Raw genomic sequence first — 57,671 nt, 5'->3', positions numbered from 1 at the left:
CACCAGCACGGGCCTGGATCTGTCGGTTAAGGAAGTGCTCGTCACGATCGATGAGAGTGACGTGGCCGAGGCGTTCCGCGAAGTCTGCTCCACACAAGGGGTTCCGTTTCATGAGTAGTCGGGAGAGCAGCTGTGGCTGAACTGGAAGGGCCCGAGCAGCGTCGCCGTCGTGGCTTCCGGCTCACGGCGAAATATCAGGTCAGCGGGTGGCGGTTCCTCTACCGCCGGCTGCAGCATGCTCTGGTCCGCCGCGATACCCGCATGATCGACGACCCGCAGCGGCAGCAATCTTCGCCCCTGGCACTGGGAATCGCACTCGGGATCGTGGTCTGCATCGGTGCGGTGGTGTGGGGTCTGTTCTCCCCTGCCGGTCAGGTCAAGGACGCCAAGATCGTCGCCGACAAGGACACCGGGGCGCTCTACATCCGTGTCGGTGACCGCCTGGACCCAGTGACCAACCTGACCTCCGCGCGACTGATCGTCGGGCAGCCCGACAACCCGGTCAAAGCCAGCGCCGCCGAGATCGACAAGTATCCGCGCGGATCCCTCGTCGGAATTCCTGGTGCGCCCAACGACATTCGTGACGTGCAGGACTCGTCGTCGATCTGGACGGTCTGCGACACCACGATGACCGGTGCCGCGGTGCCGCTGGATCCGGTCTCGGGTTTGCCAACCACGGCGCGATCCCCGGTCACCACCACCGCGATCGGCGGCCCGCTGACCAAGGGCGCCGACACCGCGACGATGGGTGGAAACCAGGCGCGGCTGGTGGGTTATGACAACCGCACCTGGCTGGTCTACTCGCGACCCGACGGGGTGGTGGTGCGCTCAACAGTCAACATCACCGACCCCATCGTCGCCGACGCGCTGGGGCTCAAGGCCAGCGATCTGGTGCTGCCGATCTCACAGGGGCTGTTCAACGCGATCCCGGCCGAACCACCGCTGGTAGCCCCGGCTATCGCCGGTGTTGGTGACCATCCAGCTTTCGCCGGGGACAAGCCGCTGACGGTGGGGTCCATCTTGACCACGCGGGACTTGGCCGGCCAGAAGACCTACTACGCCACGCTGCCCGACGGTGTGCAGCAGGTCAGCCTGACCGCGGCGACGATGATCCGGGCAGCCAATCCGCAAGTCAGTACCACCCCCATCGAGGTCGGGCCCGACGCATTGGCCGCATTCCCTAAGTCCACGCAGCTGGCCGTGTCGTTCTACCCCCAGGACACGGTGCAACTGGTCGACGCCGACAACGAGCCGGTCACCTGCTGGTCGTGGTCGCACTACGGAGACGACCCCACCTCGCGCACCGAAGTCATCACCGGGCGCACCCTGCCGCTCACGCCGCAGCAGGTCAAGGCGTTGGTGCCGATGGTCTCAGCGCCAACGTCGGAGGGTATGACCGCCGACCAGGTGTACATGCCATCAACAACGGGCCGTTTCGTCCAAGTGACCGGCGCGGCAACGGATTCGCGGCTGCGTGAGTCCTACTTCTGGATCGCTGACACGGGTGTGCGGTTCGGGCTGGACACCTCCGACAGGGAGTCCGGGGACGTCACGCTGACGTCGCTGAAGCTGCACTACCCGGTACCCGCTCCGTGGGTGGTGGTCTCACTGTTTGCCCCGGGCCCGACGCTGTCGCAAAAGGACGCGCTCATCCGCCACGACGGTATGCCAGCCAACCCGACCGTCGCCGGTCTGGACAAGAAGGAAGTGAAGTAGGTGCGTATCAGCTTCAACAGGCCGTTCACACCGGTTGCGCCGCCACGGATCTCCCGTGACGAGGTGGCCGTGCCGCCCCCCAAGGAGATCGAGGAAGGCGAGCCGGCATCGAAGCTCCGCACCATCGGCATGCCGCTGTTTATGCTGGTGGCGGTGGCCGGAATGGTCGCGCTGATGCTGCGCTCGGGGCGCTTCAACCCCATGATGATCCTTTTCCCGCTCATGATCATCGCCAGCATGGGTGGCATGATGAGCGGCCAGAGCGGCGGTGGTACCTCCCGGGCTCAGCTGCTGGCCGATCGCAAGGCGCAGACCCGCGGCCTGGGAGTCACCCGCGAGAAGGTGTTCGACCGCGGGCTGAGCATGCACGAAGGGCTCCAGCATGCCTTCCCGGACCCGGTCATGCTCCCCAGTCTCATTGGGACCGAACGCATGTGGGAAGTCACACCCACCAACGACGGATACACCGCGCTGCGCTACGGGCTCGGTGAGGTGGAGTTGGCGGCGCGGATCGTGGCACCTGAAGCCCCTCCGGGGGAGTTCCTGGAGCCGGTCGGATGGGTGCAGACCGTCCGCTTCCTACGCCACCACTCCACGGTGTCGTCGATGCCGTTGGCGCTCGCGACCGCCCGCTTCCCGATCATCGGGTTCTCCGGTGAGCGCGAGGCGGCGTTGGGCATGTTGCGCGCGATGCTGCTGCACGCCGCGGTCACCCACGGCCCGGACAACCTGGCCATGGTCGTGCTCACCGACGATCCCGACGGGCCGCAATGGTCGTGGATGAAATGGCTGCCCCACACACAACATCCGCTGAAGCTCGACCGGCTCGGCAGCGCGCGAATGATGTACTCGGACTGGTCGACCCTGACGGCCAGCGTCGGCGGCCAGGATGAGGACGACCCCGCCAAGATCATCGACTTCATGCTGAACTTCGACCCCCACGTCGAGTTCACCAACGACAAGTACCGCCACGTCCTGGTGGTCGTCGACTCCACGGTGCCCGACAAGCTGATCGACTCGGTCATCGCGCCGCGGGCCGCGGTGACCTGGCTGATGGTCAACCCGCCCGACAACGCGCTGACCTCCAGCGAGGGCATCGTGCTGCGATGCGACGCCGACCGCACGGTGTGGCGCACCGAAGCCGACAAGCCGCTGGCCGAGCCCACCAAAGTCGCTGTGGCCGATCAGGTATCGCTGACCGATGCGCGAACGATCGCGCGGCAGCTGGCCAAGTACGAGGTGGCATCGCTGACCAGCCTCGGACGCCAAGCCAAGCAATCCGAACGTGGCCGTGACTGGCAGACACTGATGCGGGTGCGCGATCCGGGCGCGCTGGACCCGATCGACATCTGGAGTGCGATCAGCCGCTACGGCGACAAACGCCGGCTGCGCATCCCCATCGGGTTCCTGTCCAACGGTGACCGGCTCGATCTGGACCTCAAGCAGGCAGCCGACGGCGGTACCGGCCCGCACGGGCAGCTGCTGGGGACGACCGGGTCGGGTAAGTCGGAGTTCCTGCGCAACTTGGTGATCAATGCGTGCGTCTCGCATTCGCCGAACATGCTCAATATGCTGCTGGTGGACTTCAAGGGCGGTCCGACTTTCCTGGGTATGGGTGATCTGCCGCACGTGAGTGCGGTCATCACCAACATGGAGCAAGAAGCTCACCTGGTGTCTCGTATGGCGGAGATGATCGACGGCGAGATCGCCCGCCGCTTCGCGGTTCTGCGCCATGCCGACGAGCTGAGTAACCGCTACGACGTCAAGGACATTCGCGACTACGAGCAGCTGCGCGAACGTGGTATCGACTTGCCGCCGCTGCCGTCGCTGTTCGTGATCATCGACGAGTTCGCCGAGCTGCTCGCCGCGCACCCCGACTTCGGACCGCTGTTCAAGCGCATCGGCCGCGTCGGCCGCTCGCTGGGCATCTATCTGCTGTTCGCCTCGCAGAACCTCGACATCTCGGGCCGCACCAGCGGGCTGGAGTCCAACATCGGCTACAAGATCGGCCTCAAGACCCAAACCCCGCAGGAATCGAGGGCGCTGCTGGACAGCTCCGATGCTGCCTACCGCCTGCCGGGCACCCCCGGGCACGGCATCCTGCTTCCCAGCGCCGGTGACCGCGTCGGTGAGCTGACGCAGTTCTACGCAGGCTTCACCGGTGCGGCGTACTTCCCGCCGGCCTCTGACGCTATCGTCGAGCGTGCCCAAACCCGTTCCGACGACGGTGGTTTCGTAGGGCCGCAGGCGTTCACGGCGATCGAGGCGCCGCTTCCCAAGACCGCCGACGATTCGGTCGAGGTGGTCGGCGAGCTTGAACGCACCGAAGAGGAACTCGAGAACGCGCCGACCATCTTCACCACCGTGGTCGAGCGTCTGCGCTCGGCCGACTTCCCGCCGCCGTACCGGATGTGGCTGCCGCCGTTGGAGGTCAAGACCCTCGATCAGGCCGAGCCCGCGTTGAAGAACTGGGCGGTGCCAGCCAACACGGCGCTGCCCAAGCTCAAAGTGCCGATGGGTTTGTTCGACGACCCGATCAAGCATTCCCAGCCGCTGTGGACGGTCGACACCACCGATCAGAACGTCTTGATCATCGGCGGCGCACAGAAGGGCAAGTCCACGGCTATCAAGACCCTGGCGTGCTCGCTGGCGCTGCACAACACTCCCGAGCAGGTGCAGATGTACCTAGTGGACTATGCCGGCGGCGGCCTGGGCCCGCTGGCTGATCTTCCGCACGTCGGCGGGGTGGCCACCCGTGCCGAGCCCGACGCCATCAACCGGATGCTCCTGCAGATCCGGACCATGATTACCGAACGTGAACGGCTGTTCCGCGATCACAAGATCGGCACCATGGCCGACTACCGGCGGTTGCGGACCAACCCCGACTACCCGCTACTCAACGAGGACCGCTACGGCGACGTCTACATCATGATCGACGGGTGGGACGCGGCCGTGGGTGAAGGGCAGGTGCTGCAGTACCGCGGTAGCGAGGTCGGATCGCTCATCGTGGGTGCCCTCAACTACGGCGTGCACCTGGTGCTGTCCACGGCGCGCGTCGTGGAGATGCGCGACATCGAACCGCACATGAACAGCGTCATCGAATTGCACTCCGACACCGAGTTTTCGCGCATCGACAACGCCTTGGCCAAGAATCGCCGGAATGCTCCCGGTCACGTCTTGGCGAAGGGAAGCGAGCTGCAGGGTTTGGTGGCGCTGCCCCGCATCGACGGCATCGACGACCCGAACACCACCAACGAGGGCATGACCGCGCTGGTGGGCCAGATCGCCCAGCAGTTCGCCGCCAGCTCGGCCGAACGCTTGCGGACCTTGCCGACATCGCTGACCTACGAACAGCTCGCGGTCATGGTCAAAGAGGCCGATGAGAAGTCGATCGAGCGCGAGGGGCGGTGGGACCCGCGGCGGCGCTTGCGTATCGCCTTCGGCATTCAGGAAGAGCGCCTCACCCCGGCCTATGCCGAGATGTGGCGCGAACCGCACCTGCTCATCGCGGGCAACGCCAAGTCGGGCAAGAGTGAGGCCATCGGGGCGGTGTACGACAGCATTACGCGCCGGTTCCCCGGCGGCCTCGACGAGGCTGCGGTCATCTTCATCGATCCCCGGCGCCGGCACTTGGGCAAGATCAGCGAGCAGAACCTGTTCGCCTACGTCACCAACGATGACGAGCTGCGGGAATCGGTGATGAAGTTGTGGGAGCGCTTCAGGATCGATCAGCGTGATCTGCCGCCCAACGTCGACTCTGAGACGCGTGCAGCGAGGTCGTGGTGGACAGGTCCGGAGATCTTCTTCGTCGTCGACGACTACCACCTGTTCGCCAACGTGCGAAACATGGGCGAGCAGCCCGCGTTCTTCAAGCTGCACGACACCATGGCTCACGAACCGCTGGCCCGTGGCATGCACTTCGTGATCGCCCGGGCGGCCGAAGAGCTATTCATGGCGATCAACAGGGACCCTGTGCTGCGGCGAATGCTCGGTGATGCCGTGCCGACGGTGATGTTGTCGGGGAACAAGTTCGACGGTCAGATCGGTGAGGACAAGTTCGAGAACTTCGGGATCCCAGGGCGGGCCCGGTATGTCGAGCCCGGCTTCGCGCGTAAGGGCCGAGTTCAGAGCGCCTGGTCGGGTATCCGTTACAGCGACGACGACACTCTGGGCGACTGACGCGGTGCCCGCTGGGGAGGCTTAGGACTGCCTGGAGCAGGAAAAAGTGCGACACCGGCCCCTTGTGGTAGCGCTATGCTGGTGACGAGATTTACCATCACAGGTAACATTACCGCTGGATCGGTATCCACTGCTCAAGGGGAATGAGGTTTGCTAGTGATCACCAACGTCGTATCACCGGTCATGTTGACGAGTGTCGCCGAAGTGGCCAGCAATGTGGCTACCACGGCCGGCGTCATCGACGGCGGCGCGCCAATCATCATGGCGCCGTTGCCTGCGGGCACCGACGAGGCATCCGCCCTGGCGACGGCCAACACCAGCGCGCACTCGGCGGACATGCTCGGCACCTCGGCCATGGGCTTCTTGGAGTTGGCCCGCTTCGCCGGAACGCTCGGTGTGGCCGACGCCAACTACTCGATGGTCGACGACGCCAACGCGACGCAGTTCCTGTAACCGGGAACCCGACCACACGATCATGACTGCGGACCGACAGCGGCGGGGGGCCGGTATCGACACGAGGTCGCTACCGGTGACGACGCTGGTATTGCGGGCCGGTGTAGCGGTGGGGGGCCACTAGATGTTCGGTCCTCCCGAAGTGATCACCGGGCGCCTGATGTCCGGTGCCGGCGCGGCCCCGATGACCGCAGCTTCCGCCGAATTCACCGCCGCAGCAACGGCTTACGAAATCTCCATCGATCGCCTCACCGCGATGCTGGGCTATCTGGCGGCGTCGTGGCAGGGCGACGCGGCAATGGCTATGCAACGCACCGTCATGCGGTTCATCATGGTCAACCGGATGCTGCAGGCCCAGATCCTCACCTCCGCGGTCCGCACCGGTGCTCAAGCCGCAGCGTTCACCGAGGCCTACACCACGATGGCCCAAATGGTCGAGATCGTGGAGAACCGGGTCACCACGGCAGTGCTGCACGCCACCAACTTCCTCGGTATGAACACCATCCCCATCGGCGTCCGGGAAGGTCAGTACCAGGAGATGTGGATGCAGGACGTCGCCGTGCAGACCAACTACCTGGCCCAGACGGTCGCCAACACCACCTTCGAACCGTTCACCAAGCTGCCGCCGCTGACCGGTATTACCAGCTTCCCGCCGCTGATCACCCAAGCCATCAACGCCGCCATGGCGGCCACCGACCGCGTGCAGCTGCAGGTGATCAAGGCCCAGAACATGGCCGCGCAACTCAAGGGCAGGGTGGGTGGCCTCGCCTCCATGGCCACCTGGATGGCCCAACGCTCCGCCGACGGCGCCCAGAAGGCCGAAGCGCAGGCCGCAGTGGCTCGCTACCGTGAGAACAGTGTCCAGCGTGACTCCGACCGGACGACCGAGCAGAACATGGGCAAGCAACTGATCCAGCAGCTTCCGCAGCAGATCGCCTCGGGAGCCCAGCAGGTTGCGCAGATGCCGCAGCAGGCCGTCCAGCAGGTCCAGCAGGTCGGCCAACAAGTCGGTCAGCAGTTCGGGTCGCAGATCAGCAACCTGATGAAGCAGGTGTCCCCCGAGCACCGCCTGGACAACCCTGGCTTCTTCGACACCCAGCCGTCGTCGCCGACGCTGGACCGGCTGGCGGGCAGTTCCGGAGGGACAGGGGTGACCGCGGCCGTCCGTGTACCCAGCCTCGCTGGATTATCCGGCGCGTCAACTGGATTCCGTTTCCCGGGAGGATGGGACGGACCCCTTCCTGGTTCGGCGCCACCTTCGGTGCCAGCCTCCCCAGGCGGCGCCCCGGCGATGCGTCCCGGCGGCTCGGGGATGCCGCTGCACGGGTCCCGTCGCCGCGACGAGGACAAGGCTGCCACGGTCAAACGCCCTGACACCGAACTCGTTCCGATCTGGGGGTACACCCCGGACGAGGAAGAAACCGTGTCGGCTGGTGCTCTGGTCACCGAGCGTCAGACCGACACTCAGGAGGCCAGCTGATGACAGCGGGCCGCCACACCAACTTGCGCTCAAGGCTGTTCGGAGCGCAGCGCGCCACGTCGGCGTGTCCATCCAGGAGCGGCATCACCACCACCATTTCAGAGAAACGGAGACACTCATGAGCAGCAGTGGCATGCCATTCAACATGGATATGGCAGTCCAGCAGGCCCAGACCGCTAGCTTTCAGGGGATCGTCGATTCCGCGTCGGCCAACAACAAGCAGATGTTGGTCGTCGCGGACAGCGCAATGACCGCCAACCGCGGTCAGATGTCGAACGCCTTTCAGACCTGGCTCGACGACATCCACACGACCGCCGTCAGCAACAACACGACCTTCGATCAGATCCGTGAGGCGCTGCACTTCGGTATCGGATCCACCGATGCTCAGGAGGCCTCGGCCGCCGGCGACTTCCAGAACATCACCGGCGTCGTCAGCCCGTTCCACTAGGCCTCGACCGCAGACAGCCAACGCCACCCAAATCCACTGATTCACAAGGAGACACGACACCATGGCATCTTCGGACGACGTTCACTACAACTACCCGCTCATGGAGGGCATCGCCAGCCAGCTGCAGCACTGCGGCACCACCGCGCAGGGCTTGCTCGACGCGGCACGGGCCAACAAGCAGACCCTGCTGGCCAGCTTCACTGGCGACACGGCCACCACGTTCCAGGACTGCTTCACCAAGTTCGAGCACGCGCAGCAAGACACCATCGAGGTCGTCCAGCGTGGGGTGAACGCCTACCACAGCGGTACTCAGGGAATGGGGACCAACGAGAAGCAGATGATGGGGTACTTCCCGGGCTGACCCGGCCCATGCACTCGCGGGCAAGGCGCCCCGATCCACGTTCGACGATGGGTCGGGGCGCCTTCCTGTGTGTGCGGCGGCTTCGCGTGTCTGAGTGAAAAGTGTTGAGGCGCAACCAAAAGGGCCCGTTCGCGCAGGTAGCATCAGCGGTATGGCACGAGACATCCTGGCGGCTGCGCATCTGAGCGTGGATTCTGCGCTGTTCATCAAGCGGCTGATGGACATCGACAGCCTGCCGCCAGTGCTGGCGCTGATGAACAACGTGTACTACCCCCAAGACCAGGTCCTCGTCGACGACGAGACCGTCCCCCTTCTCATCAATGCGGGACTGATCGACATCGATGCCAACGTCGATCCCACCCTGGCCTCCTGGATGCGGGTGCTCGAACGCCCCGACATCGAGGTGACCCTGCGAGGAATGCAGGAAGACCGCATGCGGCGCGCAGTGGTCGCACGCCAGGGCGAGACGCACGTGATGGCACTGCGGCGCAACGATGAGGTCCTCATCCAGGCCTTGTGGTCGACGACCCAGTCGCTCGACGACGTGGTGTCCACCCCCATCTGGTCGGCGATGCGCGAGTCGGACGAGGTGCTGGCGCCGCCGCCGGCGGAGTTCGAAGCGGTGACCTTCCCTCTGGAGCAAGTCGCCGACCTCTCGGCTACCGCGCCCCCGGGGGACATGCTGCGGGCGTTGCGCGGAGAGCTGGGCGTCGATGTGCAGACCGCCAAGATCCTCAACGAGGTGTCGTCCTACTCAGGTCAGCGCTGCGAGATCGTCATGCGCGAAAACCGCGGCATTGAAACCGTCGACACCAAGGCCGGAGTTTTCGTAGCCGACACCTCCCACGGTCGGGTTCTGTCGGCGGTAGGACGGCAAGGTTCCCGTCTGTGGGTGACTTTCGGGCCGGGCACCTTTGCGCGGTTCCGGGCCGCGATGACCGATCTGGTGCAACTGACCCCCAGCCGCAACTGGTTCGCTACCCAAGGTGGCCAACGGTGATGGGACGGTGCATCGGTGCTGGAAAAAGGGCAGTAATCGGCGCCGAGTTTCGCCAAATTCGTGCGCTAGTGTGCTGGTGAACGCTGGGAGAATGGCTTCGGGGAATGCCCGAAGCGGCAGCTGACAGGCGATCGGAAAACAGGCCGATCATGCCATCCGATTTTGCGGGGAGAGGTGAACCGAATGGCTGAAGAAGTCGACGCGGGCAACGGACGGCACTGGTCGGAACCGGAGCGTCCTGCGGAGGACCCGCAAACCGCACCATCGGAAACCAACCCCGCGTCGCCGGCCCTGCCGGGCCCGCCGCTCACGACGATCGCCCCAGCCGGCACCGCGGGCTGGGGTACCCCCAGCGCGGCCAGTGCACCGAGCCGGCAGGAGCGCGAACGGCCCGCCCCCGACGAGGGCACTACGATCCCGTACTCCACGCAGTCACCGGCGTGGGGCCAGCCCGCCGCGCCGCGCACCAACGGGGCGCCCCATCAGCGCATGACCAACCAAGGCCAGCAGCCGCAGCAGTGGGGTGCACCGCCGCCGTCGCCCGGTCAGCAATGGGGTCAGCCCCATGCCGCGCCGCAGGCGCAGCGCCAGGGCCCTGCAATGGCGCCGCGCAGGACCAATGCGCCCGAGCAGTTCCGCCCCGACGTGCCACAGCAGCTTCCAGCCGTCCATGGCGATGCGGAACAGCGTGGCCGCCAGTCGGTACCGGACCGGCAGCAGGCCGTCGGCCGGGCCGCCGAATCTGATCAGTACCGCCGGCCGAGTGCGCCGATTCAGGCCGCGTCGGCCGGTATCGCCCAAGAGCTGATCTCCACGGCGAACGAGGAGCGAGCACCGGTGGCCAACACCGGATGGCGCGGCGCGGCCAACAAGTCCGGGTTCAAGCTCAAGCCGGGCAAGAAGGAGAAGCGCCGCCGAGAGGTGTACCGGCGCATCCGTGCCCCGAAGGACGCCATGTACGCGATCGCGGTGCTGACGCTCAAGGGCGGTGCCGGCAAGACGACGGTGACGGCCACCTTGGGTCAGGTCTTCGCCTCGATCCGGGCCGACGGGGTCATCGCGGTGGATGCCGACCCCGATGCCGGTGACTTGCCCCTGCGGACAGCCTTGCATCCCAACAACTTGTCGATGATGGAGATGCTCGACACCGAGCCAGACGATCTGCGCCAGCACGACCAGGTACAGCGATTCCTGTCGACGACCGACACCGATCTGCACGTGCTGGCCAACGGGTGGCGCGCTGACGGTGAGCGGGTCTTGGTACCCGAGGACATCCGCGACGTCTACGAGATCGCCTCGCACTACTACAGCATGCTGCTGTGGGATGGGGACAAGGCGCTGAACTCTACGGTGGTGCGCGAGATGCTCAATAAGTCCAATGCTCTTGTGCTGCTTGTGGAAGCGTCGAACCCCGGTGCCTTCAAGGCTGGTCAGGCCATCGACTGGCTGCGCAATCACGGCTACGAGGGGCTGCTGGCGCGCACGGTGTTGGTGGTCAACGAAACGACCGCCAATACCCGCCTGGACATGCAGGCATTGACCACCGTCTTGGCGCGCCAACAACTGAAGCTGCATCACATCCCCTTCGACGGGCACCTCGACGAGGGCCTGAGCGTCGATTTGGACAAGCTCAAAAAGAAGACGCGGCGTGCATTCGAGGACCTCGCGGCGATGCTTGCCGACGACTTCTCCGTGCCGCAACCCCCGACGCCTGTCGCCGCGGCAAGCTAAACGCCAAGGGAGGCAACCAATGTCAGTTGTTCTGCCGGTCGACTCACTGCCTGTCGAACCAGGTGGGCACCCAGAAAGCAACGGCACTTCCGTCGCGGCGGTGCCCGAGCAGATCCGGGTGGCGATCCACGTCGGAACCTACAACGTCGACTCCTCGCTGGCCGCGCACGCGCCGCTGTCGATCGTCATGGAGGGGCTGGTGCCGTTCCTGGCCGAGACACTGCGAGCCGAGGGCTTGAGCGTCGACTTCTCGACCACGGGGGTTTACACCCTGGCCGTCGAAGGTGGCATGCCGTTCGCCCGCACGATGACCCTGGCCGAAGCCGGAGTCCTCGACGGTGCCCGACTGCTCCTGCGCGAGGTGCACTCCACGGAGGTGTTCAAGCCGATCATCGAAGACGGCAGTGATGCGTTGGCTGAGTTCAATGCCGTCAAGTTCGCCTCCTTCACCGCCGACACGGCGCGCGCGCTCGGCCTGATCGCCATCGTGGGGGGTGCCGCGTTGACCGCGGCGGTGACGATCGCTGCCTGGTGGTCGACGCCATCGAGTCTGTGGTGGGCGCCGCCCAGCGCCGCGCTGACCTTGTTGGCGATCGCCGCCGCGATCGTGGCTGGGCGGCGAGGCGTGCTGGCGCTGTCTTATGCCACCGGTATGGCGGCCGTCGTCCTGGCGTTCGCGTTGGGGTGGGTGGCGGTGCCGGCGTATGAGAACACGCCGGGGCATTGGACGGCGGCCAACGTGTTGGCCGGCGCGTTCACCGCGGGAGCGGTTTCGCTGATGGTGTTGTGGCTGAACAAGATTGGCATCAGCGTGCACACCACCGTGGTCACCGTGGCGGTGGTCGGAGCAGCCGCGGCGGGAGTTCGCACCTTCACCGGGTTCGACATGCGTCAGATCGGCACCGTGGCCGTCGTCATCGGCATGGCCATCGTGGCGCTGGCGCCGGGGATGGCGCTGCTGCTGGCCGGGGTGAAACCGCCGAGCCTGCCGGTGCCCGGGGAGGACATCGACCGCAACGAACTCGACGAAGCCGCCATGGTGGTCGAGGTGTTCGACGACGGCAACGACGTGCGAACCGTGGCGCTCTCCGATGACGAGGACACCCAACTCGAGGGTCGCTCCCGGGTGTCCAACAAGTACCTCACGGGTCTGTTCGTGGCCGCGGTCGCGATCATCGTGGCCGGGGCGGTGGTTGCCGTGGAACCGGGTACCCACTATTTCTGGGGCGAGGTCGCTGTGGCGATCCTGTCGATCTTCGTCCTGGTGCTGCGTGGGCGCTCGCTACCCGACCGGGTGCACGCGATCACCTTCTTCATCGCAGGGTTCGTGCTGCTGGTCGGTTTCACCCTGACCATCATCACCGGCACCTCTAACCCCGTCGCCGAGATCAGCGTGCTCGGTGGGGTAGCGGCGGTGACGGTTCTGGCGGCCCTGGCCGGCTTGCAGCTGCCCGGGACGAAGATGTCGCCAATCACCCTGCGCCGCATCGAGAACATGGAGTTCCTGATGAACTTCGCGGTGGCGATGCTGGCCTTCTGGATCGTGGGGGCCTTCGCGTTCTTCCGGAGTCTGCTGTGACCCGCGCCGCCATCCTTGTGGCGGCGCGGACGGCGGCCGTGCTCATGGCGGTGACGGCGCTGGTCGCGGTGGCACCACTGGGCAGCGCCAGCGCGGTCACCCCACCCAACCCCGACGTCGCGGCCGCACCGCCTGATGGACCCCCAGGGCCTGACGGGCCGATGCAAAAGCATGGCGGGTGCGTGGTCGGGGGAGTGCTGCCCAACTCCGATCTGGCCAAGACGCCGCCGCCGCTGACGGCGCTGCAGATCGCGCAGGCGCACAAGTTCTCTACTGGGGCTGGGGTGATCGTGGCCGTGATCGACACCGGTGTGCGACCCCAGCCGCGTCTGCCTGGGATGATTGCCGGTGGTGACTACGTCGATCCCGCTTCTGGCAGTGACGGATTCGACGATTGTGAAGGGCACGGAACCATCGTCGCGGGGATCATCGGGGCGGCCCCGGCGCCTACCGATGGTCTCGTCGGGGTAGCTCCCAACGCCCAAATTCTGGCGATCCGGCAGACCTCGATCGCGTACATGCGCCAGGACCAGTCGGCAAATCCCGATGATCCCAACAACTCTCGGACCGCCGGCGACATTCGGACCTTGGCGCGGGCGATCGTGCACGCCGCCAACATGGGTGCGCGCGTCATCAACATCTCGGTGGTGTCGTGCGTGAAGGTGTCCAACCCGATCGACCAGGCCATGCTCGGTGGCGCGCTCAAATACGCCGTCGAGGTCAAGGACGCCCTCGTCGTGGCCGCCGCCGGCAACGTCAACGCCTCCGTCGACGTCGGTGCTGGCAACCAGAGCTGCAAGAGCAACCCCGATGCCGACCCGGCGCATCCGCAGGACCCGCGCAACTGGAACGGGGTCACGGTGGTGTCGACCCCATCGTGGTTCGACGATTTGGTGCTCTCGGTGGGCTTCGTCTCACCCGACGGCGTGCGGGCCGAGAACTCCATGGCCGGGCCTTGGGTGGATGTTGCCGCTCCCGGCTCGGGCATCGTGTCGCTGTCCAACGGCGACAACAACGGGGTGATCAACGCCGTCCCCGGCGATCAGGGCGGCCTAGTGCCCATTGCCGGCACCTCGTATGCCGCGGCCTACGTCTCCGGTTTGGCCGCGCTGGTGCGTTCCCGGTTCCCGCAGATGACCGCTCGCGAGGTAGCCACCAGGATCATCACGACCGCTCACGCGCCGGCGCGTGGCGTAGACAACGTGGTGGGACGCGGACTGATTGATCCGGTCGCGGCCCTGACCTATGAGATCCCTGTCGAGGGGGCACCCGCGGTGACCGTGCAGGCCGCTGAACTGTCACTGCCCAAGCCGCCGCCGCCGCCGGACTCGGCGCCCAAATGGACCGCGGCAGTCGCGATCGGCGTCATCGCGGCCGCGGTGATCGCGGTGTTCATCATCGTGGCCGCCACCGGGGCTCGGCGAGGGAGGCAATGATGGCGAGGACAACGCGGCCTCGCGGGCGGTGGATCCGCATCCCCATGGTCTCGGCGCTGATCTACGGGATCGGGGTGTGGATCACCGTCGCCTTCACGTGGGCCAAAGCCCTGCCAGTGTGGGCAGCGGTGCTGATCCTGCTCATCGGCGCCGTTGCGCTGTTCATCCCCATCCGGGGACGCGTCGTACTCGTCGAGTGGCTCGCGGTGGTGTGGTCCTTCCTGCGGCACCGTCGCCAACCACTACCGCCGGAGGTGACGTCGGCGACCGAGATCAACGTCATCTCCGGCAACGCCGGCGTGCGATGGGACGGACAAACATTGGTCGCCGCTGTGGAAGTCGGCCCGAAGCTGGCGTTGACCACCGAGTCGGGCGGCCGAACCGTCAGCGGAAGTGAATTGCCGCTGTCGTTGGTGGTGTCCCTGATGAGTCAGTACGGGCTCGACATCGACATCGACGTGGTCGAAGCCGGCTGCCACGTACCACCAGGCACCGCCTATCGGACGGTGTATGCGCAATCGGTGGGGCCCCGGCCGCTGGTCGGCCAGCGCCGCACCTGGCTGGTGCTGCGGCTCAACTCGTTGGACAACTTGGACCGCATCGTCGAGCGCGGACCTTCGCGCAGCGCCGGCCCCAAGGCGCTGGCCGCTGCGGCCCACCGTGCGGTTCAGCGCCTGCAGCAGGAGCAGATCCGCGCCCACGTCCTGTCCGCCGAGGAGCTCGACACCATGAGGGACGTGCTATTGGCGCCGGTCGGACCGGTCGACAACCAGGAGAAGTGGTCCTACATCCGCTCCGGGCCCAACTTCATCACCACCTACGTGGGTAACCCAGAGCTGTTGGCGCAGGGCCAATTCGACCGATGGTGGTCGTGGCGCACCGAGGAGACCGTCACCGTCATCCGGCTGACCGGAGCCAGCGGCGTCGCCGACATCCAGGTGGGTGTTCTCATCCGCTACGTTCACCACGGCAAGGCCTACAAGCCGTTGGCCGAAGCAAAACTGTCCCGCCCCACCGGCATTCAGCGGCAAATGCTCGACGCCGGATTGCCCGGCGGCGATCGCGCACTTGCGGCGAAGATGCCGACGGTGGCCTTCGGCGTCGTGCGCGATGTGCGGGTGCCGATCGGGCCGTCGGGACAGATCCTCGGGCAGCTCGACGAAGGCACCCTGGTTGCGGTTGCGCTGTGGGACCAATCGGGCGCTCCCAAGCGGCGGCGCATCGATGCCCGAGTCGGTGTGGAGGTGGCACGTCAGCTGGTGCTACGTGCCGTGGTCACAGGCGCGGTGGTGGCCATCCACACCGACGACCGGCAGCGGTGGGAGGGGCTGGTCGCCACCGTCAACGACGATCAGCGACTCTTCTACGCGACCGCTGGTGCCCGCACCTGCGACGTCGCGGTCTTCGACGGCCGCACCGTCACCACAGTGCCCGCCCGCACGGTGCTCCGTCTGCTGGGCCCCGACGCGGTCGCCGGCGGTGCTGACATGACCCTGGTGGAAGGACCCGGCCAGGTGTTGGAGGTATCGATCGAGGGCGCCGAACCGCTCACCGTGTGGACGATCCGGACGCGCGAGGAAGACCGCTACCTGGGCCTGGGTGCGGAGAACATCGGGCAGCCGCGGCGGGTGGTCTCCACCGCTCCGGTCTTAACCCGCACACCCCGGCGCCACGCCGCGCCGCCGAGCCCGCGCAGATCCGCTCCGGCTCCGGCGCCTGCACCGGCGACCCCGGGCGAGCAGGTGTCGTGGACACCCACGCCCGCGCCGGCCCCGCCTGTGCCCTCTGGATCTGGACAGGCCGCGGCGGGAGCGAACGGCAACGGTCGCCGTCGTGATCTCGGTGGACCACAACGTGTTCCGCGCAGTCAGCGAACCTCTGACACACCGCCGCCGCCGGCGCCGCGGCGCCCGCCGCGCAACTACCGGCCTCCGCCAGCCGAATAGCGCGTTCTTCAACGCGCAGTGCCCGCCACGGTTCGTGGCGGGCACTGCGTTTGTGGACTGCAGAGTGTGGGTCGTAACCGCGTTACCCCGGTCGTGAGCCGTCCTCATCGGTGACGAGGCGCAGCGCTGGCCGGGGTCGGGGCGCGAGGTCCTCGACGGGATATCCGACGGCGGCAAAGGCGTCGGTCAACGTCGAACTATCGAGGGCGGCGTGTAACGCCTTGCGCTGCTGGTCATTTGGCTCAGTCATGGTTGCCTTGTTGGCCTGCGTGTGTTCAGCGGGCCCTTCGGGGTCATTGGGCTGTGGGCCGCCGGGGAGTGATATCCCGCGCGCAAACGATCGTGTCGGGCCTTGGTCTCCTCGTCGAGGTCGTAGGCAAGCGTGAGGCAGCGGGTGGCCTCTGCGCGTTGTTCGGCGGTGCTGTCGGGGTGCCACCAGGCTTCGGCGGCGTAGTCGGCTGCCGTGCGCGCGTACTGCCAGCGTCGCCACTGCTCGTCCTCGGTGGTGGCCTCGCACAGCGCGGCCAAGGCGGCGCTGAGGGCGCCGGCCGGTGAGGTCAGGTCATCGGCGCGAGGGCTCATCGTCCAATGGTATGGCCGTACTCAGGGCGTATGCGGGGCCCGAGCTGGGGCAATTTGAAGCGGATTGGGGGCTGGCTCGGCGTGTCGCGGGAAGGGAAACCGCGACGTGGCGGTGAGATGAACAGCGGGTGAGGGCCGGTCCGGAATCGGCCTCGCGTGCACATTCTGTGAACGCGGCACGTGATCCATCCGTGAATCTGTCCTCAATGGTTCGTGAATGTGTGCCCGCGTGTCGCGCACAATGCGTGTGAATTATGCTGTGACCTGCGAAGACAGTATGGCCCCTGATGACTGCTGGTTTTTTGGTGCAGCAGGGGCACTCACCCGGTGCCGGAAGGTTATGATTTGCGCATGCCAAAGACTCCGAAGCTGGTCCGGGCCCTGAATTCGCCGCCCGTGGTCATCGCGGTGGCCATGCGCAAGGGCGGTGTGGGTAAGACGACCACCGCGGTCAACCTGAGTTATGAGCTGACGCGACTGGAGGTCTTCGACGAGGCCGAAGGTCAGTCCCGTCCGATCCGCGTGCTGTTGATCGACATGGACCCGCAAGGCAACGCGACGACGGGGCTGGGATTGCAGATCCCCCCGGACGGCGATCCCACTCCCACCATGTTCAACGTCCTCAACCCCGAGAAGCACCGCCGGCTGCCGCTCAACGACGTCATCCAGGGCACCGATTTTGGTGTCGACGTCGCGCCGTCACGCGAAGCGCTCGATGAACTCGACAAGGGACTGGGGCCCGGCGGTCAGATGCGTCTGCGCCGTGAGGTGGAGGCCTTGCCCGCCTATGACTTCATCATCATCGACTGTCGACCCACGCTGAATGAGCTTGCCTCAGCGGCATTGTCGGCAGCAACGTGGGTACTGGCCACCGTGGGAACCGGTCCCGACGAAGTCGGGGCGCTGGCATCGCTGGACGCTGCTGTGGAGAACGTCGACCTCAACAATCCCGGTATCAAGATCACCCACGTGGTGCTCACCAACTACCTGGGTGGCTCTCGCGCTACCAAGGCCATTCGCCGGGCTGTTGAGCAGGCCTGGCCCAAGGAATACCTGGGCTACATCTCCCGCACGATCCGTGTTACCGAGGCCAAGGCGCACTGCCAGCCCATCTCGGTGTACGACCCGCATTGCACTGCAGCCGAGGACTATCAGCGGCTCGCGGTGCGAATCGCCGAGGAAGGACTGATGACCAATGGCTAAGGACTCCCCCATGCCGCTGCCCAGTGCCCGTGGCCGTGCTGTGTCACCGGATGCCGCACGGGTTCGTGGTGTGCCCTCGGGTGCGGCAGCGGCCGTGCCGGCGGCGCACCCAGGGCCTGCGGGCAGCGCGGTGGCTGATCTGGTGGCCCATGATCCCGCCCTGGAGCAGCTGCGCAGCCGTAAGGTCAAACGCACAGGCTTGAACGTGCACATCAACTCTCAGGTGCACACCGCCTTTGCCGCGTTCATCGACGAATACGAGTTGCCCAAGGGCGATGCGACGTCTCTGGCGATCCAGGAATTCCTCGAACGACGGGGGGTGCAGATCCCTGGTGTCGCGCGTGTCCTACCGCCGCCGGTCACGGCTGTTCCAAATCTGACAGACGAGAGTGGCGAATCGGGTGTGGGCGGCTAGGGTAGTTGCTGAAATCGCATGAGGTCGGGGGGCTGTCCGAGTGGGATCGACGCAGAATTGGATGACCGATGACCAACCACGTGGACAACGTTTCCGATGTAGAGACCGATCGTGCTGGCGGAAGGCAGGAAGTGGCATCGCACCAGTTGGTTCCCGCGGTGCCAGCGCAAGCTCGGGCGGTAATTGATCCGCCGCATGTCGCCACCGAATTCTTCTCGAAGAAGTTTCAGGAATTAGCTGGCAGCATGAAGGTGCGGATGCTTGACACCGATCGAGTCCGCAAGCTCACGCCGTTGCGGATTCAGCGGATGCTAAAGGAGCAAGCCCCGGATCTGCCGGTGTCGCAGACCCAGATCTACCGCTACTTCCACGGCGAGGCGCCCCCGCGCCTGGACGTGGTCTACGAGCTGGCGCGGCTGTTCGGAGTGACACCAACCTACTTCGTCGAGGGCGCTGACGACGACGTCCCAAGCTTCAGTGGTGCGGATCTCGAATTAGCGCGCAGCGGACAGCGCGACAAGGCGGCCATCGATCCGCCACACGTCGCGACGGAGTACTTCGCCGCGCGTTTCCAGGCACTGGCCGCCAGTATGAATGTGCGCATGCTCGACACCGACAAGGTGCGCAAGCTCACGCCGTTGCGGATTCAGCGGATGCTCAAGGAGCAAGCCCCGGATCTGCCGGTGTCGCAGACCCAGATCTACCGCTACTTCCACGGCGAGGCGCCCCCGCGCCTGGACGTGGTCCACGAGTTGGCCCGGCTCTTTGGAGTGCCCCCGGCGTACTTCGTCCCCGACGAGTTCCTGCCCGAGCCCGAGTAGGTTCACGCCGGCCTCGGGGCGGCTGTTGATGTTGTGAAAAGCAACCCTTGCGCGGCAGGTGGTTGGCCAGCATCCACGCCATAGACTGAGGCTCGCAACTCCGGCATGGTCACAGGGGTCTTTGGCAAAGGGTTTCCCGGTAGCGGTGCGGCAACGCGCCCCATGTCGGAGTTGCTTTATCCTCCAGAGGATTTCGTTCTCTGGACCGCGAAAAGGGGCCAGGAAGCGTGGGCGGCGAACCAGAAGCGGACAGCGACGGTGACGAGCTGCGGGCCCACGTGCGCATGCGATTGGCTTTCTGGCAGGCCCAGGATCGTCGCAGCATCACCAACGGCCCGAAGTGGTTGTGGCGTGGGACGCACGTAGCGCCGTTGCGCCTTGCGGACCTCAGCGCCACCACCGCCGAACTGATCGCCAGACGCCGTGTGGCCGGCATGCCCGCCGCGGCCCTCTTTGGTGCAGCCGGGCCGCGGCAATCCCGACTCCCACGCTGGGCCACACCGCGCAGCGCCGCCTACTGGGGGATCGCCGCCGCCTTGCTGGCGCTGGTTGGATTCGTCTGTGCTCGGGCAACCGACGACCGGGCTCGAGTTGGCGTCCTGGCGGGCTGGGGCGCCCTCGCATGCATCGTGGCCGCGTTGATCATTGCCGGCCTTCTGGCTTGGGCATTGCGGGACCCTCTCAGGCTCAACCCGGCCCAGCGACGTGAAGTCAACGCTGCGCGCCGCTTTCTGGACTGGAATCCGCTGGATGGCCATGGACCGATCACTACTGGCGGCGCCTATCTGCTCGAAGGCATCTCCGTGGTGGGGGAGCTGACGGATAGCCCCGCATGGGCACTCCCCGGGGTCGACGTGCTGCGTGCACGTTTCGACGCCGACGAGGAGATCTTCCAGATCGCGCGCGCCGCATACAGCCTTGACGTGCACGACGACAACACAGCCCAGCTGGCCGAGATGGTGACGCTGACAGGCATTGCGCGGACCACGGTGCGTGCCGAACGCCGGTTCCTCACCAACGCCCTGCTCGACCGGCTCACGGTGCTACACCGCTGCGTGGCGACGCTCGACGATGTAGAGCAGCGTGCGCGACTGCTCCGTACCGACACCGTGGACACCGGTGACAGCTCGCTGTTCGTGGCCGGCGCGGAGAACGAGCTGGCCGCCGCGGCGCTGAGTGACCTGAACACCGACCTACTGGCCATGGTGGAGGGCTATGGCGAGGTCGGTTCCGTCGCGCGGCGTACCCCGCATTAGTCGCCTGCCTGTGCAAATGGCAGGGCCCCGCCCGTGGGGCCTCCCCGGAGACGCCGGGGTCCGGTAACCACATTCAGCGCAGGGGACGTGCCGTTTGTCCTGGCTGGGGCGTGACAGTCGACGCGAAGGCCCAAGTGCGCCTGTGTCGGCCCCACTTAGTTCACCATGACAGAGAAACTGCCCATTCCGGGGAAACGGATATGTCGTAGTCAGCGGCTAATGTTGCCATCATCGATATGCAAATCGTAACTGGTTGGATTTGCAGATCTGCGCCGATGAAGGCGACTGACTTGGGGAGGTAGATGAGATGTCTGAAGCCGCAGTGATCGAACTGATCGCCATGTTGGAGGCGCAACCACGGCCATCCGATGAGGACTGGCACAGCCAGGCGCTGTGCCCTCAGACCGACCCCGAAGCGTTCTATCCAGAGAAGGGTGGCTCGACCAAAGAAGCCAAGAGGATCTGCCGCGGATGCCCCGTCCGGAAGCAGTGCCTGCAGTGGGCGCTCGACACCGACGAGCGCTTTGGCGTCTGGGGCGGGCTCTCCGACCGAGAGCGCCGGCGCCTCAAGCGCGGAGTCGAGTCCGTCGAGGAACCGCTGCGTCTGCCCGCCATCGCCGCCGCAGCGCAGTACGACGACGAGGACGCGAGGCTGGCCGGATGACACGGCCCGCCGAGCGGTCCGCCGGCCGCGAACGCATCCCCGGTCTCGGCGACGAGCAGCCACCGGCCGAGGTGATCGACGCCTACTGGATGATCATCGACCTGGCCGCCTACGGTTGGCTGCCCAAGCGCCTCGCTTTCGACGCACACACCGCAACCGCATTCGTCACGGCCGCCGCACCCACCCGGCGCACCGTCACCGTCAGCTGGTATCTGTGCGGCAATCGTGCAGCGCGTCAACAGGTTCCCGGTCGCGACGTGTCGCATCGGCTGATCGCCCTGGCGCGTGCGGTGGCAAGCCTGGGACAAAACGACGCCGAAACCGGCGACGAGTGGCTCACCCAGTTGTGCTGGTTGGCGCAGTGGCGCGTGCGCCCCGCGCACCGCCACCAAGACCATTGGCGCCGCAGCGACTCCCTTCCGATTGTGTCGGCGCAGGAGCAGCCCATGACACGGGGACGCTGCGCGGCATGGATGATCGCGCGGCTTGTCGGCGAATATGGTTGGCACGTCGGTGATCTCGGCGAGGATGTCGCCGGTGGTGGGTTCGTCGCCGACATCCCCGGTGATGTGCAGGCGATCTTTCCGGCCACCATGGAGTACGACGGAACCGCGGCGGCCGCGCTGGCGCGGATGCTGCCGACGTTGCCGCGCGAGGACCTGTACCTGCTGCGCGATCTGGATTACCGGGCGCTGTGGGCGGCAGGGCGTCGTGTTGAGGGCCGATCATGACCGTCGCCGGCGTCGTCCTGGCGCCCGCGGCGTGGGTGCCCGACTACCTGCACGGGTCGTTGAAACACTGGCGGGCAGACCAATTGCCGTGCACATGCCCGCGCCGACACTACGACGGCGAGCAGGTGATCCACTGCGTCGGACGGCTGCAGCACCTGCTCGACGTCGGGCTGGGCAGGGCGCCGCGGTCACGATGCGGCGTGCGCCTGGTGCAGTCGGCGCCGACGGCACTTCTGCAGGACGGCGCACCGCTATGTCCCGCCTGCACGGCCATCGCCCACCCGCCCGTCGACCAAGCCGAAGCCTTCAACCACCGCAGCGACTGGGTGCGAACGCGATGAGCGCTATCCGCCTGGAATCAGAACTCGTACGCAAGCACCTGCTCGACGAGTTGACCCGCGCCGGCGTTGAGTTGACGACCGCAGAGCTTCGTCAGCGGCTCTCGCAGTGGGCGCCGGCGCTGGTCAACGAGATCGTCTACCGCAATCTGGTCGTCCTGGAACACCGCGGCGAGGTCCGTCGGGTCCGGCTGCCCGGGCGCCGCCACGTCGCCTGGGCGATTGCGATCACTACCGCCGCAGCCATCCCGCACACAGGAGGTCACGACCGATGACCACATCGCAGGCCGGTGAGCCCTACGTCCTGGCGATTCCCGTCGCCGACATCTTCGCCGACCACAGCTACCAGCGCCCCCTTGACCCCCGGCGAGCCCAGGTCATGGCCGACAACTTCGATCAGCGGCTGCTGGGTGTCATCGAAGTCTCCGACCGCGGGCGTGAGCATCAACCGCGATACGCCGTGGTCGAAGGTCAACACCGTTGGGCAGCAATGGCTTTACGGGACCCGGGCGCCGCGATCGCCGCCCGCGTGCACAGCGGTCTCACCCTCGCCGAGGAGGCGCAACTGTTCGTCGGCATCGACGTGCAACGCCGCCGCCTGACGACGTGGGACCGGTGGAAGGCGCGGCGCGCGCAGCTCGACCCTGACGTGATCGCCATCGAACAGGCGGTGGCTCGTCTTGGATTGCGTGTAGACGACGCGCCCAAGGATGGGCACCTGCGCTGCACCGCGATGTTGGAGAAGATCGCCGGCAGCCGCGGCGGGCACGGATTGCTTCGTGATGTCCTGCGCCTACTGCAGGAAACGTGGGGAGCGCAGCTGGGCGCCTACGACTCGGCCTTAGTGGGTGGCATGGCGGTGTTCCTCGACGCTTTCGGCGCCGACGAGAACTTCGACTGCGACACCCTCGTCGACGCGCTGATCGACCTGACCCCCGAACGGGTCGGCTTCTTCGCCAAGGCCAAGAAGGCCGGCGGCAAGCACGGCGGCGGGGCGCTGCCGAAGTTCGTCGCGATCACCTTCCATGAGCGCTACAACCTGCGCCGGCCGGCCGGGGCGAGGCTGGTCATGCCGACGGGGTTTCGTGGCGTGCTGCGCCCGTGCGTGCCAGAGCCGCGCCAGGCTGCCGCCTAACCGAGGCCGGGCCGGTCGGACAGGTCCACCGGGGACCTGCCATCGGGCGAGGTCAGCAGAGGCGTATTGGGGCGGGGCGACGGAATCCGGCCGCCGTGGAGGTACTTCACCAATAGGGAGCGAACGAGAAAGGGACAGCGGCGATGGACAGCACTGAGCGACTGGCCTCGAAGCGGTACGCCGAACCTCAATCCGGCGCCGTCCCAGTGTGTGTGATCCCCAGCTGCATCAACGAAGTGCACCGGTGGGGCGCCACCTGCGGCGAATGCCTCGACGATTTCGGGCCCTACCTGCGCTCCACCGGAGCGCCCGCTTTGACTCAGCAGCAGATCGTCGAGCGCGACAGCGGTGTGCGCCTGGCGCTGGCACTGCAGCACCAGGTGCGCGAGGCCAACCGGGCGCCGGCGGTGCGGCCCTCACGCCCAGGCAGGCTGGCATGACCGCTGTCGAGCACCGCCCGGCCAGAGTCGACGAGTCAGTCTCCGAGGGAGAGTACGGCCGGCTACCCCCGCATGACGACGATGCCGAGCAGTCGGTGCTGGGCGCCATGTTGCTGAGCAAGGACGCGATCGCCGACGTTCTGGAAATCATTGGGCCAGGCGACTTTTACAAGCCGCGGCACCAGATGATCTTCGACGCCATCTTGGATCTGTTCGGGCGAGGAGAACCGGCAGACGGTGTCACCGTCGCCGCCGAACTCGACCGCAGGGGCCTGCTGCGACGCATCGGTGCTGGGCCCTACCTACATACCCTGCTCGCAGCGGTGCCCACCGCGGCCAACGCGTCCTACTACGCGCGCATCGTCGCAGAGAAGGCCGTCTTGCGGCGCCTCGTGGAAGCCGGCACCCGCGTGGTCCAGTACGGATACGCCGGCGCCGAGGGTGCCGAGGTCAGCGACATCGTGGACAGGGCGCAGGCCGAGGTCTACAACGTCAACAACCGAGACCGGCGCGAGGACTACGCAGCGCTGTCGGATCTGCTGCAAGCGACGATGGACGAACTCGACGACCTATCCACTCACGGCGGTCTCGCACGCGGGGTACCCACCGGTTTCCACGACCTCGACGAACTGACCAACGGCCTGCATCCCGGGCAGATGATCACCGTGGCCGCACGGCCCGGCGTAGGAAAAGCACTGGCGCTCAACACTATCCTGCCGACGCCGACAGGCTGGACCACAATGGGCGACGTCAACGTCGGGGACTACCTACTCGGCGCCGACGGGCGCCCCACACAGGTGGTGGCCACGACCGCCGTGCTGTACGGCCAGCCCTGCTACGACGTGACCTTCTCCGATGGCACGGTCATCACCGCCGATGAACGCCACCAGTGGCCGACCCGACGCGGAACCCTGATCACCGCCGAACTGGCCGCCGGTGACCTGATTCCCACCGCCGCGCCCGTGGAGCTACCTGAGGTCGGCGAGCACGGGGACGACCCGTACACCGTGGGCCGTTACCTGGCCGGAGACACCGCCGTGCAGCTGCGCGGCTACGACACCGTGGTCTCGCGGTACCTGCGGGGTTCACTGCGGCAACGGTGCGCGATGCTGCGAGGACTTCTCGATGCCAGCCAGGTTGACGGCGGCCAGGGCGACAGCTTCACCATCACCGCCCGATGGCGGATGCCCGAGGATCGCACGCTGGCATCGGACCTGCTTGCCTCGCTGGGCTATGCGCTGGCGCCAGGGTGGCCTGGGGAGCCGATCCGGGTGGTCGCAGGGGAGCGCAGCGTGACCGCGGTGCAGCCGCGGCACAGCGTGGCCGTGCGCTGCGTCCAGGTGGACAACGACGACCACCTCTACCTTGCCGGCGGCGGCATGGTCCCCACCCACAACTCAACGCTCGCACTAGATTTCATGCGGTCGTGCTCCATCAAGCACAACATGGCCAGCGTCATCTTCTCCTTAGAGATGAGCAAGTCCGAGATCGTGATGCGCCTGTTGTCGGCGGAGGCCAAGATCAAGTTGGCCAGCATGCGGTCAGGGAAGATGAGCGACGACGACTGGACACGGCTGGCCAGGAAGATGAGCGAGATCAGCGAAGCCCCGCTGTTCATCGACGACTCACCGAACCTGACCATGATGGAAATCCGCGCCAAGGCGCGGCGTCTGGCGCAGAAGACCCCCTTGAAACTGATCGTGGTGGACTACATGCAACTGATGACCTCAGGGAAGCGCTTCGAAAGCCGCCAACAGGAAGTCTCGGAGTTCTCCCGGACGCTCAAACTCATGGCCAAAGAGCTTGATGTGCCCGTGGTGGCGATCAGCCAGCTCAACCGAGGGCCGGAACAGCGAACGGACAAGCGGCCCATGATCTCTGACCTTCGCGAATCGGGAAGCATCGAGCAGGATAGTGACGTCGTCATGCTGCTGCACCGGCCCGACGCGTTCGAGAGAGACCACCCCCAAGCCGGCGAAGCGGAGATCATCATCGGCAAACACAGGGCGGGACCATGCCGCACGATCACCGTAGCCAGCCAACTGCACCTCAGCCGCTTCTCGAATATGGCACGTAGCGGATATGGAGCGGAAGACGCAGTAAGTCAGACGAACTGGTGATCAGTCAACTGTATACCAGCATGCCGGGTGGCACAGGGCAGCAAATATGGGAAGGGGCGACCCGTCGTGGGTTTCTATGACACGGCGTGCCTCATCAGCGGGGTGAACCTCAGTGGGATCGAAGCCACAGCCGTACTCCTGCAACGCACCGCCGCTGGGCAGTATCAGCCGATCGCGCTGGGGACCCGGGGTTCCTATGACGGGTTCGGGTGTATCGACGCGATCGCCGCCGATGCGAATACCGCAGCGCTCACGACGTTCTTCTCCCACAGGTACCGCCAGGGCCGATTCATCGCCCACGATCACACCCACCGCGGCGACCCCGACTGGTTCGATCCCGACATCGCGATCGAATCCCTGCTCTACCTCATCGAGCGGACCACCACGTGCGCCGACCTCTACGGCGGAATCTACCCACCATGCACAGTGCTCGACGGACACCCAGTAGTGCTCACGTTGATCGCCCAACCGGTCTGGGACGCGCTGTCCCGCGCCCGCCGCATCCCGCTCGACGAGCTGGTGGAGGTGGCCTTCGGCGCCGGCGCAAACGTCGCCTCGGAGATCTATGACCGACAGCTCAACGATTTGATTGAACCGCTGGAACAGCTCGCTGCGGTGTCAGACTTCATCAGCACCGAGCCAGCGCTGCAGTGGGCACCGCCCGGAGAGCGACTGCAGCGCTACCCCCGCGGCGTGGGCGGACAGTTCAGTGCCGAACAGAGCCGACACTTCGTCGACGTCGCACGCGGCGACTACCGCCACGACAAACGAATGCAAAGAGCCCTCGACGAATACGTGAGAAGGGTGGACTGACAGTGCTTCTGAAGCCGCAACCGGTACCACGGCGCCTGCTAACCGTTCCCGAGTTTGGGCCTTACGAGATCAAAGTCGGCGCCCTTTCCACCCCGCATGTGGGGCTGACGATCGCCGTGCGTCGAGGCCGCAACACCGTGACCGAGCCGCTGAGCTACAAAACCCGCAGCGTCGATGACCAAGCCGCTGCTGGTCTGCCGACTAGGCGACTTCGACGTGGCCCTGCATCCCGCCGCCGCGGTCCTGGTCGTTCCCGAGGGCTACAAGGTGACCATCACCATCGCACCCGCCGACACGCCATGACAGCAGTACACCAACCCAATGCCTCGGGCGGGCACGTAACCGACACCGGCGCCGCAACGCTGGTGGCGGCCGGACCCATGGCGGACGGGCCGCCGCGTGGTTGCAGTGCCGGCGCAGTCAGCCAGACGGGCGTCTATCACGGCGCCCCATGTTCGAATCATCCACTACAGCAGAAGGGTTCGAGGAGAGGTAGCGGCAATGAAGCGAGCAGATGCGAAGTAACGAGATCGAGAGATATCCGCAGATTGTAGAAGAGAGGCAGTGCAACGATGAGCTATGACTTGAGGATCGCCAGTGGTGTCTGTTGGAACCTGACTCAACTCACAGATGCGATCAGCAGGTATGACCGACACAACGAGATGGTGAAGCTAGAGGTCAACCACTCCTTCGCGCCGGGAAAGAAGTGCTACCACTGGACGCTGTTCTACATGGAGCTTCCGCCGCACGAAGAATGCCATGAGCCGTGCGGCGCCGGGCACACATACGTCGACGGCCGATGCGTGTACGCGGGAGTTCAACCACCCTTAGCCCACTTGAATCCTGGGCCATTGCAACGTTAGGCGATCGGACCCTTACATGAATGAGAGCCACATATGAGCGGCAGCGCCCGGCAGACCCGGCATCGTGACCCGGCGCCGCATTTGCCGTACGGCTACGCCGACGACGTGCCGATCGACCACGACCCGCTCAACCCCCACCCGGAGCACCCGACACCGATCGAGCTGATTCTGAGCCTGACGCTACCCCAGCGCATGGAACGGGTGCGCGCCCTAATTGCGTTGTCGCGGCGTAAATATGCCGAGGCCATGGCCGAGATCAGCACTAAGAAATCGGTCGTGGCCGTGTGCGCGCTGGTGTCAGGCGGGAACGATTCGTACACCGTGGCGCACCTGTTCCGGGATATCGCGACCCATCAGGTACACGCCAACACCGGCACGGGGATCGAAGCCACCCGCGAGTTCGTGCGGGCCACCGCCGCCGAGTGGGGTGTGCCGCTGATCGAGCGAAGTCCGAAACTGGGTCAGGGCTACTTCGATATGGTCCGCGGGAACGTGACGGCGCGCAGTAGAAAGACGGGTGAACTGGTCCGGGCCTGGCCTGGTGGCTTTCCCGGCCCGGCCGCGTTATCTGTAGGTCGATATGGGGTGTATCCGACTGTGTCCCACGACGCTGGTCTTGCTCAGAGGAATCGTGGGGAACAGAGTTATCTGGAGGAGTGCACCCGACGTTGACCGCCGAGACCGCCGAGATAAGTCGCGATTTGCTGGCGTACAGGAGTCGCATCGCGTGCGACGATCGGGGCGTGAAGCTGACCTCCTATGTACTCCTGTGGTCTCGCCCGGGCATGGATGAAGCCATGAGCGCGTATGAAGATTCAGTGCTGGCGCTGGTGACCGAGCACGGGGGGACTGTGTTGCAGCGTGCCCGCAGCGATGGTCAAGAAGACCGTCCTCTAGAGATTCACTTGTATGAGTGGCCATCCGAGGCTGCAAGGGATGCCTACATGTCGGATCCTCGGAGGACAGCCCTTTCTGCGGAACGTGATCGCGTGATCGCGCGGACCGAAATAATCCCGGTGCAAATCGTCTGAGTCCCTGCGAATACGGCCGGCGTGCCGGTCCGGGCCGGCTCTAGAGATGACCTCCTGAACGGCTCGTTTAGCTTTACCCGGCGAATTTCGCGCGCGAAACCTACACCCACTTCGCACCTGCGGCCGAAACCGGCGACAGCGCTGGATAGCGGAGCTCCGCGGTGTGATCGTTGGACACATGTTCCCGACGTCGAATGCTGTGGCCGCACGTGCCCTCAAGTGGATTGACAAGGGCGACTTACAGATAACCAGTGCACGCCATCATGTATCAGCGCCTCAAAGAGCGCGCCTTTGAGCAGGTGCCGCATGATTTTGGCATCAGCGGCTCACGTACCGAATGTGTGGTGCTGCTGGCCGGCCGCCGCCGCCCGGAGTCGAAGCGCCGGGCCGCAATCCCATATTGGGATGTCGATGGGACGCTGGCGTTCATCTCGCCGATGGCCGTGTGGCACAAGGCCGACCTGTTGGTCTACCGGATCATGTTCCCGGATACCCCGCTGAATCCCGTGACCAAGGTGCTCGGGATGTCTGGTGAGTGTGGCTGTCTGTCCTACGCCGTCGCCGACGAACCTGCCCGGTGGCGCGCTGCCTACCCCGACGACCCGTTCATACTTATGGTCGACCAGGTCGAGGCCGAACTGGCCGCCCGCGACGATATCCCCGAATACGCCAAGAAGTGGGGATGGGGCGGCGAGCACGACGACCCTGACGAGGTTGTCGAGTTTGCCCGCAACGCAATGTGTTCGGTTAACTGCGGGCCGGATCCGCTGTTCGATTCGATGGACCCACTATTCGACTTCGAACCAGCTTGACAGAAGGCACCAGGCATCAGTTGCAAGCCAATTTGTTTCCCACCGCGAGAGGCAGGCCTGATGTCCATATGGATTGACCGCTTATCCGTAAGAAATCGACGGAGGCACACCACTGGCGGCGCATGTCCGGCCCCGCTGGTCGGGGCCCACGGGAGAGTTCTGCGCTTCACCATTGTGCGGGGCCTGGGTTCGACGCTGAGCGACTCACGCCACGAAGCGTATCCGACGGCCCGCCTACCAGGCACGATGCCACGTCCCCGCCCCCGACGTGGAGGGCGGGACGTGGCATCGGCGCTACGGCATCACGCGGCCTCCTCTCCGCGATCGTCGAGGACCTCGCTTTTGATCCTGGCGCTGATCTCTGCCAGCTCCGCCTCGGCGTCGATCAGGTCCTGAGGTGCGGAGAGGTCCGTGCCGGCCGCGGCAGCACGTGACTGCGCAGCCCGGTCCAGCGCAGCGTCGGCGCGGGCGATGATCTCGGCGTGCTCGGCGGCCGCGCCGTCGAGGCACCCTCCGACCCAGGACCGCGCCCAAGCCGCGACGACCTCGGCCCCTTGCCGCCGTACCTTCGCCGGCAACACCTGGGTCCACAGCGTGTGGTAGCCGAAGCCGACCTTCACATGGTGATCGCCACGCTCTTCCTCGATCTGCACCACCAGGGGGCCACTTGACCACCGGGCGCGATGGCCGTTGCCTGACACCGCGCTCTCTGTGCACCGGGACAAGTCCAGGGGGGCCAGCTGGGGCCGATAGTCGATGAGTTCGGCCAGCAGTTGTGCCCGCGACTGCAGGGCGTCGGCGTGCCGCTCGGCCTCGGCCGCGGCGTACAGCGCGGCGTTGACGTTCTGGCGGGCGGTCATGTGCTTGAGGCGCAGCTTGCGGACGACGACCTGCAGTTCGTGCTGGCGCAGTAGTAGGGTGTTGCCCGCGGCGGCGGCCTTCAGCTCGCCGAAGCTCAGCGTTCCATCGCCCAAGTCCTCGATCTCACGGACCTCGGAATCTGTGCGGTAGAGCTGCTCGAAGCCGCGGCTCTTGCGCTCGGCCAACTGGAACATGTAGGCATCGAACGACCCCTCGACGGCGTAGCAGTAGATGTCGATGTCATCGTGCAGATTGCCGGTGCGCACACCGCGGCCGTTGCGCTGATCCCAGTCGCGCGCCGTCCACGTCGGGTCGACATGGTGCAGAGCGACCATCCTGTTCTGAATATTGGTTCCCACACCAACTTTCGGTGTCGAGCCGAACAGCACCGATACACGGCCATCACGGCACGCCGCGAACAGGGCCTCTCTGGCTTTGGAGCTGGTCGCCTCGTGGATGAAGCGGATCCGATCGGCCGGGACACCACGCGCGATGAGTCCGCTGCGGATCCGGCCGTAACTTTGCGCGTCGCCGGGATGGGGGGTGCCAAGATCGCACAGCAGCAACTGGAACGCACCCGGCACAGGCGAACTCGCGTACACCGAGTCCCGTGTCCGGTGGTAGATCGCCGCGACGTTCTCAGCGACCGCCTCCAGCTTTGGAGCCACCTCGGCGAAGCCGACCAGGTTGGGATCCAACGCCACCTTGCGCCCGTCACCGCAGATCGCCAGCATGTTGTCCTTGTCTGGCTGCACCCGACGGGCCCGCAGGTCATCGGCGCGCTTGACCAAGTCGGTCATGAAGGCGCGCGTGTTGTCCGTGGGCTGCACGACGATGGTGTGCTGATGCGGCAGCGGCAGGGGCAGATCAGTCATCGAGCTACGCACCATCGACATGAACGCGCCGATCATCGTGCGCAGTTCGGGAACGTTCTGGATGACCACCGGGCGGCGGCGGCTTCGGAAGCCTGAACCGTCCGGGCTGACCTCGACGAGGGTTTCGTAGCGCACGAACTGCGCGGCCCACGCGTCGAAGTGGCCGAGACCGGATTCTGTCAGGCGGTCGGGGTCGCAAAGTCGTTGCCACACATATGCTTCGGCCAGCGTGTTGGTGTAGGGGGTGCCCGTGAAAAGGCTCGCGTAAGGGCGGCCGGGGTTGGCGTGGCGCAGCATCGACAGTTTCAGCAACAGATCGGTGGCCCGTTTGCTGGCACCCAGGCTGAACCCTTCGGCGCGAGTGGTAATCGGCAGCCGGCGGAAGCGGTCGGCCTCGTCAACGGCGAGATAGTCGATGCCCAGCATGTCGAAGGTGATCGCATCGGGGTCTGTGGCGACATCACGCAGCCGCTCGATGCGGCCCTCCAAGGAACGTACGGCCGCGGCGATGCGCTTGCCGTTGTCGCCCTGGCTGCGCTTGTAGTCCTCCAGCTCGGCGAGTTGATCGTCGAGCCATTCACGCTCAACCTCGGCCGGCACCGGCATGGAGGCGAACGTTTCGTGCGTCATGATCACCATGTCCCAGTCGCCGGTAGCGCAGCGCGCGGCGAACAAGCGCCGACCGTAGCGGGTCAGGTCCTCGCGGGTGACCACCAGGATCTTGCCTGCCGGCGCGGTTTGCAACGCCTCTCTTTGTGCTTGTTCGATGAGATGGTTGGGCACGATGTAGAGAGGACGGTTGGCAATTCCGAACTGGCGCAACGTCATACACAGTGCAATCGCTGTACGCGTTTTGCCTAATCCGACAGCGTGCCCAGCAAAGGCGACGGGGATCGACAGCGCGCGATCAACGAAATCACGCTGCCACCACCATAATTGCAGATCATCAGCCAGGCCGGGGAATGTCAGGTAGGAGCCGTCGTCGCGACGCAGAACGTGGGAGTTCATCGCGTGGTTGTAGCGATCGAGGAGCCGCTGCTCGCGTTGCGGTGACTCCCAGACCCACAACGAGAATCGCTGCTCGATAGCAGTCAGAGCGGCTTGCGCCGCTTCGGTCTCGTCGGCATTGCGGACCCGCCGGGTGCTGCGGGCGATGGGGTCGTAAACCTCGTCGTACACGGTCGGGGAGGTGCTGTTCAGTCCGGCCTGCAGCAGGTCGAACGCCGACTTGCGGGTGGTCGTGTAGGTGATCTTTGCCTCGGGGGAGATCTCGCGGGCGTTCCCCTGGATTTCCCACGCCGCCAGCGGCGCAATGTGATGAACCTTGACCCACTTCGCGTCGAACACCTCGCGGCAGAAGTCCTCGACGTCGCCAGTGGTCACCCACGGTGACCCAAGCTCGATACGCACCTCGTCTCGGCCCAGCCAGCGCGGCTGAACCTCCTGTAACGCCGTCACGTTGCGCTCATAGGAGGGATCGGTCGCGGCGGCAGCCAGAGCGTCCCGCAACTTCGTGCGGACGTCGCCGCACAAGTAGTCGCGGGCCGTGCACACGGCACCCGTGGCGGGATCTCGGTAGGCCAGATCCCCGAGCGCGGCGAACGCGGCCTCGGCGTTGGGCAACCCCAACAGCTCGGCCACGCGACCCAGATCGAGGCCGCGCCCTTCGCCCAGGGAGACAGCCATCGCTTCACCAGCAGCGTCCACGCGGGTGACGGGAACGGGGCGTCGATTGACCCGGCGTTGCAGGATGGCCGCCGGCGAGGCGTCTCCGGACTCCTGGTCGAACCGCTCCAGAGCGAAGACCAGCGCAGCGTCAGGATCTCCGCGGAAACCCGACATGGCCGGTACGCGCCAGCTCAGCTTGGGCAGACCAGTGTCGGGGTCGGTCTTGCCCTCGATCAGCGAGCCGCGGTTGAGAGGACCGAAACGCTCCACGTAGGTCAGGTAGGCCTCGCGGCACGTGGTGCGCAACGACTCCAGAGCCGCATCCGGGGTGTCCCAGTCGGCCTCTGCGGTGACGAGGCCGACCGTGGCGTCCCGCAGCGCGACGAGGGCGTGCAGCTCCTTGCTCGGTCGCACGACGGGCTGCGGCTGGCCGTCGACAACACGCGCCATCTTCCCGTCGACGAGGTAAAACGAGCCCTCCTTGCGGCCCTCGGCATCGGTGAGTACGACATCGGAGAAGGTGTTACTGACCACGCCGCCCGACGGATAGGGCAGCAGCAGGCGGCGAGCGGCGGCGAACGCTGCAGCGACCGAGCCGTGCGGATCGTCGGCCTCGACCGTGACCGGGTTCTGGTGAAACCCCGTCAGCCGCATCTCGCCGGCGACCAGCTCCGGATGGGCCGACCAGAAGGCGCTCACGCGAGCTGACGCGGGGCGGCCCTGGCCATCGGTGCCGCTCAGATAGTCACTGGGTTGGCGGGGGTCCCATCCCTGGCGCGGCTCGTCGACGCCGCGGGCCCGCAGCACCAACACGTCAGCGACCACGTCGGTCCCCTCGGCGGCGAAATAGCCCGCCGGCAGGCGGATGGCCGCCAACAGGTCAGCGTGCGTCCGCAGAGAGTGCGACAAGCCGGCCGCCGCATCCAAGGTGTGGCGCGAGGTCACCATCACGACGTAGCCGCCTGGGCGCACCGCGCGCGCCGCGCGCACCAGGAAGTATTCATGCAGGGGTCCGTAGAAGGCGATCGCTGGGTCGGAGACGTTGGCTGCCGAGAACGGCACGTTGCCCACTGCGGCGTCAAAGCGGTTGTTGGGCAACGAGACCTGCTGGAGACGCTCCGCGCGGATCGTTGCCTGGGGATGTAACACGGTGGCGATGCGGGCGGCGACAGGATCGACTTCGACACCGGTGTAGGCGATCGGTAGATCGGTCGGGGCGTGGCTAAGGAAGCGTCCGGTGCCGCAGCCCAGATCCAGGACCGCGCCTCCGCGGAAGCCGGCGTGATGCAGCAGTCGGTAGATGTGCTCGATCAATGCCGGCGGGGTGTAGAACGACGTGTCGACCACCCGGGCGGCGGCCTTCATCGCCGAAGGGTCCAGGTCATCGAGTTCATCGGCCAGCGTGGCCCACGACTTGGCCGGCTGCGGATCAAACAGCGGTGCGGCAGCACCCCAGCCGGGGAAGCGCAGCAGATTGGCCCGCTGGTCAGGGTCGAGGGCGGCGCCGGGGCGCAGGTTGTGGAGGGTCTGAACTGCGTGGAGCGCGGCGCGGGCAGCGAAGAGGGTAGGGGCCATAAGGAGCACCTTTCGGATCGGTGACCAACCCCTCGGGGCTGGCCGGTTGAGTGGCGCCGGAACGTGTTCCGGTGTTCGTTGAGCACTGTAGCGGCGACCTCCGACAACTTAGGCCGACTGCGACGATGCCGCGCTCCTAGACATACTACTCATGTATGCCGACCGTAATGCCTGAGGGGTGCTAGGCTTCTGCCATGGATTACGACGGAGCCGGTTTCGCCGAGGGGCGCCGTGAAGAACGCCGCCGCTACGTCGAACGGCGCGCCGCGCGGACCGCAGTGCCGGGCCGTACACAGAACGTCAAAAAGCCGTGGAACGTCGAGGACGCCAAGACAGCCTTGAACCTGACCTTGTCCGTTCCCGAAGCCGCTCTTCAGGTCGGACGCACCGCCAGCGCGGTGGAATCGCTGCGCCTGCGTTGGCGCCAAGGACGCCTACCGGATGCACTGGCCATCCACATCCCTCCGCCACGCAAAGAACAGCGCTGAATCAGAACGGGGACCCAATGCTCTATCGACTGACCGTCGGCGGTCGCACCTACCGCCTCGACGCCGACGATGAAACCAGCGACATCCTCCAGTGGTACATCGAAACCAAGGGCACGCCAGAGGATTTGGTGGGGCTGTCTCGCCAACAGGTGGTGGCCAGGATCGGCCGCAGCGCCCTTCCCACCGACTTCCCCGACTCCGATATGACGATCGGGGACCGCTCGCGTGAGAACGGTTTCTGGAGAGGCTGGTTCGAGGAGACCGTACGGGAGTACGAAGAGCGCGTCCTCGACACCACCCCCGAGTCTGAGACCACGGGCCAAGGGCAGGTGGAGACCAGCGACGATGGCACGTCCCCATGGGAGCCGAAGAGCCGGCAGTGGACCAACACCCCGATCATCGCCGACGGCCGGGTAGCGATCGCCACCAGTAGGGGCATCGTCAAGCCTTCAGGTGTGGTCGTCGCCGGGCCCATGCCCAGCGGCGACGCGCTGCACAAGTTCCTGGTGTGGAACTGGGGACCCAAGCCCAAGGACCAACCACAGGTGTGGTTCACCTACGAGGCGCTCGCCGCACTTGGCCTGCCGATGGACAACCTGCCCGACGACGTGTCGGGCCTGGTTGCCAAGACCTTCGGATGCGAGGTGACTTGGAGCCAATCAGGTTGGTTCACATGCCGATTCACCGACCACGACGAAACCGCGCGCAAAGCTCAGATCGTCCTGGTGCCACTGCTCTATTTGGACCAGCCGCCGCAGCGCCCCGGCGACATGGGAGTGGCCGGAATCGAAGGAACACCGACGGAATTGCCCGAGGATGAATCCGAGGCCGTCAGGATCCTGGCTGACCGCATCGCCTGGCTCGCCGGCATTGGTGACGCCGGCCTCGTCCCTGCATCACGGTGGGCCACCGTGGGAGCCCATCTCCTCGACCGCAAACGACAGTCAGGGCGCACCAAGGCGATCGAGGCTTGCCCACTGCCCACCGAGGTCATCGTGGAGGCTGGCGCCGATCTGGAACCGACCCTCCCGGTCAAGTGGGACAACCGTCCGCACCGCGGGCGTGAAGACGCCGTCGACGTCCAGGTCGATCAACGAGCGGCCTACCTCGCTTCCGCCGGGCAGGTCGAGCTCGGCTTCGGAAAGCCCAAGGAGATGCACCGGGTCAAGGTCGACGTTTTCCACGAACAACGCCCCCCGTTCGGCCTCTGGCGACTCAACTTGCCCCCGGCCGAGCAGATGGACGGACTGACCACGAAACTGCCGTTGCCCCACCCGGGCATGCACTGGAAGGAACCCACCACGTTGTGGGTCACCACCCGAAGCATCCAGCACCTCACCGCGCCGGTGGAATCCGGCGGCGCGGGCCTGGGAGTTGAAGAACTCGACATCACCAGCGCATGGGTCTGGCCGGAGCAGTCGCGACTGCTCCGGGGATGGGCCGACGCCCTGCGCAGCAAGCTCCAGGAAGCCCGAGACGCCGACCGGCTGGACTACCAGCAGATGGTCAAGGCGATCTACACGACCTACCTCGGGCGGATGGCCAGCGACAAATGGGCGCCCTACCAGCGTGAGCACCAGCAACCGGCCTGGTATGCCGCGATCCGTGCCGACACACGATTCCGGGCCCTGCGCTACGCGGCCGGCATCGCCTCGGCACACGGCTTCTACCCGATTGCCGCCGAACTCGACGCCTGGATCTACCGCGTCCCGGCAGGGACCGACCCCGCAATCCTCGACGAGAAGTCCACTGCCAACGGCAAATACCGGATCAAATGGACCAGCGCCGATAAGCCCGCAGCGGACGGCGCCGAGGCACAAAGAGACGACGACCAGTGAAGAAGGGACGCTTCGCCAGTTCGTCTCCGACGCCGCCTCCACCGTCGTCGCCGACGGCCAGCGCTGCCACCACGCCGCCGCCCAGCGGCGGCCCAGGACCGCAGCAGCCTGCCGGCAAGGGCTTCGGCGCCGCATTCCGATCACTCGTCGAACGCAAGTTCCGTGAACTCAGCAAAACCCAACGCTGGCAGGGCATCTCAGAATCCAAGCGCCGCGCCGAGGCACGTCGCCGCGGCACCGACGAGATGGCCAAACGCCTCGAACGGGAGACCGGAAAACGACCAGCGGCGAGCACCGTGACCCGCAACGCCTCTAAAGGGCGCACGCCGAAGGGAGCCGACCAACAACGCCTGGACCGCCAGGCAGCCATCGACCGCGCGGGCGGCGTCAAACAGTTCGCCTCCAGAGCCAAGATCAGCACCGGCCAAGCACGCCGCTGGCGTGACTCCGGCGGGCCCATCCACACCTCCGAGACTGTCGTCATCGACTTCAACGTCGTCGGGGACCTGCAACATGGACAGCGCAGCGAGAACGAGCCCGAGACCCTCGACGTCGACAAGCATCTCGCGGACAAGCTCACCCTCGCCGGAGACGACGCCGACTACTTCATCGAGGCCTACGCCGCCGAGGACATCGACACCCAAAAGGAAATCCTTGGCGAGCAGATCGCGCAGCAGATCCTGGTCGACTGGAACGGCGACATCACCCGCGTCTTCACCGTGCGCACCATCATCACCCTGAGCATCCTCGACTAGATGGCGCCTCAGCTGTCGGTGTCCACCACTACAGTCGACGATCGCAAGAGTTCATCATACGGCCAGACACGAGAGTCCGGCCCCCACCGAAAAGGGAAGCGCCACAATGGATACAACCGCCGCCCCTCACCTCTCTGCAATCGGCAGCAAGCGTGCGCCCTCCGCGGAGGCGACGGGAGTGCCGGAACCCACTGGAGCGGTCTGGATCGACTTTGGCGACGGCGGCGGAGCGCGATGGGCCGGCCTGAGCCTGCCCACGCTCGATCAGATCTGCGCCCACCTCGAAACGATCAAACCGGCCGACACCCTCACCTGACGGCCCCGAGGGGACCTCAGTACAGTGGTCGACGAAGCCTCCACGGCACACAACAACAATCGGCCGGGTACGCGTACCCAGTCCCACAACCCGGATGGGAATCCACTTATGCAGCTCACAGAAGAAGAGATCGCGGTTCGCGTCGGCCTCCCCGGACCGATTATCGCCGAACTCCTACGACCTGTCGGCCCCGGCGACAGACCGGGCGCCCACGGGCGGCGCTTCAGCGACACCGACGTCCTACGCGCTCAGGTCGCGGCCCTCATGCTCGCCCAAGGTGTGCGTTGGCAGTGGGTCCGGACAGCCATGGAGCACTCACCCACCCACCCCGACGCCCTGCGCGCCACGCTGGACTACTGGATCGGTACCGCGCCCTCGCCCCTGAACCCGCGCCACTGGCCCTTCGCGGCGACGGCGCTGGCCACCGCCCTGATGGTGCTCGCACTGCTGGTCGGCATCCTGCTCGGCATCCACCTCAGCCCCGCGGGACTGCTATGACCACCACACTCGTCGCCCACGATCTGCGCAGCGCCGGGGGACATGCCGTCGGCCCTGCACCCCGCGTCGATGAACAGCGACACTGCCGCCGGCAGCACACCCCGCCCATACCAAAGGAGCCCCCGTCATGACCGACAACCGCGTGTATTCTCCGGAGCAGCCCTGGTTCCCGCCGGCCACACCTGTGGAGTTCCCCGAAGGTCGCCTCACTCCCTCCTGGGTCGGCAAGGTCGCCAAGTCCAAGCACGGCGACATCGTGATTCGTTCCCACCTCGTACCGCGCCACCGCCAGGACAAGCGCTACATGGGCGCCTTCCGGACCTTCTGGCGGGCAATGGCATTCGCCGACCGCAAAGGCGTTTATGCGATGCTCGAACGGTGGCTGGCCGACGCCGACGCCGAATTAGCGAATCCAACCCTGAGCGCCGAGGACGCGGTCTTTGTGCGCCGTTTCCGCGGCGACGTTGACGGCGCACTCAAGCGGCTCAGCCGCGCCAACGACGAACCGATGGCGTGGGCCGGTGCCGAATTCTCCAAGTACGCGCCCGAAGAGCGCGTCATGCTCGAAGCCCTGATAGGGGCGATCGCCTTGCACCGGGCCGGCGACCTGTCCGATGACGAGCTGTACACCATCCTGGGATGCCTTGACGTCGACCCCGCCGACCGCGACACCGGCATCACCGAAACGGCCCTGACAAAGATCCGCGCCGCAGCCCAAACCGGCGAACCCCTCGAACTCGAGTCCACTTACCGCCGATCCTGAAAGGTAGGCGGCCGCGCCGCGGCTAACCGCGGATCGTGAGCTAGCGTTGGATAGCGCAGAGAACAGGAAGGTTCGGTCAGTGCCAGTCCCAAAGAGCCTGCCGCTATTCACGCCTTCCCTCGCGACGCGCGCCGAGCTAGACATCCTCACGGTCGGGCGCGAGGACCTGCTGGGCCGACTGGTCGATCGAATCCAATCGGCGGCCCACAGCGGCTCACGGCCACACTCATTGCTGTTGGGGCCAAGCGGAGCCGGCAAGACACACACTCTGCAAGTAGCGCTTCATCACGCGCTATCCGTCGACACCTCGGCAGACCGCGTTCTGCCCGTGGTGGTGCCGGAGGATTCGGTAGCGATCGGCCGCTACGCCGACCTTCTTGTCGAAATCGCCCGAGAGGTCGACCCTCAGGTGCAACGTGCCGCGTTGGTGCTGCGCCAGCAGGGCGATGCGGTCGGGATAGAAGAACAGCTCCTGAACGCAGCCGCCGGCCGCACGATTCTCCTGGTGATCGAGAACCTGGACCGGGTCTTCGGCGCTCTGAGAGAGGCTGGGCAGGGGAGCTTCCGTGCCTGGGTCGAGACCTCGGCCGCCATTATGGTGCTGGCATCGAGCCCAGCGCTCTTTGCGGGCATCTCCTCACGGACACGTCCCTGGTATGGCTCTTTCATGGTCGAGATGCTCCCTGAGATGACCGTCGATGAGGTGGGCGTGCTCCTCGAACATGATGCTCGTCTCACAGACAAGCCTTGGCTTGCTGAGCTTTTGGCCACATCCGCAGGGCGAACAGCTATCGCAGAGATCCACGCGCGCATCGGCGGACTGCCCCGCTTATGGCACCACTTGGTGAGTATGGCCACCGCCGAACAGCTCATCGAAGTCGAGCTGGCTGTGGAGATCGTGCTTGACCAAATCACGCAGTTCTATCAGCCACGTCTGTGGAGCCTTCCCGCCGGCCAACTGCGTTTCGTCGCCGCACTCGCCCGCAGCGAAGGGCCGCGCACGGTGCGAGAACTCGCTGAGGCGGTGGGGGCATCCAGTCAATCGGCCTCAACAGCGTTGGGACGGTTGTCGGCCGCCCGATGGGTCCATTCCGTGGAGAGCAGCGCAGACAGGCGCGTGTCTCTCTATGACCTCACGGATCCTGTCGTGCGCCTACTTGTGCAGTACCGCGAACGTAGCCCGCTGAGTTGAAGTGTGCCAGGCGGAGCGAAAGTGCTCCTTGTCGGAGAGACCGGGTAGCGTGAACGCATAGGTTGAAACGTGTTCGTAAACAACCTAAACCGGCCATCCCCGCGGGGATCGGTCACCTACGGAGAGGCGCACACCATGGCTGACATCAATAGCACCTACAGCATCGAATCGGACTGTTTGGATGGCCCTCAGGACTGCGCGGGTGAGGTGTTCCCGCGCGCTGCGCTGTCGGGTAGCGGCGAGCGCTACAGCCGCTGCGACCACCACTGGGAGGTCTACTACGAGCGCACCGCCCCGAAGATGGACGCGATCCGCGCTCGCTACCCCGAGATGGCGCCCGCCGACTTCGATCCCATGGCAGCTGGTGAGCGATGGGCTGAGGACGACCCGTGGCCGTGAGGCCGCGAGAACTGCCGGTGCTCGCACGCAGCGTCGATGGTCGCGCACCCAGTGCAGATGCCCCATTCGGCCCTGACGAAGTGTGACCCGTCGGCCACGACGGAAACGGACCCTGGCGCCGGTACTTCTTTGGTATGGACGCCAAACCGCCTACCGGCCTACCGGCTTCCCCGGGGCCACGTCAACCGACCGAGGGCACATCACGGCGCCCGGATTTGTCGGAGCCCCGCGATACACTGAACGCAGCGACTCGCACCAAGGATGCGCACCAACCGGCCAGGCCCGAGGGCCCGGTCACCGAGCCCCGAAGGGTGACATCAACGATGTATTGCATTGACGGCGAGGACGTTTCCCTCGAAATGCTGACTGCGGACGGTGCGCCCACCGTGCTGCGCGCCTTGCGCGCACAGGCTGCCGCGAGCGTCGGTCAGGAACGCGCTGGCCACCCAGATCGACGAAGTGTCTGCATGGCTGGAGCAGCTCGCCGACGAGGCCGCCGCTGGCGCCGCGGCTGAAGCCGCCGCCGATCACGCCGCCGACCACCTCGCCGGCATGCTCTGATGACGACCACACCGGCTGCCGAGGACACCGTCGACGACCTGGACACCGACGACATCTGTTCTGACCCCTACGAGGAAGGCTGCACTGCCTCCCTCGACGACGGCGAAGGGTGGAACGGATCCTGCGGCAACTGCGCCGACCGCCAGTACGCCGAAGAGGAAGGCCAGTGGTGGCTCGGCGACGCCGACGCGCCGGCAGCGGACCAGGAGGCCCGGCGATGACCCACCACACGGCTGGTGCCGGCCGATCATCTCAACTACCTGCTGGTCGACCGCGAACACGCCCCTGAGGCGTTGGGTACCCCGGTGCGCGACACCGCTTCAGCGGAAGCCGTAACCCAGCCCTGGGCCCTGTTCCTCGGCGAAGAGAACGACGGCCTCGCCATCGAAGGGGACCTCGACGCGATCGCCGACCGCGTCGACGACATCGCCCGCTACGTTCGCCGGCTCCGAGACGAGCGACGATGACGCTTCGCAGTCAGCGACGCCTGGCGGCCCTTGCCACGCGATCGCGCTTCCCGCGCAGCAGGGGCCACACCCCGGACGGTCGCCTCACCGAAGAAGCGACCCCGTTGCGCCGCTGAACAGCGGCGACGACACGTCCCCGAGAACCGCGCCAGTCCACGAGGAGAAGACAGCATGCGCGCACTTCGCGTCACCGCCGGCGGATGGTGGCAGACCGTCGACATCGACCCCACGGCTAGCCGCCCGCAGCCTTCGAGGCCGCCCCCGGGATCGGCTACCAACGCGCAGTCGCGGCATCGCTGCTGCGCACCGCAGGACGCCTAGGAAGTCACATCGTCTAACTGTGGAACACCACAGCTAGACGGACACCCGACCACTGCGGGTCAAGGAACCATCGCGTCTGGCCGCACCCGACTTGTTAACGTCTTCGCATGGCCGATAGCACTGCGGAGGTGTTCTCAGCGGCCAAGTTCACCCATCGCGCCGACAGTAAGGGGCTGTCGGGGCGCGAACTCGCTGCTCAGCTGGGGGTGACGCCGACGACTCTGAGCGCGATTCGCAACGGTCGGCGGGCGCCGTCGATGGACCTTCTGTGCAAGGTCGTCGAAAAGCTGGGCGGGGTTCCGGCTGATTATCTGAGCCTGCCGGATCGGCAGCGCTGGACCTTGCGGCATTTCCGGATGGCCGCGGGAATGACCCAGCTTGCGGTGGCGGCGGAGGTCGGGGCTACGGCGGCGGCGGTGGCCAGTTGGGAGTCCCGCCGCTATAAGCCACCTCGCGCCGTCCTGCCGCGGTTGGCGGTGGTGTATGCAGCGACTGAGGCCGAGCTCGATGCCGCGGTGGATCGGCACGGCGTAGTAACCCCGGCCGATGGCATGGTGGCCGCAGGTCAGTCCGCTGTCGGGTTGGCTGTGGCGGCCCTGGATGCGGCTGAGTCGTTGAGTGCCAGCCGCCGGCGAGCTTTAGCGCTCAATGTTCGTGGACACGTTGAGCATTCGTTGGAAGCGCTTGCCGGCGCGGTGCGTGATCTACCTGAGGATGAGGTACGAGCGACTGTGGTGGATCTGGTGCGCCAGCTCGCCGAGCTGCACGCAGATGCGGACAATAAATCTAAGTAGATTCAACACTTGGTAAGCTCATCGTTGGGAGAAGCCAACGGGGGGGGTTAGCTATGTCTGCCGTGCACGAGGAATCACGATCCAACGAGGCCGTAGACGCTGCTCTTGCCGTTCGCACGCTTACTCTCGCACAGTCCACCCTAGCCTTGGCCCGCGAGACCGCAGCCGCATTTAGCAAATCATCAGAAGTTCCCTATGCCGATATCAGGACGCTAATCGGGCTGGTGGAGCACACCATCGGGGCAACGACAGTGTTTACCCACCTGCCGTCACAGCATCACCAGACGGGCAGTGAGGTGGCCGCCGATCTAACGGCGTTGCTGGGCCACCTTGTCGCACTGTCGCGCTAACTCGCAGCGGCGCGGCACCGCATCGCGTGTTCTCCATTCCATGCGTACGCAAGAACCCTCAGCATGGATGTAGATATTGTCAGTTGTTGTTTGATAATGTCCCCGTCAATACCACTTCGTGGCCAAGGGGGGCCCAATGCTGAACACCACGCCGACACCTCTTCTTCGCGCCAAACTTGCCGCTGGCGCGGTGGCGTTCACCGTCCTCGCCGGCGCCATCGTCGCCCCGCAGGGCGGCATCCTCGTCGCGGCGCCGCGACCGGCTCACCATGCGGCCATCGAGCTTGTGGCCGAAATCAGCGATAGCTCAACAACTGTGGGTGTCGCTGACTCGAATCTGTACAACCTGACCCAAGACCAGCTCGTCGAGCGGCTCACTCAGATGAAGAGCCTCGGGGTCACCGACCTGCGTATCGCAGTGCCGTGGATCTATATCCAGCCGACCAGCGCGACGTCCTATGACTGGTCAAAGATGGACAACGTCGTCGACACGGCGGCCTCAATGGGTTTTTCGATCACCGGAGCCATCAGCGGAAATCCCAAGTGGGACGGCACCGTGCTCGCAGGAGCGCCAGACCCGACCGCCTACGCCACCTTCGCATCGGCAGTCGCGTCGCGCTACGGCACCAAGATCGGCGCCTACGAAATCTGGAATGAGCCCAACGGCGTGGTGTTCTTCGCGCCGGTGAGCGCGGCCAAGTACACCGAGGTCCTCAAGGCCGCCTACACCGCCATCAAAGCCGCGAACCCGGACGCGATCGTCCTCGCGGGCGCACTCGGAGCGACCGGCAACATCAGCGGCGTCAGTGTCAGCCCCCAGAAGTTCCTGGAGCAGATGTACGCCGCGGGCGCGGCCGGCTACTTCGACGCGCTGTCATATCACCCGTATGGCACCTCGCTGCCATTCAGCGCTGGCACGGATGTGAATAATGCTGCGCTACAACAGATTCAATCCCTGTACTCGATCATGGTCGCCAACGGCGACGGCGACCTGAAGATTTGGGGGACCGAGTACGGCAACGCCACCACCCCGGGCATTGGATTGACCACGGCCGAACAGGCACAGTTCCTGCAGGACTTCGTCACCGCGTGGAACCGGCTACCATTCACCGGCCCGTCGTTCGTCTACACCGCCCAAGACATCCAGACCGGAGCGCTCAACGCCGAAGCCAACTTCGGCCTATTCAACAGCGACGGCACCCCCAAACCGGCCGCACTGCTGCTCGCCCAGATGATCGCCCAGCTCGACGCGGACGGCACCCTGCCCGACTACACAGCGCCCAAACTGTCCCAGGCGCGCGACGCCTACCTGCAGATCGCCTCCATGGCCTTCGGCCTGGTCAACTTGGGTCTGATCATCCCCAACGCGATCGTCGCGGCCGTGTACAACGAGATGCCGGTGCCCGTCAGGCGGGCATTCACCGCCCTTGCCAACATCGTGACCAAAGGGGTCGCGGCGGCGGTGACGGCGATCGGCCCGATGGTGCAGGCCGGCATCCAGGCACTGATCAACGTGACCAGTGCCCTGACCGCCCCCAAGGCGGCGGCAACAACGGCCCTTGCGCAGGAAGATACGGTCGTCACTGCGGACACGGGCCAGGCCGAGCGCAGCACCACCGAGAATCTGCTCGGCACTCAGCCCGCCGCTGCGGCCGCCGTGAGTGGTATCGAGTCGACCCTCGCCGGTGCGCTGGACGACACCCAGCTCACCGTGCGGCAGCTGACCACCGAGGTCCCCAAGACTGCCGAGCCAACAGAGGTTGCGGCGCTGCCGGCGGCAAGTCCCGCCGAGGCCACGCCAGTATCGGAGGCCACAGCCCAGGAGGCGAGTTCAGACCCGGCAACCGTTGAGTCCGATGGTGTTTCGACGCAGGCGAAGTCGTCTTCGACACCGAAGGATTCGCCATCTACTGCGGAGGCGAGCTCGACACAGAAACCCGCGGAGAGCGATCAGGCCGCGTCCACCACACCCGATCAGGCGTCCCCGACGAAGACGGAACACGCAGACGCGGCGACCTCGACGGGAAAGCGCCCGAAGGGCACACCCAAGCACCGCAAAAACTCCACCGACTCGTCAGTGGACGGCACCACCTCGACAGCACCGTCCGACCAGACCCGGGCCGCCTCGGGCGACAGCACGGACTCGCCGAAGCAGCCCAAGGCCGATTCGTGAGCCGCGCGCGTCGCCAGTGGTTCGCCACGACCGGATGCGCACTGGTGATCGGCACAGCCGCCCTCACGCCCGTTCCGATGGCGCACGCCGAGGACTCGGTGTTCTACCTGTCCGGCACCCGCAACCATCCCGCCCCGGAAGCCACGGTGTCACTCGGCGCGATCAGTGCCGCGCTGACGGGATTCGGGACCACCGCCCTGCAGCTGGGCTACGAGGCGTCGCTGTTCCCGGTCGTCGGCAGCATCGCGTTGGACCCCTCGGTCGCTACCGGTGTCGCTGCACTCACAGCTGCGCTCGGTACGGTTCCGGTCGGGGATCGGGTCATCGTTATCGGTGTCTCCCAGGGCAACATCGTGTCCAGTGTGGTCGAACAGGCAGCCATCGCCTCGGGTTCCACAGTGAATTTCCTGTTTGTCAGGGTGGCCGATCCGAGCAGTGCCGAAGGAATCATGGGGCGTAACAAGGGAATTCGGCTCCCGGGCCTGACGTTCGTCTCCGCCCCGGCCGAGAGCCCCTGGGACACCATCGTCATCGCCCACCAGTACGAAGGTCTCAGCGACTGGCCCGTCCAGCAGGCCAACCTGCTCGCCGACCTCAATGCTCTCCTCGGCGCGATCACCTATCACAACCCGTGGTCCTACAACGTCGACCTGTCGAGCATCCCAGAGGCGAACGTCACCGTGACGGTGAACTCCCTCGGCGCGACCACCACGCGTTATCTCATCCCCGCCACGGGCTTGCTGCCCATCCTGCGGCCACTACAGGCCATCGGGGTGAACGACCCGACGCTGCAGAAGCTCCAGACGGTGCTCAAACCCATCATCGACTCTGCTTACGGTCCTCAGCCGTACCCGGACGTGGCCGCAGTGGCTCAGAAACTGTTCGTGGCGTCGATCGACGCGATGACGACAATGGCCAACCAGGCCGGCGTGGCACTGCGGAAGGCGCAGGCAGCGCTGAAGACAGCAGCCGCCCAGTGGAAGGCCGTCACCACTGCCGCTGTGCCGAGGGCCGGCGCGACGGACACCGGTGTCACCGCCATCACCGCAGCGGCCGAGCCAGGGCAGACCACAGATGCAGCGACAGCCGCCCCCAGCGGGCTACCGGTGCGTGCGTCCACAACGGCGCCCACCACCGACAAAGCGCAGGCACTCGGGGCGCCGGCGGCGGTGCCAGGTTCCTCGGCATCGGGTGCGACATCGGCGAGCACCAGCCAGGAGGCGGCCGCACCGGAATCGCATCCGACGCGGGTGAACTCAGAGTCAGAGGCGAAGGATCCCGCCACCACCGATCCCGGGACGTCCTCCAGCAGTGGCGGCACTGAGAAGAAGCGTGGCCAGCGCAATCCGCTGACCCGTAAGCACTCGTCGACGTCGACGAGCACGCAGACCACCCCACCCGACAGCGGCACCAACGACGGCGCAGTCAGCGGGACAGACCGGCCCACTGCGCATGCACCGCGCGCAGACGCCGCGCCACCCAAGAGCGATACGACGGGCGAAAAGAACGACAAGTCCGACGATGACTGACCCGGCGTCCGGCGGCACGACAACCACGGCGCGGCAGTCGGGCCTGGCCTGCGTCGTCCGCGACGGCATCCGGTGGCGCGCGCACTGCACATGCGGCGAGCTCCCCGAACGTTCACGGATCCTCAAGGCCGCGGCGATCCAAGACGCTCAGGGACACGCCGCCAGTGCGGGCTGTGACCTCAGCTGGCCACTGGTGCTCGCTCATCACGGGCTGTGACGCCATGGACACCCCCCCTTCAGGCGCCGGATCCCCGACCTTTCCCGGTCTCGCCCTTAGCCCACGAGGAGAATCCCGATGTCTCTAGCCATCGCCACGGCAAGTGCTCCGGCGGGGACGAGCTTTGTCCTGGTGGTGTCGATGGTTGTCTTAGTCGCGGGGGTGGCTGCCGCGACACCGATCGGGAGCTTCCTCCGATCCCGCTTCGACAGTGCTGCCGCCCGACGAGCCGGCGGCCATCATGAACCGCAGCCGCGGCTGCAGCAGCCCTCCAGCCAAGACAGCTGCACATGTCACGAAAAAGGAGCTCACTCATGTCCCAACCGGTTCGCACTGTGACACGGCAACGCCGCAGTGGTGCACGCGGGCGTCCGCGCGGGAGTCGCCCGGTCCAACTCCTGGAGTCAGATTCGTTCGCCGCACGATTGAACCGCCTGTTCGAGACCGTCTACCCGCCCGGGCGTGGCCCTTTCACCGGCTCCGAACTGGTCCGCGCATTGTCCGATCAGGGATTAAAGCTGTCGGCGCCGTATCTGTCCCAGTTGCGAACAGGCCAACGCGCGCAACCCTCCCTGCGGACGGTCGAGCTCATCGCTGGATTCTTCGGCATTCGAAGGGACTACTTCACCGGAGAAGACGTCGCCTACCTTCGCCGCCTGGAGGACGAGCTGGACTGGTTGGAGCTGGCCCGCGATCCCGCCGTACAGCGGCTGACCACCACCTTGCTTGAGTTAACGCCACATGACTGCGAGCTGGCATTGGCCAGTGTCGAAGTGGCGGCGGACTGCCCGTCAGACAGCCGGTGATGGCCGCAGTACAACGATGCTTTCTCTTGGTGGCGATAGTTGATCAGAGGACATCGGCCCTCCTTCGCCAGCGCTGCCTAGATGTGCTGTCTCATGAGATTGGTTACGCGGTAGGGCCTTCGATGAGAGCTGTTCGGGCGGGCGGGGGCTGGTGGGGGCAAAAGAGCGAACGAGTGTGTCGCACCTCGGTGGGAAGATGGAAGATATGAAGGGTTCAGACCGCGCACCGCTACGTGAGCGAGCAATTCGAGTCGCGGCGGCTGTCGCTGTGTTGGAGCTTCTCGTCTGGTTGGTGTTGGCGATGATGAAGCTCATCGATTTACTCGGGGCGTCTGCTGGGCAGGTCGACACGTGGGATGTGCTGCTCTGGGTGTGCGTCCTAGGCGCGCTGGTCGCCGCCACCGTGATCGCTTGGCACATTTACGACCAGGGCTCCGATGGTGCGCGGCGTGTCGGTTCGTTAATCACAGATACGGCCGGTGGAAAGATCCTCAGCGGCGTGGCCGCCACTGTGCTCGCCGCCGGCGGACTAATGTGCGCGGTCGCCGCCGACGGATGGGGTTCGCGGGGATGGTTCATCGCGGGGACGGTGCTGTGGGCGGCCGTGAGTGTGCGTTGGTTAAGGAACGGTTGGCGGCAATGTGCTTCGCATCGCGAGCCCTCACGCCATGGCCCTGGCATCGAACGCATTCCGGAATAGGTACCGCGCCGGAGGTACCACGCGCCGTCGCCGAGCAGGACCCTGGGAGTGCCCGCCGAGACGATGACGTCACCGCGTAACCAATCTCATGAGACAGCACAGCTAGCGCCACGGATAGCGCTCGCTGACGACTTCACGATGCCCGTGGACAGTGTGACCGGCACCTTTGCAATTCTCGGAAAAAAAGGGAGGGGAAAGACCCACACAGCCTCCGTACTGGCCGAGGAACTGATGAGCGCCGGCTGCCTGATCTGCGTCATCGACCCCACCGGCGTCTGGTACGGACTGCGTTCCTCCGCCGACGGACGCGAAGCCGGATTCCCCGTCATCATTTTCGGTGGCGAACACGCCGACATCGCCCTGCGGCCCGAGCAAGGCGCGGTAATCGCGGAACTGATTGCCCAACAGCGATTCCCGGCCGTACTTGACCTATCGCTCATGCGGAAGGCTGAACGCAGGTCCTTCGCCGCAGACTTCCTGGAAACGCTGTACTGGCGCAACCGCGAACCCCTGCACCTGATCATCGACGAAGCTGACGAGTTCGCGCCGCAGCGCGCACCAGCAGGAATCGAGCGCCTCCTCGGGGCCACAGAAGACATCGTGCGTCGCGGCCGCGTCAAGGGGCTCGGAGTGACGCTTTGCACCCAGCGGGCGGCAGCACTGCACAAAACCGTTCTCTCGCAGATTGATTTGCTCATTGCACTCGGCGTGACCGCACTCCAAGACGTCAACACCATCAGCGATTGAGTTGCCCAGCACGCCGAGGAAGGACGAGCCCGCGAAGTCCGACAATCCCTGCCGTCCCTGCCGGTTGGGCAAGCCTGGGTGTGGTCGCCGGAGTGGCTCGGTGTCACCCAGCACATCACCGTCCGCCGACGCAGGACCTTCGACTCCAGTGCCACACCGAAGGCAGGAGCGCGCCGGCACACCGCCACCACCTTGGCGCCGGTCGACGTCGAAGGGTTACGCCGCCAGCTCGACGCTGGCGCCCAGGATGTGCAGTCGGCGCCCCCAGTGGTGGTCGGGCGCCAAGTCCAGGCCGAGATCGTAGATCTGCGACGACAATTGGCCGCCGAGCAAGTGCGCGTGGCCCAGGTGCAGCGCGTTGAAGTGCCGGTGCTCTTGCCCGAGGACCTCACGGCCCTGACCACCGCCCTGGCGCAGCTGCACACGATCGGTGAACAGATTTGCGCGGCTGCGGCGAACCTCGAACGCGCGTTGGCCGCCGCACCGCCCGCCGTGACCAGGGAACATGACACGTCCCCACAGTTGGAGCGGCTCGAACCGCCGTCGCTGGAGCCGGTGACGCCCGCGACAGTCGGCGAGGGGACCGGTGAGGGCCGGCTCCGGCTGGCCGAGCGTCAAATCCTTACTGTCCTGGCGCAGTACGGGCAGCGGACCACCAACCAGGTTGCCCTGTTGACCGGGCGCAGCCATAAGGGCGGTGGATTCCGTAACGCGCTATCGGCGCTGCGCAGCGGCGGCCTCATCGAAGGTCGTGGCGACATCAGCATCACAGATGCCGGCCGGGCCGCACTGGGCAGTTGGGAACGGCTGCCGGCACCGGCCCGGGACTCGTCGCGTGGTGGTCCGAGCAGCTCGATAAAGCGCCGCGCATGATCCTGAATCATCTGGCGGGCAATCCGAATCGCGATGTGCCCATTGCCGAGATCGCCGACGCGACCGGGTACAGCTCCGCCGGGGGTGGGTTCCGCAACGCCGTCTCGCGGTTGCGTTCCCTTGATCTCGCTGAAGGTCGTGGCGAACTGCGCATCAACCCGGGGCTGGTCTCCGCCGACAACAACGGCACCCCGAATGGTCAGCGGGGGACCGAGATCTGATGCGAGATCGTGGTGCGCGAGCGGCATTCGTCGGACTCAGCTATACGCGCTGGTGATGAAATGCGCTGCATCGCAACGCGCTAGACGTCGTCCAGGGTTGCTTGCGTCGTGGCTCGGAGTCCATGCACCCACGGGTCCCTGACCATCGTCGAGACGGCGGTGACTACGGCCTCGTCGGAATGCTCGTTGCGGCCCATGAGCTGCCACGCGGCGTCCTCGATGCGCTGCAACAGACCGCTATAGGCGGCGCCGGCGGCATTGGCGTAGGACGCGGATGCCTCCACATCGGAGTGCTCGATGAACCGTGACGGCAACTCGGCCAACTCCGTCGACAGAGCCTTGGCCTGCTCCTGAACCGTGCGGGTGAGGCCACGCACGTACTCGACGTCGAGCGGGGGGCTCGACACGGCCATCGAGTTCTCCAACAGGTAGTCGATCCGGTAGAGGGCATCCAACACCGACTCCAGCGACCCGATCTGCGGGCGAACCGTCACCGAGGCGATGGGGATCATCAACGGCTCCGACGCGCGGACCGCTGACGTGACCCGTGCGACTTCATCCTGCGCCTGGCGCACCACGTCTTCGGCGTAGGCATTGGCGCGGTCGATGTCGACTTGTGCGGCGCGACGAGCCTCAGCGATCTCAGCCTGCGCGGCGAGCTGGGCATCGGTGATTTGAGCCTGGGCGGCATCGACCTCGACTTGGGCGCCTCGCTGCGCCTCCAGGATCTCAGCGCCCGCATGTTCTCGAACGGCGGCCACTTCACCCCTTGCCACGTCGCGGGCTGCCGCCACCTCGGCGGCCGCATCGGCGCGGATCTGGTCGACCTCGGCGCGCAGCCGCCCTGCGGCCTCCTCAGCGGCGGAACGCTCTTGCACGCGTTCGTTCAAGCGTTGCTCGGCCCGCGCGTCGGCGGCCGCCGCGCGTTCCCGTGCAGCAGCGACCTCAGCCGCGGTGTCGGCGCGGACCCGTTCGAGCTGATCGCGAAGCTCCTGCACCAGTGTTTCGGCTGCGGCGCGCTCAGTGGTTCGCTCGCCGGCGCGCTGCTCAGCGCGTTCCTCCGCAGCACGGGCCCGTTCATGCGCGGCGGCCACCTCGGCGGCGGCGTCGGCACGGACCTGCTCGATCTCTGCGGCAGTGGCGGAACGGATCTGTGCAATCTCGGAACGAATGGCCAGTAACGCCTGCTGGTCGGCCGCGTGTTCCTGCGCCCGGCGCCGGTCCTTCTCGTCGGCCTCGGCTTGCACTTCGCGGCCGCGCTCCCGCGCCTGTGTGGCGATGCGGGCGGACTCGTCGGCGTCGGCTCGGGCCATCTCTGCGGCCGCGAGCGCGTCCAGCCGATCCTGATGGGCTTCGCGCTCACGACTGTGCGCCTCACGGCTTCGTTGATCGGCTTCGACGAGCTGCATCACCGGGGACAGGCGCGTCTTGGCCGGGCCGTTGCGTTTGCGGTGCTCAACGAGTTCGACCTCGGTCATCGCGGCCAACGCGATCGTCTCCGGTCGCGGCCGCAAACCCGCCCGCGTCGACGCCTCGACCGACTCCTGTGCTGCGCGGAGGGTCACGGCGGCCCACCGCGCGGGATCGAGATCGGCGATGTGCTCTCGCGTGGTCGTCATCGCCGCCGCCGTCGTCCGGTCGTCTGTTCCATTGCCTCCGGCGCAGCGGTCTCGGCGACGTCAGGCTCACGGGAAGCAGCAGGCGTCGCCGCCTGACGCGTAGAGGGGGCGCTTGAATTGCGCTGTGGTGCAGCGCCATCAGTGAGAAGCTCAGCCGCGTCCCGGGGTGGTGGCGCGGCGCTGGAGCGTGCGCCGGCGGCCGATGCTGTCGATTCAGTGGCAAGCCGCGATAGCGGACCGCTCTGCTGCGCCAGCACTAGAAGGAACTGCTCCTGGTAGACGGTGATCGCCTGGGTGAGTGTGTCGTCGCCGAGCTGATCAGCATCTCGCAGAAGGCCTTTCAACACCTGCAGCGTCACCTCTGGACCGAGTCCGAGGGTGGCACCCTCGCTGGCCGCAGGTTCGAGCGCGGCGGTCTCCAACACCTGCCACCATCGATCCCAGCAGCGCGCGACCGCGGCCGCGTGCTGTTCATCGGTGCGCCGCTCTTGGTGATGTCGCTCGTTTCGAGCCTGTTCGACGCGGTGCCGCTTACCGGTGCGGCGGGATCCGTACACCACGGCGCCCATGACGATGAGCGCAGCGAGCAGCGCTATCGCGCCCGCGAAGCCAGAGGAGAGGATGAAGTCCCGAGCCGGCGGTAGGTCCGGCAAACCGGCGACTTGCACTAGGTGGCTCATCCGGTCAGTCTCCCACCCGACACAGCCCAGAAAGCGGCCCGCGAGGCCTCGAATTTTCCCGAGATGGTCTCCGGCTCAGCAACTGCCAGACCCCATGCTCGCAGCGACGTGCGGGCGCAGTCCGCGGACCAGTTTCCGGCGCAGGTGACGGAAAGACGGCACCAGGCCGGTACTTCCTCTATGACACCGAAACCAGAGGAGCACCGCCATGCAGTTCCGCAAGACCACGACACTGGGACCCTTCCGCTTCACCCTCACCCAGCGGGGTATCTCCATCAGCGTCGGTGCCGGACCCGTGCGATTCAGCCGCTCCGCCGACGGCACCGTACGGCGAACGCTGCGGCTACCCGGAACGGGCATCTGGGACACCAAAGTGGTGCGGCGTCAACGACGGTGAGAATCGGACTCGTCGCCGCCATGGCTACCGCAAACGCGGCCCGTCCGATGTCTCCCGCTAACCCGGCTTCGCCACCGCGGCGCCAGACCTCCGCGGCGCTTGCCGCCCGGCCGTCGAAATCAGTGGTGGTCGAGACGCTGTGTGAGCCAAACCCGCCGATAACCTGGATGCCACGCCGCCGACCATTCGCCTGACTGCGACCGGCGCTCAGAGAGGAGACCGACACCATGACCGTTCTCGGAGAGCGCCCCACGGAGAGTGCGCCGCACACGGAGACGGCTCAGGTCATCGTCGTGCATGACCTGCAAGAAGGCGATTACCTCCCCGACTACGACAGCACGGTGCGCGGCGTCGAGATTCGCACCGAACGCCTCGGCGTCGAGTGGGTCGACGTGCTGCTTGCAGACCAACGCCACCTCGTTCTCGACGGTTACGACGACATCGCCGCGGCTCGCTCGACGGCCGCACCGACCCGATCCCCGCGGCGGTAGGTTGCGCTGTGTCACGGTTCTCGATCAGCCACCTCCGGGTAGGCTCTGATGACCTGCGTCGGCAGCTTCCCCTCAGCGGGGAGACTGTGGACATTCGGCAGGGCCCCGACGGGCAGACATACTTTTCGGCACGACTCGATGGACAGCTCAAGCACCACATCGAAGCGAGCACTGATACGTCCACGTTCCCCGTTGAGCGCCTGGGCTCCGACGACTCGGGACCGTTCCTCTGGGTGAGCGACATCGTGATGCGCGCCAGCACCCCCGGTGCGGCTCCCCATCACGGCATGCAGCGCTTCCCCGTCGATCTGGCCTACATCCTCGATCCCAGCTACTGGGACGACCAGACCGTCGACTACGCCAAGCTCCAGCCCGTCGCCGCCGTCGACATCGACGACCTTCCCCACGACGTCACAGAGGCAGCCGCAGACCAGGAGCGCAATCCCGCAGCCGCCACCATCGAGGACCTCAAAGAAGACAGCTTCTCCGAGCCCAGAAGCGACGACCCCCCCGAGGACTCCGGGCAGACCACCGCCAGCACGACGGTCGCGGCGCACCCCGCGCCCGCGCACGATCCGCTCGTCGACGACGACCCGGCAGGCGAGCCGGACCGCGTGACCCTGCCTGCGGACGTGCCGACGGTCGGCGATGACCGCACTGACGAGCAACACATCGCAGCCGACGAGGAAGGCGAATCAGACCCGGATCCCGCCGCGCCGGCACCCGCACCCGTGCCCAGCCCGTCGCCCATCGCGACAGCCCCAGCCGTCATCCCCGAGTTGGTGATGACCCCGGCCCGCACGGCGACGGCAGCGGCAAGGAACGCCGGCGACGCCGACGCGACCACACACGCGGAGGCCCTGCCCGCCGACCCTGCGCCGAGCAGTACGACCGTGGCCAGCGAGCCACCAACCGCGAGCACTCCCGACGCCAGCGAGAGCACCGGCCCCATCCCAACAGCGACGACAGCACGTCCCCCCGCACCCATTGGCGTCAGTGCGGACATCGCAAGCAGGTCACGGCGTCTGCCTGCGCCTCACCAGAGCCCTCCAGAACGCGACCACTCCGTCGCCGCCGGCGCCGCGGCGCCAGCGCCGTCGTCGGCGCGCCACAGTGAGGCATCCTCCTACCCGTCGTCCTGGCCCCCGGCCGCCAGACCCGCACGTCCCGCTCCTGCACCTCAGCTGCCGCCGCAGCACACCACGCGACCGCCGATCATTCCCACGACACCGAACCGGCGGGCACCGTCGAAGAAGGCCCTCGCGATATCGGCCGTCATCCTCATCGGCGTCATCCTCACCGCGATTGCCGTACGGAACGTCGCCGGCTCAGACTCTGGCAGCGGACAGGCGGCCGCACCCGCCCCATCCCGCCCATCGGACACAGATGTTCAGCGCGTCAAAAATGCTGTGCCCAAGGGATATTCAGATACAAGCTGCACCGCACGTGACGCCTCAGCCGAGGCCTCGGTGAAGTGCGGCCCCAACACCGACCCCGGTGGACCACAGACCGCCACCTACACCCTCTACACCGACCAGCAGGCACTCAATCAGGCCTTCGCCACCACCATCGCCGGCTTCGATCAAGTGACCTGCCCTGGAAACATCCAGTCCCCCGGTGCGTGGCGGCGCAACGCCGCACCAAACAAGGTGGCCGGAACGCTCTTCTGCGGCACCCGAGCAGGACAGGCAGCTGTGATCTGGACCAGCAACGCGCAGACCCTGCTCAACGTCACCGAAGCCGGAGCGCAGGGCCCCACACTCGACCAGCTCTACACCTGGTGGAGCACCCACTCCTGACGCGGCCAACAGGACAACCACCGCATCCCCACCGCCCGCAGTCGCCAATCGCAGCACGGCCAGTCCAGCCGACATGTCGGAGCACCCGACTACACTCAAACCCGCAACACCACTGCACAACTCGGCCTGACATGAGTGCCCGGTCACCCGACGCGAAAGGCAACCATGCCCAACCAGGCGATCGCCCACCAAATTCATCGGCTTCCCCACCACCTCCTCGCTGCGGCACTGCCCGACCTGCGGCCATCGGCCGCCCAATGGGACGACGTGCGAACGGAATTCGCACGATGGACGTTGCGCCAGCCTGAGGACTTCAGCACTTGGCGCCACGCCTGGAACGGCTGGACCCGGGCCACGTCCCACCATTTCGGCACCATCACGCTGACGGTGACCTGCCCAGACTGCCGAGGCCGCCCGTTCAGCACCAGGCGCGGAATCCCCGGGCCCTGCACCACCTGCTGCGGCCGACGACGCACCACCCTGCGCAGCAGAGCCCTCTGGCAGCCCGACACCACCGCAGACACCCCGTAACCCCGACCCGGTGAATCCCCATTCCGACGATGGCTGACGCGACCCGACCGCAGACGCCTCTGGTTCGGTAGGACCTGGCGATCCCGACATTTCCGGCCACCACGCCGCACCAAAAGAAGTCGGGGCGCCAGGCGGGCGACGGAAACGACGTCCCGTGCCGGTACTCCAAGTATTAGGAGACGTCCGAACACTCATTTGGAGGAACCATGTGCAAGGCAAGTCATGATCCCGGAGGGCCACAACGGTGCAGCGGTGACTGCCGGGCCCGGGCCGCCAAATCCGGCGCCGAGGTGGCGGCTCTGGAGGCGCAGAAGCACACACTGCAAACACGTATCGCCGAGCAGACAGCGCCCTCTGTGGCGTCATGGGGGCCGCACGTCGGACCGCCACCGTTCACTCCGCCGAACGCGCCCGACTTCGACCAGTGGTACGCCGCGCAGCTCGCCAAGCATCCCGACTACACCCGCGAGCACGCCTACGGCCACTTCTACAACCTCGCCCGAGACCCCAGTGGCGAATCCGGGTATACCGACCAGATGCCCGGAGCAGGCTGAGGTCGGTACGGGCAGGAGCGCCGACGCATGCTGGACAACGGATTGCGGTCCACCGCGACGACGTCGATGCGCAGGCGCCGGACAGCTACTACTCGAGTCGGTTCTACCGAGACGCTGAACGAGTCGATCGCTTCGGCGCGGCGGCAATCCCCTGGCAGGGAGCCGGCCACCACTGCCGTCGCGTCGGGCCTGAAGCGCGGGGGGCCGGGGGGTGAGACGGTGCCTGCGCGCACCCGGTCCTGTCGGTGCTCTCGACTAAACTGACATCGTCGAGCAAGAGCACCGACACACCTCCGGCCGGACATGAGTGCCCGGTCCCGCACCACCACAGGAGACACCATGGCCGCTGGCGCCGCACCCGCCTTCACCGTCACCCTCTACGCCGCCCAGATCACGCTGTTCAGCATCGACGAGGACGCCTTCGACCGTTGGTGTGTGGCCAAGGGCGACGAGTTGCAATGCGAGGTGCCCAAGTGGACCGATCCGTGCGCCGGGGCGGCATTGTCGGACCTCGTGCACGACGCGCAACAAGCCCGCGTCATCCAAGGCGATGCCAACTTCGACCTTCAGGTCAACGGCGACGACGATGCCGAAGTCAGCGGCTTCTACGCCGTACTCAGAAACGTCGTCGGCGATCAACGCCTCATCGGGCTCACCAGCGGATGGACCGAAGTTGCGCGCGTAGGCGATGACACCGATGCCCGCCAGGGCGCCCGCGAACACCTCGACGAAGTCTGCGCCGTGGCCAACGCCGTATTGCGCACCATCGGCGTCGCCGAACCGACCACCGACAGCTCGCACCGCCACTTCGGCTACTGGATCGACCGAGCACTGCGCACCGCCCGCTGCTATACGTGCCAGTACCAATTCGTCGGCACCGACGACACCGCCGAGGAATGGAACCCGGCCTGATCGGGCGGTAAGACCGGGCTTGTCGGACCCACCGTCTAGCCTCGAAAAAGGTGAGGCACAGCGCTTCACAACCCAAACGGCCCAGTGTGCGCACTTGGTCACCAGCACCCCAAAGGGAGTCAACACCATGGGATCAATCAGTTACGCC

Annotated in this window: 57 protein-coding genes and 1 pseudogene (2 of these 58 running past the window's edge); 53 read left to right on the top strand and 5 right to left on the bottom strand. The window is 66.1% G+C overall.

Annotated elements, in window-relative coordinates; translation table 11 throughout:
• From QN239_RS32930 to eccE, 12 genes are all read left to right on the top strand, one after another.
• Window positions 1-118 carry the final stretch of an AAA family ATPase gene (locus QN239_RS32930; RefSeq protein ID WP_499017481.1) on the top strand. The gene continues 1,736 nt to the left of window position 1, outside the view, so 118 of the gene's 1,854 nt are visible here — the last part of the coding sequence; its start codon lies off the left edge, out of view; its stop codon occupies window positions 116-118.
• Window positions 119-132: 14 nt separating this feature from the next.
• Window positions 133-1,716, top strand: coding sequence for a type VII secretion protein EccB (eccB, locus tag QN239_RS32925; protein ID WP_499017480.1), 1,584 nt, complete (start codon window positions 133-135; stop codon window positions 1,714-1,716).
• Window positions 1,717-5,895, top strand: coding sequence for a type VII secretion protein EccCa (gene eccCa / locus QN239_RS32920; RefSeq protein WP_499017479.1), 4,179 nt, complete (start codon window positions 1,717-1,719; stop codon window positions 5,893-5,895).
• A 156-nt stretch (window positions 5,896-6,051) separates the two neighbouring features.
• Window positions 6,052-6,348, top strand: coding sequence for a PE family protein (locus tag QN239_RS32915; protein ID WP_499017478.1), 297 nt, complete (start codon window positions 6,052-6,054; stop codon window positions 6,346-6,348).
• A 124-nt stretch (window positions 6,349-6,472) separates the two neighbouring features.
• Window positions 6,473-7,828, top strand: a complete 1,356-nt coding sequence (locus tag QN239_RS32910) for a PPE family protein (protein ID WP_499017477.1) — start codon at window positions 6,473-6,475, stop codon at window positions 7,826-7,828.
• A gap of 64 nt (window positions 7,829-7,892) precedes the next feature.
• Window positions 7,893-8,276 (top strand): hypothetical protein, encoded by a 384-nt coding sequence (locus tag QN239_RS32905; RefSeq protein ID WP_499017475.1) that lies wholly within the window; start codon window positions 7,893-7,895, stop codon window positions 8,274-8,276.
• Window positions 8,277-8,337: 61 nt separating this feature from the next.
• Window positions 8,338-8,637, top strand: a complete 300-nt coding sequence (locus tag QN239_RS32900; protein WP_499017473.1) for a WXG100 family type VII secretion target — start codon at window positions 8,338-8,340, stop codon at window positions 8,635-8,637.
• A 151-nt stretch (window positions 8,638-8,788) separates the two neighbouring features.
• A complete protein-coding gene (locus tag QN239_RS32895) occupies window positions 8,789-9,637 on the top strand; it encodes an ESX secretion-associated protein EspG (protein WP_499017471.1) in 849 nt (282 codons plus the stop codon).
• A gap of 183 nt (window positions 9,638-9,820) precedes the next feature.
• A complete protein-coding gene (locus tag QN239_RS32890; RefSeq protein ID WP_499017469.1) occupies window positions 9,821-11,368 on the top strand; it encodes a CpaE/TadZ family protein in 1,548 nt (515 codons plus the stop codon).
• Between the two features lie 19 nt (window positions 11,369-11,387).
• Entirely contained in the window at window positions 11,388-12,947 is a 1,560-nt protein-coding gene (gene eccD, locus QN239_RS32885) for a type VII secretion integral membrane protein EccD (protein ID WP_499017467.1), read from the top strand.
• Window positions 12,944-14,383, top strand: a complete 1,440-nt coding sequence (gene mycP, locus QN239_RS32880; protein ID WP_499017466.1) for a type VII secretion-associated serine protease mycosin — start codon at window positions 12,944-12,946, stop codon at window positions 14,381-14,383. Before eccD ends, mycP begins: the two co-directional genes overlap by 4 nt.
• Window positions 14,383-16,329 (top strand): type VII secretion protein EccE, encoded by a 1,947-nt coding sequence (eccE, locus tag QN239_RS32875; RefSeq protein ID WP_499017465.1) that lies wholly within the window; start codon window positions 14,383-14,385, stop codon window positions 16,327-16,329. The genes mycP and eccE overlap by 1 nt, the downstream gene beginning before the upstream one ends.
• A gap of 82 nt (window positions 16,330-16,411) precedes the next feature.
• On the opposite strand, the gene QN239_RS32870 is transcribed toward eccE, so the two are convergent.
• Both QN239_RS32870 and QN239_RS32865 read right to left on the bottom strand, forming a co-directional pair.
• Entirely contained in the window at window positions 16,412-16,579 is a 168-nt protein-coding gene (locus QN239_RS32870; RefSeq protein ID WP_499017463.1) for a hypothetical protein, read from the bottom strand.
• Window positions 16,576-16,911: a hypothetical protein gene (locus tag QN239_RS32865; RefSeq protein ID WP_499017461.1), complete on the bottom strand. Its 336-nt coding sequence runs from the start codon at window positions 16,909-16,911 to the stop codon at window positions 16,576-16,578. Before QN239_RS32865 ends, QN239_RS32870 begins: the two co-directional genes overlap by 4 nt.
• Before the next feature lie 351 nt (window positions 16,912-17,262).
• Between QN239_RS32865 and QN239_RS32860 the strand changes: the two genes are divergently transcribed.
• The 16 genes and pseudogenes from QN239_RS32860 (at window position 17,263) to QN239_RS32785 (ending at window position 29,553) form a co-directional block, all read left to right on the top strand.
• The gene (locus tag QN239_RS32860) at window positions 17,263-18,114 is read left to right on the top strand and encodes a ParA family protein (protein ID WP_499017460.1); all 852 of its coding nucleotides are present in this window, start codon (window positions 17,263-17,265) and stop codon (window positions 18,112-18,114) included.
• Between the two features lie 10 nt (window positions 18,115-18,124).
• Window positions 18,125-18,529, top strand: coding sequence for a hypothetical protein (locus QN239_RS32855; RefSeq protein ID WP_499017459.1), 405 nt, complete (start codon window positions 18,125-18,127; stop codon window positions 18,527-18,529).
• Window positions 18,530-18,597: 68 nt separating this feature from the next.
• Window positions 18,598-19,350, top strand: a complete 753-nt coding sequence (locus tag QN239_RS32850; protein WP_499017458.1) for a helix-turn-helix transcriptional regulator — start codon at window positions 18,598-18,600, stop codon at window positions 19,348-19,350.
• A gap of 227 nt (window positions 19,351-19,577) precedes the next feature.
• Complete coding sequence (locus tag QN239_RS32845; protein WP_499017457.1) at window positions 19,578-20,606, top strand: hypothetical protein; 1,029 nt, start codon at window positions 19,578-19,580, stop codon at window positions 20,604-20,606.
• A gap of 307 nt (window positions 20,607-20,913) precedes the next feature.
• Window positions 20,914-21,186, top strand: a pseudogene (locus QN239_RS32840) (WhiB family transcriptional regulator); the annotation flags it as partial.
• An 80-nt stretch (window positions 21,187-21,266) separates the two neighbouring features.
• Entirely contained in the window at window positions 21,267-22,001 is a 735-nt protein-coding gene (locus QN239_RS32835) for a hypothetical protein (RefSeq protein WP_499017455.1), read from the top strand.
• The gene (locus QN239_RS32830) at window positions 21,998-22,342 is read left to right on the top strand and encodes a hypothetical protein (RefSeq protein ID WP_499017454.1); all 345 of its coding nucleotides are present in this window, start codon (window positions 21,998-22,000) and stop codon (window positions 22,340-22,342) included. The genes QN239_RS32835 and QN239_RS32830 overlap by 4 nt, the downstream gene beginning before the upstream one ends.
• A complete protein-coding gene (locus QN239_RS32825; RefSeq protein WP_499017453.1) occupies window positions 22,339-22,614 on the top strand; it encodes a Fur family transcriptional regulator in 276 nt (91 codons plus the stop codon). The genes QN239_RS32830 and QN239_RS32825 overlap by 4 nt, the downstream gene beginning before the upstream one ends.
• On the top strand, window positions 22,611-23,474 hold the full coding sequence (locus tag QN239_RS32820; RefSeq protein ID WP_499017451.1) for a DUF6551 family protein: 864 nt from the start codon (window positions 22,611-22,613) through the stop codon (window positions 23,472-23,474). Before QN239_RS32825 ends, QN239_RS32820 begins: the two co-directional genes overlap by 4 nt.
• Before the next feature lie 143 nt (window positions 23,475-23,617).
• Window positions 23,618-23,914, top strand: coding sequence for a hypothetical protein (locus QN239_RS32815; RefSeq protein WP_499017450.1), 297 nt, complete (start codon window positions 23,618-23,620; stop codon window positions 23,912-23,914).
• On the top strand, window positions 23,911-26,034 hold the full coding sequence (gene dnaB, locus QN239_RS32810; protein WP_499017448.1) for a replicative DNA helicase: 2,124 nt from the start codon (window positions 23,911-23,913) through the stop codon (window positions 26,032-26,034). The genes QN239_RS32815 and dnaB overlap by 4 nt, the downstream gene beginning before the upstream one ends.
• Window positions 26,035-26,100: 66 nt before the next feature.
• Window positions 26,101-26,847, top strand: a complete 747-nt coding sequence (locus QN239_RS32805; protein ID WP_499017447.1) for a hypothetical protein — start codon at window positions 26,101-26,103, stop codon at window positions 26,845-26,847.
• A 174-nt stretch (window positions 26,848-27,021) separates the two neighbouring features.
• A complete protein-coding gene (locus QN239_RS32800; protein WP_499017445.1) occupies window positions 27,022-27,150 on the top strand; it encodes a hypothetical protein in 129 nt (42 codons plus the stop codon).
• Window positions 27,151-27,743: 593 nt separating this feature from the next.
• The gene (locus tag QN239_RS32795; protein WP_499017444.1) at window positions 27,744-28,382 is read left to right on the top strand and encodes a tRNA lysidine(34) synthetase; all 639 of its coding nucleotides are present in this window, start codon (window positions 27,744-27,746) and stop codon (window positions 28,380-28,382) included.
• A gap of 71 nt (window positions 28,383-28,453) precedes the next feature.
• The gene (locus tag QN239_RS32790) at window positions 28,454-28,741 is read left to right on the top strand and encodes a DUF1330 domain-containing protein (RefSeq protein WP_499017442.1); all 288 of its coding nucleotides are present in this window, start codon (window positions 28,454-28,456) and stop codon (window positions 28,739-28,741) included.
• 251 nt (window positions 28,742-28,992) lie between these two features.
• Window positions 28,993-29,553 (top strand): adenine nucleotide alpha hydrolase family protein, encoded by a 561-nt coding sequence (locus tag QN239_RS32785; RefSeq protein WP_499017441.1) that lies wholly within the window; start codon window positions 28,993-28,995, stop codon window positions 29,551-29,553.
• Between the two features lie 302 nt (window positions 29,554-29,855).
• Here the strand turns inward: QN239_RS32785 and QN239_RS32780 are convergent, their stop codons facing one another.
• Entirely contained in the window at window positions 29,856-34,532 is a 4,677-nt protein-coding gene (locus tag QN239_RS32780; protein WP_499017440.1) for a DUF8437 domain-containing protein, read from the bottom strand.
• A 194-nt stretch (window positions 34,533-34,726) separates the two neighbouring features.
• Here QN239_RS32780 and QN239_RS32775 point away from each other — a divergent pair, with 194 nt between their 5' ends.
• The 19 genes from QN239_RS32775 (at window position 34,727) to QN239_RS32685 (ending at window position 50,540) form a co-directional block, all read left to right on the top strand.
• On the top strand, window positions 34,727-35,020 hold the full coding sequence (locus QN239_RS32775; RefSeq protein ID WP_499017439.1) for a hypothetical protein: 294 nt from the start codon (window positions 34,727-34,729) through the stop codon (window positions 35,018-35,020).
• Between the two features lie 17 nt (window positions 35,021-35,037).
• On the top strand, window positions 35,038-36,858 hold the full coding sequence (locus QN239_RS32770; RefSeq protein ID WP_499017438.1) for a hypothetical protein: 1,821 nt from the start codon (window positions 35,038-35,040) through the stop codon (window positions 36,856-36,858).
• Window positions 36,855-37,613: a thioredoxin domain-containing protein gene (locus QN239_RS32765; protein ID WP_499017436.1), complete on the top strand. Its 759-nt coding sequence runs from the start codon at window positions 36,855-36,857 to the stop codon at window positions 37,611-37,613. Before QN239_RS32770 ends, QN239_RS32765 begins: the two co-directional genes overlap by 4 nt.
• 106 nt (window positions 37,614-37,719) lie before the next feature.
• Window positions 37,720-37,929, top strand: a complete 210-nt coding sequence (locus QN239_RS32760; RefSeq protein ID WP_499017435.1) for a hypothetical protein — start codon at window positions 37,720-37,722, stop codon at window positions 37,927-37,929.
• A gap of 108 nt (window positions 37,930-38,037) precedes the next feature.
• Complete coding sequence (locus QN239_RS32755) at window positions 38,038-38,427, top strand: hypothetical protein (protein WP_499017434.1); 390 nt, start codon at window positions 38,038-38,040, stop codon at window positions 38,425-38,427.
• Between the two features lie 127 nt (window positions 38,428-38,554).
• Window positions 38,555-39,190, top strand: coding sequence for a hypothetical protein (locus tag QN239_RS32750; RefSeq protein WP_499017433.1), 636 nt, complete (start codon window positions 38,555-38,557; stop codon window positions 39,188-39,190).
• Between the two features lie 79 nt (window positions 39,191-39,269).
• Window positions 39,270-40,382, top strand: a complete 1,113-nt coding sequence (locus QN239_RS32745; protein WP_499017431.1) for a MarR family transcriptional regulator — start codon at window positions 39,270-39,272, stop codon at window positions 40,380-40,382.
• A gap of 135 nt (window positions 40,383-40,517) precedes the next feature.
• Window positions 40,518-40,781 (top strand): hypothetical protein, encoded by a 264-nt coding sequence (locus QN239_RS32740; RefSeq protein ID WP_499017430.1) that lies wholly within the window; start codon window positions 40,518-40,520, stop codon window positions 40,779-40,781.
• Window positions 40,782-41,341: 560 nt separating this feature from the next.
• Complete coding sequence (locus QN239_RS32735) at window positions 41,342-41,563, top strand: hypothetical protein (protein WP_499017429.1); 222 nt, start codon at window positions 41,342-41,344, stop codon at window positions 41,561-41,563.
• Between the two features lie 15 nt (window positions 41,564-41,578).
• Window positions 41,579-41,809: a hypothetical protein gene (locus QN239_RS32730; RefSeq protein ID WP_499017427.1), complete on the top strand. Its 231-nt coding sequence runs from the start codon at window positions 41,579-41,581 to the stop codon at window positions 41,807-41,809.
• Window positions 41,810-42,237: 428 nt separating this feature from the next.
• Entirely contained in the window at window positions 42,238-42,924 is a 687-nt protein-coding gene (locus tag QN239_RS32725; RefSeq protein ID WP_499017426.1) for a helix-turn-helix domain-containing protein, read from the top strand.
• A gap of 486 nt (window positions 42,925-43,410) precedes the next feature.
• A complete protein-coding gene (locus tag QN239_RS32720; RefSeq protein ID WP_499017425.1) occupies window positions 43,411-45,447 on the top strand; it encodes a cellulase family glycosylhydrolase in 2,037 nt (678 codons plus the stop codon).
• Window positions 45,444-46,976 carry a PE-PPE domain-containing protein gene (locus tag QN239_RS32715; protein ID WP_499017423.1) on the top strand — a complete coding sequence of 511 codons (1,533 nt, stop codon included), beginning with the start codon at window positions 45,444-45,446 and terminating at the stop codon, window positions 46,974-46,976. The genes QN239_RS32720 and QN239_RS32715 overlap by 4 nt, the downstream gene beginning before the upstream one ends.
• A complete protein-coding gene (locus QN239_RS32710) occupies window positions 46,969-47,193 on the top strand; it encodes a hypothetical protein (protein WP_499017421.1) in 225 nt (74 codons plus the stop codon). The genes QN239_RS32715 and QN239_RS32710 overlap by 8 nt, the downstream gene beginning before the upstream one ends.
• Before the next feature lie 425 nt (window positions 47,194-47,618).
• Window positions 47,619-47,999: a transcriptional regulator gene (locus tag QN239_RS32705; RefSeq protein ID WP_499017420.1), complete on the top strand. Its 381-nt coding sequence runs from the start codon at window positions 47,619-47,621 to the stop codon at window positions 47,997-47,999.
• Between the two features lie 196 nt (window positions 48,000-48,195).
• Window positions 48,196-48,699, top strand: coding sequence for a hypothetical protein (locus QN239_RS32700; protein ID WP_499017418.1), 504 nt, complete (start codon window positions 48,196-48,198; stop codon window positions 48,697-48,699).
• A 144-nt stretch (window positions 48,700-48,843) separates the two neighbouring features.
• Window positions 48,844-49,446, top strand: coding sequence for a helicase HerA domain-containing protein (locus QN239_RS32695; protein WP_499017417.1), 603 nt, complete (start codon window positions 48,844-48,846; stop codon window positions 49,444-49,446).
• A gap of 78 nt (window positions 49,447-49,524) precedes the next feature.
• Window positions 49,525-50,319, top strand: a complete 795-nt coding sequence (locus tag QN239_RS32690) for a hypothetical protein (RefSeq protein ID WP_499017416.1) — start codon at window positions 49,525-49,527, stop codon at window positions 50,317-50,319.
• Window positions 50,316-50,540: a hypothetical protein gene (locus QN239_RS32685; RefSeq protein WP_499017415.1), complete on the top strand. Its 225-nt coding sequence runs from the start codon at window positions 50,316-50,318 to the stop codon at window positions 50,538-50,540. Before QN239_RS32690 ends, QN239_RS32685 begins: the two co-directional genes overlap by 4 nt.
• Window positions 50,541-50,620: 80 nt before the next feature.
• On the opposite strand, the gene QN239_RS32680 is transcribed toward QN239_RS32685, so the two are convergent.
• Window positions 50,621-52,159, bottom strand: coding sequence for a coiled-coil domain-containing protein (locus QN239_RS32680; RefSeq protein ID WP_499017414.1), 1,539 nt, complete (start codon window positions 52,157-52,159; stop codon window positions 50,621-50,623).
• Entirely contained in the window at window positions 52,156-52,839 is a 684-nt protein-coding gene (locus tag QN239_RS32675) for a hypothetical protein (protein WP_499017413.1), read from the bottom strand. Before QN239_RS32675 ends, QN239_RS32680 begins: the two co-directional genes overlap by 4 nt.
• Before the next feature lie 208 nt (window positions 52,840-53,047).
• On the opposite strand from QN239_RS32675, the gene QN239_RS32670 reads away from it, so the two are divergent.
• From QN239_RS32670 to QN239_RS32645, 6 genes are all read left to right on the top strand, one after another.
• Window positions 53,048-53,236 carry a DUF4236 domain-containing protein gene (locus QN239_RS32670; protein WP_499017412.1) on the top strand — a complete coding sequence of 63 codons (189 nt, stop codon included), beginning with the start codon at window positions 53,048-53,050 and terminating at the stop codon, window positions 53,234-53,236.
• Window positions 53,237-53,463: 227 nt separating this feature from the next.
• The gene (locus QN239_RS32665; protein WP_499017411.1) at window positions 53,464-53,727 is read left to right on the top strand and encodes a hypothetical protein; all 264 of its coding nucleotides are present in this window, start codon (window positions 53,464-53,466) and stop codon (window positions 53,725-53,727) included.
• 233 nt (window positions 53,728-53,960) lie between these two features.
• Window positions 53,961-55,526 carry a hypothetical protein gene (locus QN239_RS32660; RefSeq protein ID WP_499017410.1) on the top strand — a complete coding sequence of 522 codons (1,566 nt, stop codon included), beginning with the start codon at window positions 53,961-53,963 and terminating at the stop codon, window positions 55,524-55,526.
• A 737-nt stretch (window positions 55,527-56,263) separates the two neighbouring features.
• Window positions 56,264-56,611 (top strand): hypothetical protein, encoded by a 348-nt coding sequence (locus QN239_RS32655; protein WP_499017408.1) that lies wholly within the window; start codon window positions 56,264-56,266, stop codon window positions 56,609-56,611.
• A 339-nt stretch (window positions 56,612-56,950) separates the two neighbouring features.
• Window positions 56,951-57,523, top strand: a complete 573-nt coding sequence (locus QN239_RS32650) for a hypothetical protein (protein ID WP_499017407.1) — start codon at window positions 56,951-56,953, stop codon at window positions 57,521-57,523.
• A gap of 127 nt (window positions 57,524-57,650) precedes the next feature.
• Window positions 57,651-57,671, top strand: partial view of a DUF6927 domain-containing protein gene (locus QN239_RS32645; protein WP_499017406.1) — the 5' portion only. Its footprint extends 522 nt past the window's final position; the window shows 21 of its 543 coding nt (coding positions 1-21); its start codon is at window positions 57,651-57,653; its stop codon lies off the right edge, out of view.

It is taken from the genome of Mycolicibacterium sp. Y3, from assembly GCF_051188035.1.
Lineage (GTDB): Bacteria > Actinomycetota > Actinomycetes > Mycobacteriales > Mycobacteriaceae > Mycobacterium > Mycobacterium fluoranthenivorans.
The sequence above is the reverse complement of the archived record's forward strand: the minus strand, read 5'-3'. Positions and strand labels throughout refer to the sequence as shown.

What these genes read in the sequence shown, in the direction of transcription:
- QN239_RS32855 (WP_499017459.1), top strand. Translation starts at nt 18,125, where the DNA reads ATGCCGCTGCCCAGTGCCCGTGGCCGTGCTGTGTCACCGGATGCCGCA.
- QN239_RS32735 (WP_499017429.1), top strand. Translation starts at nt 41,342, where the DNA reads ATGACGACCACACCGGCTGCCGAGGACACCGTCGACGACCTGGACACC.
- QN239_RS32700 (WP_499017418.1), top strand. Translation starts at nt 48,196, where the DNA reads ATGGAAGATATGAAGGGTTCAGACCGCGCACCGCTACGTGAGCGAGCA.
- QN239_RS32850 (WP_499017458.1), top strand. Translation starts at nt 18,598, where the DNA reads ATGACCAACCACGTGGACAACGTTTCCGATGTAGAGACCGATCGTGCT.
- QN239_RS32680 (WP_499017414.1), bottom strand. Translation starts at nt 52,159, where the DNA reads ATGACGACCACGCGAGAGCACATCGCCGATCTCGATCCCGCGCGGTGG.
- QN239_RS32800 (WP_499017445.1), top strand. Translation starts at nt 27,022, where the DNA reads ATGACCAAGCCGCTGCTGGTCTGCCGACTAGGCGACTTCGACGTGGCC.
- QN239_RS32665 (WP_499017411.1), top strand. Translation starts at nt 53,464, where the DNA reads ATGACCGTTCTCGGAGAGCGCCCCACGGAGAGTGCGCCGCACACGGAG.
- QN239_RS32795 (WP_499017444.1), top strand. Translation starts at nt 27,744, where the DNA reads ATGAGCGGCAGCGCCCGGCAGACCCGGCATCGTGACCCGGCGCCGCAT.
- QN239_RS32910 (WP_499017477.1), top strand. Translation starts at nt 6,473, where the DNA reads ATGTTCGGTCCTCCCGAAGTGATCACCGGGCGCCTGATGTCCGGTGCC.
- eccD (WP_499017467.1), top strand. Translation starts at nt 11,388, where the DNA reads ATGTCAGTTGTTCTGCCGGTCGACTCACTGCCTGTCGAACCAGGTGGG.
- QN239_RS32740 (WP_499017430.1), top strand. Translation starts at nt 40,518, where the DNA reads ATGGCTGACATCAATAGCACCTACAGCATCGAATCGGACTGTTTGGAT.
- QN239_RS32720 (WP_499017425.1), top strand. Translation starts at nt 43,411, where the DNA reads ATGCTGAACACCACGCCGACACCTCTTCTTCGCGCCAAACTTGCCGCT.
- QN239_RS32650 (WP_499017407.1), top strand. Translation starts at nt 56,951, where the DNA reads ATGGCCGCTGGCGCCGCACCCGCCTTCACCGTCACCCTCTACGCCGCC.
- QN239_RS32755 (WP_499017434.1), top strand. Translation starts at nt 38,038, where the DNA reads ATGCAGCTCACAGAAGAAGAGATCGCGGTTCGCGTCGGCCTCCCCGGA.
- QN239_RS32775 (WP_499017439.1), top strand. Translation starts at nt 34,727, where the DNA reads ATGGATTACGACGGAGCCGGTTTCGCCGAGGGGCGCCGTGAAGAACGC.
- QN239_RS32675 (WP_499017413.1), bottom strand. Translation starts at nt 52,839, where the DNA reads ATGAGCCACCTAGTGCAAGTCGCCGGTTTGCCGGACCTACCGCCGGCT.
- QN239_RS32890 (WP_499017469.1), top strand. Translation starts at nt 9,821, where the DNA reads ATGGCTGAAGAAGTCGACGCGGGCAACGGACGGCACTGGTCGGAACCG.
- QN239_RS32870 (WP_499017463.1), bottom strand. Translation starts at nt 16,579, where the DNA reads ATGACTGAGCCAAATGACCAGCAGCGCAAGGCGTTACACGCCGCCCTC.
- QN239_RS32770 (WP_499017438.1), top strand. Translation starts at nt 35,038, where the DNA reads ATGCTCTATCGACTGACCGTCGGCGGTCGCACCTACCGCCTCGACGCC.
- QN239_RS32760 (WP_499017435.1), top strand. Translation starts at nt 37,720, where the DNA reads ATGGATACAACCGCCGCCCCTCACCTCTCTGCAATCGGCAGCAAGCGT.
- QN239_RS32830 (WP_499017454.1), top strand. Translation starts at nt 21,998, where the DNA reads ATGACCGTCGCCGGCGTCGTCCTGGCGCCCGCGGCGTGGGTGCCCGAC.
- QN239_RS32895 (WP_499017471.1), top strand. Translation starts at nt 8,789, where the DNA reads ATGGCACGAGACATCCTGGCGGCTGCGCATCTGAGCGTGGATTCTGCG.
- QN239_RS32780 (WP_499017440.1), bottom strand. Translation starts at nt 34,532, where the DNA reads ATGGCCCCTACCCTCTTCGCTGCCCGCGCCGCGCTCCACGCAGTTCAG.
- QN239_RS32900 (WP_499017473.1), top strand. Translation starts at nt 8,338, where the DNA reads ATGGCATCTTCGGACGACGTTCACTACAACTACCCGCTCATGGAGGGC.
- QN239_RS32710 (WP_499017421.1), top strand. Translation starts at nt 46,969, where the DNA reads ATGACTGACCCGGCGTCCGGCGGCACGACAACCACGGCGCGGCAGTCG.
- QN239_RS32815 (WP_499017450.1), top strand. Translation starts at nt 23,618, where the DNA reads ATGGACAGCACTGAGCGACTGGCCTCGAAGCGGTACGCCGAACCTCAA.
- QN239_RS32820 (WP_499017451.1), top strand. Translation starts at nt 22,611, where the DNA reads ATGACCACATCGCAGGCCGGTGAGCCCTACGTCCTGGCGATTCCCGTC.
- QN239_RS32825 (WP_499017453.1), top strand. Translation starts at nt 22,339, where the DNA reads ATGAGCGCTATCCGCCTGGAATCAGAACTCGTACGCAAGCACCTGCTC.
- QN239_RS32750 (WP_499017433.1), top strand. Translation starts at nt 38,555, where the DNA reads ATGACCGACAACCGCGTGTATTCTCCGGAGCAGCCCTGGTTCCCGCCG.
- QN239_RS32865 (WP_499017461.1), bottom strand. Translation starts at nt 16,911, where the DNA reads ATGAGCCCTCGCGCCGATGACCTGACCTCACCGGCCGGCGCCCTCAGC.
- QN239_RS32685 (WP_499017415.1), top strand. Translation starts at nt 50,316, where the DNA reads ATGATCCTGAATCATCTGGCGGGCAATCCGAATCGCGATGTGCCCATT.
- QN239_RS32725 (WP_499017426.1), top strand. Translation starts at nt 42,238, where the DNA reads ATGGCCGATAGCACTGCGGAGGTGTTCTCAGCGGCCAAGTTCACCCAT.
- QN239_RS32670 (WP_499017412.1), top strand. Translation starts at nt 53,048, where the DNA reads ATGCAGTTCCGCAAGACCACGACACTGGGACCCTTCCGCTTCACCCTC.
- dnaB (WP_499017448.1), top strand. Translation starts at nt 23,911, where the DNA reads ATGACCGCTGTCGAGCACCGCCCGGCCAGAGTCGACGAGTCAGTCTCC.
- QN239_RS32835 (WP_499017455.1), top strand. Translation starts at nt 21,267, where the DNA reads ATGACACGGCCCGCCGAGCGGTCCGCCGGCCGCGAACGCATCCCCGGT.
- QN239_RS32655 (WP_499017408.1), top strand. Translation starts at nt 56,264, where the DNA reads ATGTGCAAGGCAAGTCATGATCCCGGAGGGCCACAACGGTGCAGCGGT.
- QN239_RS32860 (WP_499017460.1), top strand. Translation starts at nt 17,263, where the DNA reads ATGCCAAAGACTCCGAAGCTGGTCCGGGCCCTGAATTCGCCGCCCGTG.
- eccE (WP_499017465.1), top strand. Translation starts at nt 14,383, where the DNA reads ATGGCGAGGACAACGCGGCCTCGCGGGCGGTGGATCCGCATCCCCATG.